The organism is Actinacidiphila yanglinensis, from assembly GCF_900107965.1.
GTDB classification, from domain to species: domain Bacteria; phylum Actinomycetota; class Actinomycetes; order Streptomycetales; family Streptomycetaceae; genus Actinacidiphila; species Actinacidiphila yanglinensis.
This window is the reverse complement of record NZ_FNVU01000024.1, coordinates 1-56,597: the sequence shown is the minus strand read 5'-3', so window position 1 is coordinate 56,597 and position 56,597 is coordinate 1. Positions and strand designations below refer to the sequence as shown.

Genomic DNA, 56,597 nt, shown 5'->3' with positions numbered 1-56,597 from the left:
GAGGCGCTGCGCTGCCTGCGGCAGGCGTTGGCCACCTTCCAGGAAATCGCCGACGAACGGTGCGCCGCCTACACGCTGCTGGAAGTCGGCCGCGTGTACGCCGGCCGGCACGACAGGGACCGGGCCGGCCCGGCGCTGGAACGCGCGGCCGACATCTTCCACCGACACGGCGACCGCCACGACGAAGCCGCGTGCTGGCAACTGATCGGCGACCTGGACGCCACCGCCGGCGCCCTCGACCTGGCCGGCCGGCACCACGAACGGGCACTCCAGCTGTGGCAGGCCATCGGTGACATGGACCGGATGAAGGCCCTGGCGCCACCCTCGTCACCCTGACCTGCCCGACGCCGCGCAGCGACCTCCTACCAGGACGATTCCACGACGGTGCCGCGGCGGATCGCCCCGCTGACCTGGCGTGAGGACGAACCCAGGACGAGTCCAGGACGCGTGGAGCTAGCTTCGCCGCACACCGGATGTGATCCGCGGGGCGGGTCACCGTGAAGGGGGAAAGATGAACAGAAGGTCACAGGTGGCAGCCGCGGTGGGTGTCATCGCTCTCGTGGGCGTTGCCGTCGGGACGACGCCGGCCGGCGCCGCCGATCGCGGTGCGGTGGCGTCCCACGCCCCGAGGAGCATCTCCGTCTCGCCGGAGATGGTCGCCGCGGCGAAAGCCGCCGCTGCCGCCGGAACGAACTTCATCGGGAACGACAACAGCATCGGCCTCGGTGTCATGCACATCAAGGACGGTGTCTACACCCAGGGCGCCTACGACGCCGTCCTGCCGGCGGAGGACAACACGGAGGACGCATTCGGTTGGGCCAACGCGGCCGGCTGGTACCTGGGCCCGGGCTACTGCTCCGCGCAGCTCCGGTCGGACGATGGCGGGGCGGACTGGTACCAGCAGACTCCCGACCTCGGCCCGGGCCAGCACTTCATCGGCTCCGCCACGGATTACATCGTCGTGATGTACCACTGCTGAGCTGAGCCGTATGCGCGGAAACCCCCGTGGGCGCGGAGCCGTCGCGCTCGCGGGAGCCGTCGCGCTCGCGGGGGGCGTCGTGGCCGCGGGTGCTCGGGGGAGCGCGGCCACGGCGCCGGAGGGGGCCGTGGAGCCGGAAGCCGAGGGCGATCGCCCTCGGCCGCATTTTAGTGATGCGGAATAGCTATGTAAGATAGTCGTATGGAAGATCGCGAGGTCCTGCGGCTGCGCGGGCAGATGAGGCAGCTCCAGCGGCGCCTGCGCCGCGAGGGGGGACCCACGCACGGCGTGTCCAGGACCGCCCGGCAGGTGCTCGCCGCCGCCGACCGGATGCCGGACGCGCAGCCGCGCCGGCTCGCCGGCGAGCTCCAGATGACCAGCTCCAACGTGGCCGCCGCGCTGCGCGAGCTGGAGGCGGCCGGATTCGTCAGCCGCAGCCGGGACGTGGCGGACGCCCGCCGGGTCCTGGTCTCGGTCACCCCGGCCGGCCGCGCCGCCGTCGCCGGGACCCGCAGCGAGCGGGACACCTGGCTGGGACGCGCCGTCGAGGCGCTGCTCGACCCGGAGGAGCAGCAGGTGCTGATCGCCGCGGGGACGCTGCTGGAGCGCCTCGCCGGGTTCGAGCCGACCGGTGCCGCCGGGCCGGAGGAGGACGACCCCGTGCGGCGTCCGAACAGTCCCGCGATGGCGGCCGGCCCGGGCCGTACGGACGCCGCCTCGTGACGGCGCCGGACGACCCGTCCCCGGGCCCCGAGCCGGCCGGCACGACGCGTACGGACACGGGCGGTGACGCGGCCGGCGGGGGCGTGGGTACTGCCGGCGCCACCGCAGCCCCGGACCGGGCCGCCGGTGACACGCGGGCCGCGGCGGGCCGCACCCGCGCGCTGTCCCGCGCCTTCAGCTCCCTGTCGATCCGCAACTACCGCCTCTACTTCTGGGGTTACTCGGTGTCGATCGCCGGGACCTGGATGCAGACGCTGGCGCTCGCCTTCCTCGTGCTGCACCTGACCGGCAGCGGCGCCGACCTCGGCATCTCCACCGGCGCCCGCTTCCTGCCGCTCGCGCTGCTCGGCCCGTTCGGCGGCCTGATCGCCGACCGCTACGACCGGCGCCGGCTGCTCTACCTCACCCAGTCGGCGTCCGCCGCGGTCGCCGTCGCCTTCGCGCTCATGACCGGGCTGGGCGCGGCGAGCTTCGGCGGCGTGGTCGCGCTGTCGCTGGCGCTCGGCGTGCTCACCGTCTTCGACAACCCGGCCCGGCAGAGCCTGATCGGCGACCTGGTGCCGCGCGAGCAGCTGGCCAACGCGGTCACCCTCAACTCCGTCTCGGTCAACCTCGCCCGGGTGCTGGGCGCGGCGGCCGGCGGCGCCCTCGTCGCCGGGGTCGGCCTCACCACGTGCTTCGTCCTCAACGCCCTCTCGTTCGCGGGCGTCCTGGTCAGCCTCGTGCTCATGCGCCCGGCCGAGATGAACCCCGTCGACCGCCCGCCCCGCGAGAAGGGCCAGGTCCGCGCCGGGCTGCGCTACGCCCGTAGCACCCCGGCGCTCCTGCTGCCGCTGGTGATGATCACGATCACCGGCGCCCTCGCCTACGAGTTCCCGGTCACCCTCCCGCTGGTGGCCCGCGGCGCCCTGCACGGCGGCGCCGGGACGTACGGGGCGATGGCGGCGGTGATGGCCATCGGCGCCGTGCTCGGGGGCCTCGTCGTCGCGGGCCGCGGCAACCCCCGGCACAGCAGTTCGCTGGCGGTCGCCTCCGTCGGCTGGGGCGTGGCCATCACCGCCGCCGCCCTGGCCCCGACCCTGCCCTGGGAACTGCTCGCGCTGCTCTTCGTCGGCTACGGCGGCGTCAGCTTCAACTCGCTGTCCAAGACCGCGCTCCAGCTCGCCGCGGCGCCCGCGATGCGCGGCCGGGTGATGGCCCTGTGGGCCCTGGCCTGGGGCGGCACCACCGTGATCGGCGGGCCCCTGGTCGGATGGGTCGCGCAGGACCTCGGCAGCCGCTGGTCGCTCGTGGTCGGCGGCGTGCCCACGCTCCTGCTGGGCATCGTCATGCTTCCCGCATTGCGCCGCGTCGACCGGTCCGCGGCGGCCGCGACCTCTCAGGCCGGCACTCCGGCCTGAGAGGTGTCCGCGCTTACGCGCAGCCGCCGGGACGGTCCTGCCAGGGGAACGGCGCGAGGTCCGGCTCGACCCAACCGGTCCTGGCCGGCGGTGAGGCGAGCGTGGCGGGCCGGTAGAAGCGGGTGAGCAGGCGCTTGTCCAGCAGGGCGGTGTGGTGGGCCGCGAAGGCGGTGAAGGCGGACTGCTGCGGTCCGATCGCGTCCGCCGTGCCCGTGGCGTGCGCCCGCAGGTCGTCCTCCTGGACGTGGTGGGCGACGAGTTCGACCCAGGCGCGGCTGACGGTGGCGTGGTACTTCTGCGGCGCTCCCGCGTAGCGGGCGGTGCGCCGGATCCCGCCACTGATCAGCTCGGTCGCCGCCGCGGTGCCGTGGCGGCGGACGGCCAGCCAGGTGAGGTGGACGTGCTCGCGGTGGCCGAACCGGTCCGCACCGGTCATCACCTCGGCCATCAACCCGTCGAAGGCGGACGGCGATTCGCCGCCGTGGGCGGTCATGACGGCACCTTCGCGAGCACGTCCAGGACGGTGTGGAAGCCGGCGATCGCCTCGGGCGGGAGCCCGCCGAGCGCGCGGCGCTCCAGGTCGGCGAGGGCCTCCCGGATCGTGTCGGCCGCGAGCCGCCCGGCGGGCGTCAGCTCGACGAGCACGGACCGGCGGTCGCCGGCGCGGGTGCCGCGGGTGATGTGGCCACGGCGCTCCAGCCGGTCGAGCACGCTGGTCAGCGTGGTGGGCCGGGTGCCGGCGGCGGCGCCGAGCTGGGAGACCGTGCGGCCCTTCCCGTCGGCGAGGTTGGCGAGGGCGTTGATCTCGGACGCGGTCAGGTCGAGGTCGACCAGTTCGGCGGTGAGCGCTTGGAGGGTGGCGTGGGTGGCCCGCTGCAGCGCGAGCAGGGGCGAGTCCTCGGCCGGAGAGGAAATGGAAGTCACGATATCGGACTATACGATTTCGTAGCATCGCACGCAAGAGGAAAGGCGCCGAGCGGGCGGATGTCCGGGCGGCACGGCGCGGCCGCGCGGGACCCTCGACGGGGTACGGCGGGGCCGGTGCGGCGCGGGACCCACGGGACGGCCGCGCGGGCCACCGCTCCGTCCCGCCCGCCCGGTCTGGTCGCTCCGCGCCGGACATTCAGCTCACCGGCAGGCGCTTCACGTCGCCTGCTCGCCCGCCGGGTGCTCCTCCTCGGCCAGCAGCGCGCACAGCGCGTCGTACACCCCGGGCGCGGCCACGACGATCCCCGTGCCCGACAGGTCGGGGGAGAGCGGGAACGGCTCGGGCAGCAGGTTCCCGCGGCGCGCCCCTGCCTCGGTGGCGACCAGCGCGGCCGCGGCCACGTCCCAGGGCGCCAGGCTCTCCGTGTGCGCGTCGAGCATCCCCGCCGCGACCAGTGCGATGTCCAGCGCGGGCGATCCGGCCCGCCGTACGTCGCGGCAGTTCAGCACCAGCCGCCGCACCCGCTCCAGCACCGGGTCCAACTGCCCGCGCTGGTGCGGAAATCCCGTGCTGACCAGGGCGTCACCCAGGGCCGACGTGTCCGCCGCCGCCAGCCGCCGCCCGTTGCGGCGCGCGCCGCCGCCCTTCACGGCGGTGAACGTGTGCCCCAGGAACGGCGCGTGCACCGCCCCCGCCCGCACCACGCCGTCGACCGCGAACGCCACCGACACCGAGACGTACGGGTACCCGTGCGCGAAGTTCGCCGAGCCGTCCATCGGGTCGACCACCCACACCGGCCCGTCGAACATCCCGTCCTGCCAGCCGTCCCAGGTCTCCTCGCTGACCACCCGGTGGGTGGGGAAGCGCGCCGCCAGCACCTCCCTGATCAGCGCGTCCGCCCGCAGGTCCGCGTCGGTGACGATCTCGTGGCCCCCCTTGGGCCGTGCGCGTGCCGCGTCCGTACCGCCCAGGCGCCGCAGCAGCCCGCCCGCGGCCCGCGCGGCCCGCTCGGCCACGACCACGGCCAGCCCGTCGTCGGCCTCGGCCACCCCGGCTGTGGCTCTTCGTGTCCCATCCGTCCTGACCATCCCGGCCTTCCCCCTGTCCTGCCGTGCGCCCGCCTCCGTGGCGGCCGCTCGTGTCGTCACATCCTGGAGGAGACGGACCAGCCGCCGCACCGCATCCGCGCCAACGTGCACGGATCGGGTGAGCCGCCCACCGGCCACGGGCGTGCGAAGCGGGTGCGGGGGGCGGTTGTAGGGTGCCGGGCATGGCACGTTCCCTGCTGGACACGCCGCGTCCGAGGGGCGCCGAGCACGCCCGCCTCCGGGAGGCGGCGTGAAGCCCGGTCGCCTGGTCCCGCGGCCCCTCGGCACCGCCCGCCTCGACCTGCTGCCGCTGGTTCCCGCGCACGCCGCGGAGATGGCCGAGGTGCTCGGCGATCCGGCGCTGCACCGCTTCATCGGCGGCGAGCCGGCCACGCCCGAGGCCCTGCGGGAGCGCTACGAGCGGCTGGCGGCCGGTTCGCCGGACCCGGCCGTCTGCTGGCTGAACTGGATGCTGCGGCTCCGTGCGGAGGACCGCCTGGTGGGCACGGTCCAGGCGACCGTCGTCCCCGGTGGCGAGGACGGTCCCGTCGCCGAGATCGCCTGGGTCGTCGGCACGCCCTGGCAGGGCCGCGGGATCGCCCGGGAGGCCGCCGTCGGCCTGGTCGACTGGCTCGACGGCCGGCCCGTTCCGACGGTGATCGCGCACATCCACCCCGACCACGCCGCCTCCGCGGCCGTCGCCGCCGCCGCGGGCCTGGCGCCCACCGGGGAGTACTACGACGGCGAGGTGCGGTGGCGCAGAACGGTGGCGGCCGGCCGGTAGCCCTCCCGCGAGACGCCCCGTCCTCCCGCGAGAGCCCTCCACCCGCGCCGATCCGCCGGCGGCGGCACCCGCCCGCGTGGTGGACCCGTCCGCCAGGGCGCACCCTGGGGGACGGGCGCCGCGCGGTCCGGCCCGCGCGGGTCGGGACCCGCGCCCTTCCCGTACGGCAACAGCAACGGCAACGGCACCCGCCGGGAACACGCCCACCGCGGCGTACCGCCACACCGCAGGGCCCCGCAGCACCGGGAGGACCGCGACATGACGCCCACCGACCCGCGGAAGTCCGCGGACACCCTGATCGTGTTCGGCATCACCGGCGACCTCGCGCGCAAGATGACCCTGCGTGCCCTCTACCGCCTCGAACGGCGCGGCCTGCTGAACTGCCGCGTCATCGGCGTGGCCAGCACGGAGATGACCACCGCCGAGTTCACCGCACAGGCCCGCGAGCGGATCGCCGCCACCGGCCAGACCGTCGAGGACGACGTCTTCCAGCGCTTCGCCGACCGCGTCACCTACCTGCACGGCGACGTCACGGACCCCGCCCTGTACCTCCGGCTCGCCGCCGAGATCGGCCCGGACCACACCAGCGTCCACTACCTGGAGATGCCGCCCACGCTGTTCGGCCCCATCGTCGAGCAGCTCGGCGCCGCCAACCTGCTGCACGACGCCTGCGTGGCCGTCGAGAAGCCCTTCGGCCACGACCTGGCCTCCGCCCGCGCGCTCAACGCCCGGCTGCGCGCGCTGCTGAGCGAGGACCAGCTGCTGCGCGTCGACCACTTCCTCGGCAAGGAACCGGTCATCGAGATCGAGTACCTGCGCTTCGCCAACCCCGCGATGACCGGGCTGTGGAACCGCGGCAGCGTCAGCGCCGTGCAGATCACCATGGCCGAGGACTTCGGCGTCGAGGACCGCGGGAAGTTCTACGACCCGGTCGGAGCCCTGCGCGACGTCGTGCAGAACCACCTGCTGCAGGTGCTCGCCGCCGTCACGATGGACCCGCCCGCGGACGCCGGTGCCGACACCCTCCGGGACCGCAAGGCGGAGGTGCTCAAAGCGGTCCGCACCGCCGACCCGCGCCGCAGCGTGCGCGGCCAGTACACCGGCTACCGCGACACGCCCGGCGTCGCGGCCGACTCGGACACCGAGACGTTCATCGCGCTGCAGCTGGAGATCGACAACTGGAAGTGGTTCGACGTCCCGTTCTTCCTGCGGGCCGGCAAGAACCTCCCGGTGCGCGCCACCGAGGTGCGCCTCATCCTGCACCGCGCACCCCGCCTGGCGTTCCTGCCCACGCCCCACCAGGCCGAGCAGAACCAGATCGTGCTGCGCATCGACCCCGAGCCCGGCGCGCGCCTGCAACTCGTCGGGCTGGGCGAGGAGACCTGGCGCCCGCTGTACCTCGACTCCTCCTTCGCGCAGGAACTCGGCGAGCCCTTCGAACCGTACGAGCGCCTGCTGAACAGCGCGCTCACCGGGGACCACAGCCTGTTCACCCGCGAGGACAGCGTGGAGGAGGCGTGGCGCATCGTGCAGCCCCTCATCGACGAGCCCGCCGCGATCCAGCCCTACACGCCGGGCAGTTGGGGCCCCGACGGGGCCGGGTCCCTCGTCCACGGCCGCCCGCCCTGGCACGAGCCGTGGTTGCCCGGGGCCGAGCGCTGAAGCCGTGACCGGGCCCGGCACCGGCCCGGGCACCCGTCAGCGGGCGCCGGCCACCGCCAGCAGGAACCACCCGGTGTGCGGGATCCACTGCTCGGCCCACCGCCACGACTCGGCCTCGGGCGCGTCGCCGGCCAGGAAGGCGATGTCGTCCTCGTCGGCCCAGCCCGAGGTGATGCCGTTGACGATGCCGCCGGGCAGGTTGGGGAAGTCGGAGGCGTAGTCCACGTTGCCGCGGCCGCGGCCCTGAAGCATGCACGCGTCGAAGGGATTGCGGCCGGTGATCCACGCCAACTGGTCGTCGGCGAACTCCAGCAACCGCTCCCGGTCGGCCGCGGACACACCCGCCGAGCCTGCCGAGCCCGCCGCGCCCGCGTCGCCCGCCATGTCCGCGCACGCGCAGGCCGCCGCGGCCAGCGAGGCGATGGTGGCGTTCTCCCCCTGCCACCAGTAGCCGGTCTCGTTGGCGTGCGGGAAGAAGAACGCGTCGCGGTCGCTCCCGCCGGCCGGCCGGACCCGCTGCCGGGGGTAACCGAACGGGTTGGGCACCGCGGCGGTGCGGCGCAACGTGTCGAGCATCGCCTCGACCGCCAACTCCCGCGCCCCGCCCGCCTCGGGGGCGTCCGGGAGGACGGCGGCGAACCGGACCAGGGTGAGGACCGGCAGCCCGGCCTCCACCGCGTGGAAGAACGGCCGCCCCTCCGCGTCCGCGGTGAACCAGCCGGGCCCGCCGCCGTCCGGCCGGACGTAGCGGCCGATCAGCTGCCGCGCACGGCGCCGTGCCGCCTCGACCACCGGGGCGGCCGGCTCCGCGCCCGCGGCCACCAGTTCGGCCGCGGCCAGCAGCGCCGCGTAGTCGTCGATCACCGACTCGGTACCGTCGTCGAGGTACTCCAGGTTGTGCGCCTCCAGGTGGGCGAAGCCCGCCAGCGCCGCCTCCAGGTACTGCCGGCCGGTGAAGTCCCCGCGGTCGTCGAGGGTGGAGGCGCGGGCCAGGGCGGCGACGGCGAGGCCGCCGCCCTGCCGGTACGCCGCCTGGTAGCGGTCGGTGCGGACGCACTCGGCCAGGGGCGCCGTCACGAACCGCTCGTCGAGCCGCTTGGTCAGCGCGTCGAAGATGCCGGTGTAGAAGTAGCCCTCGGGAGCGCGGAACCGCATCAGGAAGTCCGCGCCCCACAGGGCCTCGTCGCGCAGTTTCGCGCCGAGCGAGCGCAGCAGCGCCGGGTGGTGCGCGGCGATCGCGTCGCGGGCGGCGGCCAGCGCCCAGGCGCACAGCGGGATCTGCTGCGGGCTCATGGTGCGGGTGTAGGTGAGGTGGCTGAGGAACTTGCTGGGGTCGCCGCTCGCGTCGAGCCAGCCGCCGCGTGCGTCGACCTCGCGCTCGCCGTCGTCACCCCACAGGCGCGCGTGCCGGTCCTTGCGGTCGATCTCGCCGCTGGACCGCATCGCCCGGAAGTACGCCAGCACGTCCGACATCGTCTGCCGCTGCGTGCGGTCGGCGGCGATCCCGAACGGCTCCGACACGGCCTCGCGCCCGCTGCCGTCCACCACCCGCACCGTGTAGGTCCCCGGCAGCAGCTCCCGGGGGAGCCCGATCCGCGCGAAGGGGCCCGCCCGCCAGCCCGGGACCGGCCCGACCGGGCCCGGCGCGAGCGCGATCGGGCCGCCGGGGCCGAGGAGTTCGGCGCCGCGCGGCGGCAGGCCGTCCGGGAGGACGGCGACCACCGCCTTGGACGCGGCGAGGCCGTGTCCGAGGTGGGCGGTCAGGATCGTCGGAGAGTCGTTCGTCGCGCGCACCCGGGGGTACCGCCCCTTCCGTCGTACCGGTGGCCCGGGGGACCGGCCCCCGGTCGCCGCCCGGGGTTCCGGGCGGCGCTGGCTGTCAAAGTACGTCCCGCGCCGTCAGGCGAGCATCGCCGCCATCGCGACGACCATCGCCGCGCTGCCCAGCTCCCGCAGGACCGCGCGGCCGCCGGTCGACGCGCGCGGGCCGGGGGAGAGCGGCCGGCCGGTGCCGGCGGGCCCCACCAGTGCGGTGAGGCGCACGCCGGCCCTGGCCAGCGCCCAGCACGCCACGAGGAACAGGAAGAACCTCGTGTCGTACGCGCCCGCGGCGGCGTCCATCCGCATCCCGGGCGGGTGAGCCCCGGCGGGCCCGTGCCGGCCCGCCCGCGCGGCCGCCGCGGTCATCAGTGCCATCGTGGCGAGGTCCACCACCGCCGGGGCCCGCGCGCCGGGGCACGCGGCGGCGAGCGCGGTCCACACGCAGGCACCGGCGACGGCGCAGGCCCCCGCCACCAGTGCCGTGCCGCCCGCCCCGCTGGCCATCAGCGCCATGACCGCCAGGGCCACCGCGGGCGGGCCGCAGTGGCGGACCGGCCCGGCGAGCCGCTCCGCCAGGCACGCCGCCGCCCCCAGGAGCCCTGCCACGGCGGCGAGTTGGTGCATCGCGTGGCCGGTTCGGCTAGTACGGGTAGTGCACCGGGTCGCCGGTGACGGTCCGCCAGCGCCGCTCGGTGAACTCCTCGAGGTTGGAGTCGCCGCCGGCCCGGCCGCCCAGACCGGACTGGCCGATCCCGCCGAACGGGGCAAGCGGCTCGTCCTGCGGTGTCGCGTCGTTGACGTGGACCATGCCGCAGTTCAGGCGGCGGGCGACCTCGGTGGCGCGGTGCACGTCGGAGCCGACGACGGAGGAGACCAGCCCGTAACCCGTGTCGTTGGCGAGCGCGACGGCCTGCTCGGTGCCGTCCACGACCGCGACGGGCGCGATGGGCGCGAAGATCTCCTCGGTCCACAGCGCGGCGGCCGGGTCGACGTCCACGACGACGGTGGGGCGGAAGAACCTGCCCTCGTTCGTCCCGCCGGTCAGGATCCGGGCCCCTCCCGCGACCGCGTCGTCCAGCAGCCGCCGGGCGCGCGCCAGTTGCACGTCGTTGATGATCGGGCCCAGGCCGGTGCCGTCCCGCAGCGGGTCGCCCACGGTCACGGCCGCCGCGCGGGCGGTGAGGTTGTCCAGGTACGCGTCGGCGACCGCGCGGTCGACGATGTGCCGGCCGGCGCTGATGCAGGTCTGGCCCTGGTAGTGGAAGCTCGACCACGCGCCGATCATGGCGGCCTGGTCGACGTCCGCGTCGTCCAGGACCAGCAGGGCGTTGTTGCCGCCGAGTTCGAGGGACGTCTTCTTCAGCAGCGACCCCGCGGTTCCGGCGATCTCGCGCCCGACGGTCGTCGAGCCGGTGAAGTGGACCATCGCCACGTCCGGGTGCTCGACCAGCCGGCGGCCGACCGCCTCGCCGCCGGGGAGCACCTGGAAGACGCCGGCCGGCACGCCGGCCTGCTCGAAGAGCTCGCACAGCGCCAGACCGCCGGACAGCGGCGTCTCCGGCGAGGGCTTGAGCAGGAGGGCGTTGCCGAGCGCGAGGGCGGGCGCGATCACCCGCATCCCCAGCACCAGCGGGAAGTTCCACGGCGTGATCGCCGCGACCAGGCCGACCGGGACGCGCTCGGCCACCGAGAAGCGGCCCGGGTGGCCGGTGCGCAGCACCTCGCCGACCGGTCGCGAGGCGAGCGCCGCCGCCTCGAACAGCTCGCCGGCCGCCGAGGCGATCTCGTAGTCGGCCTTGCCCGCGATGCTGCCGGTCTCCCGCATGATCAACTCGCGGAGCCCATCGGCGGCTTCGAGGGCCGCCGCGGCCCGGCGCAGGACCGCGGCACGCTCGCTGTAGGGAAGCGCGGCCCACGCCTGCTGGGCGGCGACCGAGGAGGCCACGGCCGCGTCGACGTCCTCGGGCCCGGCGTCGCCGGCGACCCCCAGCAGCTCGCCGGAGGACTTGTCGTGGACCGGGAGGGAACCTCCCGCCGCGGGCGGCCGGAACCGGCCGTCGACGTAGAGGGACCCCGTCCAGGGGTGGTGGTGCTCTGCCATGCTCGACTCCATTCGGGAGGGCTCCCGGTCAAGGGGAGAAGCGCGTGCGGGCCGCTCCGGGGCGGGCCCGCCGGGTCGTCGTCACACGTCGTGCCGCGGTACGGGCCTCAGGGTGCTGTGTCCGCTGTGTCCGCCGTGTCCGCCGTGTCCGCGCCGGTCGCGCGGTGCCGGACCCCGGCCAGGGCCACCGCGCCCGCCACCGGCGGTACCTCCAGCAGGCGCAGCGTCAGATCGGGGTGCGCCTCGCCCAGCCGGGCCCGCAGCCGGTCGGCCAGCAGGGGCTGGCCGAGGACGACGCCGCCCGCGGCCACGACGGTGCCGCCGACCGCGCCGCGCGCCCGCAGGCTCGTCACCAGGGCGGTCAGCCGCAGCGCGGCGTCGTCCACCACGGCGTGCGCGGACGCGGAACCCGTGGCGGCGGCCCGGAAGACCGCCGGCGCGGCCGGACCCCATGTCTCGGGCGTAGGGGAGTCGTTGACCGCGCGGGCGAGCCCCGGGGCGTCGGACACCCCGTAGTGGGCGAGCAGTTCGGACAGCAGGCCGTCGTCCGCGCGCCCCGCGTCGTGGCCGGCCAGCGCCGCCTTCGCCGCCTCGCGGACGAGCGCCGGGGCACTGCCCTCGTCGCCGAGCACCCAGCCCCAGCCGCCGGCGAACAGCACGCCGCCGTCCGCGTCGGCGCCGACCGCGATCGAGCCGGTACCGGCGATGACACCGATCCCGACGTCCAGGCCCGCGGCCGGGACCAGCAGCGCGCCGTCGTTGACGACCGTGGCGGGCACCGCCAGCGCCTCGATCGCCGCGGCCAGGCGGGCGCAGTGCTCCTGGGTGTCGCAGCCCTGCGCGCCGACTCCGAGGGCGGCGATCTCGTCGCCCGCGGGCAGCGCGGCCCCGACCCGGTCCAGCAGCCAGCGCGCGGCGCGCTCGACCGGAGCGGCGTCCCAGCCGGTGGAGGGGACCTCGACGTCGGCGCGGACCGCGCCGTCCGGTGCCGCCACCCGGATCGCGAGCTTGGTGCCGCCGATGTCGGCGCCGACGAGGACCCTCATACCGCGGGCCCCTCGGTCACCTTGATGTCGGCGTTGTGGAACACGAACTCCTCGATCTGCACCTCGCGGACCTCCGCGACCGCCTCCACCAGGATCTGCGCGACCAGGATCTCCATGACGGCGCGCTGCGCGGCGGGCAGCCGCGGCACCCGGACCGGGTGCAACCGGGGCCGCTCCGCGACCGGTTCGGCGGTGACGAGCACCACCGGGTGCCCGGCGGCCGCCAGGGTGTCGGCCACCGTGTGCTCGCGCTCGTCGCCGAAGACGACGTGCACCCCGCCGCCGGCCGACTCCATGGCGCCGTGCAGGTACTGGCGGGTGCTCATCCCGGTCGAGGGGATCCGGACCACCTCGCGGAAGAGCAGGGCGGAGGCTTCGGCCGACCCCACCGCGGGCCCGGTGCCGACGAAGTCCGCGGAGGTGGCCGTCGCGAACAGCGGGGCCAGCGCCCGCACCTGCTCGCGCAGGTCCTTCTCCGTCGCGGCGAACAGCGCGCCGAGCCGGGCCCAGCCCTCGTCGGGAGCGCCGCCGTCCCACGCGTCGGCGAGCATGCCGAGCGCGGCGACGGTGGCGGTGTAGCCGATGGTGGAGGCGTAGCTGTCGGGGATGCTGCCGATGTCCAGCACGCCGGTGGCGACGTCCGCGATCGGCGACGGGGTCATGTTGACCACGGCGTACCGCAGCGACGGGTCGACGGACCGGAGCACCGCCAGCGTCTCCGCGCTGCGCCCGCTCTGGGACACCGCGAACACCGGGTGGCTGCTGGCGGGGTAGGGCAGCGGGTGGTCGCCCGCGCCCAGCCGCCAGGAGTGCACGCCGCGGCTGCGCAGCGACCACACCGGGGCGCACGCGGCGGCCAGGCTGGCGCCGATGCCGACGAACACCGGCCCGGGACCGGCCAGCAGGCCGGCCGCGCCGAGCGAGGCCACCGCCGGTGCCAGCCGGGATATCGCGGCCTCCAGCTCCTCCGCCTGGGTCTCGCGGGCCGCGCGGTAGGTGAGGTAACCCTCGCTCATGTCTGCTCCGTTCCGTCGTAGGTCCGTGCGGTCGGGTCCCACTGCGGTGGGATCGGGGGCACCTCGGGCGCGCTGCTCGCCACCCGGACCGGCGTGCCGAGCTCGGCGGACTCCTCGACCGCGAGCATGACGTCCAGCACGTGGTAGGCCAGTTCGCCGCTGGCGCGCGGCCGTTGTCCGGCCCGCAGGGCGCGGGCGAGTTCGAGGACCCCGACCCCCCGCCCGCTCGGGACGCCGACGGCCGGCACGGTGGTCCAGGGCGTGTCGCGCGCGGTCCCGGTCAGCAGCCGGGTGTCGCCGTCGAACCCGCTGACCGGCACCTCCATCACGCCCTCGGAGCCGGTGATCTCGAACAGCTGGCGGCGCAGCGGGGAGTCGAAGCTGTACACCGAGGTGCCGACCGTCCCGGAGGCGAACGTCGTCACCACGCTGAGGTGGGTGGGCACCTCCACCGGGAACGCGGTGCCGGCGTCCGGCCCCTCCATGACGACGCGTTCGGCGCGCGGGATCTGCCCGCTCGCGCTGACCGAGACGATCGGGCCCAGCAACTGCACCAGCGCGGTCAGGTAGTAGGGGCCGATGTCGAAGAGCGGCCCGGCGCCCTTGGCGAAGAGGAACTGCGGCCGCGGGTGCCACAGGTCCGGCCCCGGCCCCTGCATGAGGGTGAGGACCGTCCGCGGCACGCCGATCGCGCCCTCGGCCAGCAGCCGGTGGGAGGTCTGCACGCCGGGACCGAGCACCGTGTCCGGGGCGTTGCCGACCACGACGCCGGCGGCGTCCGCCGCGTCCAGCACCGCGCGGGCGCTCACCCGGTCCAGCGCCAGCGGCTTCTCGCCCCACACGTGCTTGCCGGCCGCGATGGCGGCGAGTGCGACCTCGGCGTGCGCGGCGGGGACGGTGAGGTTCACCACCAGGTCGACGTCGTCGCGCCGCAGCACCTCCTCGGTGCTGCCCCAGGCCGGGACGCCGTACGCCTCGGCCTGCGCGCGGGCCCGGTCCGGCACCAGGTCGGCGACGGCGGCGACGGCGAGGTCGGGATAGCCGGTGAAAGCCTTCAGGTACTGGTCGGAGATGTCGCCGGCGCCGACGACCGCGACCCGGACCGGCCCGCTCTTGAGCTCGCTCATCGGCCCGCTCCGGCCAGGAAGTACGCGGCGTTGCGTTCGACCAGCGGCCACACGTCGCTGTGGTGCGCGACGACCTCGACGACCGGCAGCTCCAGGCTCGGCGCGGCCAGCGCCAGCACCTCGTCCATCCGCCCGGCGGTGTCCACACCCCGGACCGGCCGGTCGTTGCCCGGCTCCCGCTCGTGGACGACGTGCAGGTGCCGCACCCGGTCGCCCAGGCGGGGCAGCAGCTCGAAGACGTCGGCGCCGCCGACCCCCGCCCAGTAGACGTCGACCTCCAAGGCGACCGCGGGATCGAGGAGTTCGGCGAGCAGGTCGTAGGCGGGGACGCCGTCGACGAGCTGCGCGAACTCGAAGTCGTGGTTGTGGTAGCCGATCCGGATGCCGCGTGCGGCGGCGGCCGCGGCGGCGTCGTTGAGGGTCGCGGCGAGGCGTTCCACCCCGGCCCGGTCGGCGATGCTGCCCGGGTCGACGTACGGCGTGATCACGCACCCGATGCCGAGGGCCTGCGCGGCGTCCAGCACGTCGGCCACGTCGTGCCGCAGCACGGAGGCGTGGGCGGTGGCGGCCAGCAACCCCGCGTCGCGCAGGGCGGCGCCGAGCCCGTCGGTGTCGCTGAGGATGTCGTACGGTTCCGCGTGGGAGAAGCCGAGGCCCGCCAGCCGTGCGAGCGTGCGGTCGAGGTCCGCGGGTCCGATGTCGTCACGCACGCTGTAGAGCTGGATCCCCAGCGGTGGTGCGGTCGTCATGCGCCGGCCTTTCCCTGGTCGTGGTGGTGTCCGTGGTGCTGCGGGTCGTGCGGGTCGGCCTGGTCGTGCCCGGGGTGGTGCCCGCCGGGGTGGCAGTGGTCCGCGTCCGACGCGGGGATGTCGAGGGTCGGGTTGCGGTCGAAGAAGCCGTACGGCTTCAGCGCGAAACCGGCCGAGTCGACCGGCATCACCGGCCAGTCCTCGGGCCGCGGGAAGTGCGTGAGCCCGAAGGTGTGCCACAGCACGATGTCGGTGTCGTCGACAGAGCGGTCGGCGGCGGTCCACGCGGGCAGCCCGGCGCCGCCCTTGTGCATGTTGACCAGGTCGCCGGCCGGGTAGTTCTCGTCCGGCGCGTACGGGGTCACCCACAGGTGCCGGGTGGCGTAGGTGGCCCGGCGGTGGATGTCGGAGCCGGGGTCGGCCAGCAGGACCGGCCGGCCCTCGGGGTGGAGCTGGTAGGCCACGGGGTTGCCGAGCCGGTTGGCGACCGAGGGGTTGCTGACCAGCCAGGACCGGTTGCGGGAGTTGTCGGCCAGCCGCTGGGCGCCGGACTCGGTGCGCAGCCGGGTGACGGACTGGGTGAAGCCGTTGCCGGCCGGGTTGTCCGGCCCGCGCGGCACCGCCCGGGACTCCACCTCGTCCACCGCGTTGACGGTGCCGTCGACCGCCATGTCGAGCCGGGCGCTGAAGAGGTGCTGGTGGTACGGGGCGCCGAGCCCCGGGGCGAGTTCGGAGGCGAAGGCGTAGCCGGGCCCGGGGTAGGCGGAGGTGAAGACGACGCCGGTCGCCTTGACCTCCAGCTCGATGCTCCCGTCGAGCGAGAAGTACCAGTAGAAGCCGTAGTCGTAGTTGCCGACGGTGACGAAGAAGGAGATCACCAGCCGCCGGTTGCGGCGCGACTGCGAGACCCCGTTCCAGTTGTCGGAGTGCTTCCACAGGATGCCGGTGTCCTCCTCGTGGATGCAGATGGCCTGCGGGACGACCCGGACGCCGCCCTCGGCGTCGGCGAGCACCGCGTCGAGGTAGGTGATGTCGCCGACGCAGTCGCAGCCCAGCTCCAGGGAGTTGGCGAAGCCGCCGAGCAGGTACTCGCCGCAGTCGAAGAAGTTCTGAAACCAGCGCTGCGGTCCGGGGTCGCCGTAGGGGACCACCATCTCGGCCAGGGAGGCGCGGTAGACCACCGGGCGCCGCCGTCCGGCGTCGTCGATGGCGATATTGCGCAGCACCAGCCCCTCGCGCTGGTCGAAGCCGATCTGCAGGGACCAGCCGAGCCAGTTGAGGACGCCGTCCTCGTCGACGGTGAAGCTCGGGCCCTCGGGCTGGGTGATCTCGATCGGCTTCAGTCCGGCCCGGTCCGGCCGGCCGACCCAGCGCGGGTCGTGGAAGTTGCCGTCCTCCTCGGGCACCGCGAACTGCGCGTGGTCGGTGACCTCCAGGACCTCCCGGGTGACCACGTCGACCACGACGGTGACCCCGTCGACCGGGTGCGCCCAGCCGAGGTCGTCCGGCGTCTTCTGCAGGAAGGTGAAGCAGCGCTGGAGGCGGCGGCCGTCCTCGCCCTCGCCGGGCACCCCGGCCGACAGCGGGTTGACGCGCAGCCGGTCGATGTCGGTCAGGCCGCGCCGGCGCATCGCCGCGAGCCAGCGCTCGTCACGGTGCACGATCTCCTCGACCAGGGCGAACTCGGCGAGCACCACCGGGACATGGCCGTCGGTGGCGGGATCCAGCACGCGGGCGGAGACGATCCGGTCCTCGCCGGGGCAGGCGACGGCGTCGTGCGACACCCCGGTGCGCAGGTCGACCAGCAGGGCGCGGAAACGGCGCGGCGCGACCGCGCCGGCCAGCAGTTCCCGCTTGTCCTGCTCGGCCAGGCCGAAGTAGGAGACGTGGGTGTCGGGGCCGAGCAGGCCCTCCCGCCGCAGGAGGGCCGTGCACGCCGTGATCTCGTCGGGGCGTGGCGAGGCGAGGGCGCGGGCCAGGGCCGGCGCGCCGTAGGCGGCGGCGTCGGCGGGGCCGGTGGCGCTCCGGTGCGCGCCGCCGTGCGCGTCGCCGTGGGCGGGAGGTTGCGTTGCTGTGGTCACGGGGGCTCCGCTTCTGCGAAGGGGGTTCGGGGGACGCCGGGTCACAGCCCTGCGTTCCGCATGAAGGAGGTGCGCAGGCGGTAGCGGTCGCCGGCGTAGCGGATGGACGAGGACAGCAGGGGGCGCTGCGCGCGGTCGCGGACGATCTGCCGCATGTCGAGGACCGGGGTGCCCGCCGCGATGGCGAGGTGGCCGGCGAGCGCCGCGTCGGCGGGGCGCGCCTCGATGGTCGTGTCGGCCTGCGCGAGCTCGAAGCCCAGGCCGGCGATCGTGTCGTAGAGGGAGCGGACGGTGAAGTCGACCTCGTCGAAGCCGATGGCGACGTCGGCGGGCACCAGCGAGTGGTCGACCGCGATCGGCACCCCGTCGAGCATGCGGACCCGCTCCAGGCGGTACAGCGGGGTGCCCGGGGCGATCTGGAACGCCTCCGCCTCGTCGAAGCTGGCCGGGCCGGTCTCGCGGAGCAGCACCCGGGAGGTGGCCACCAGACCCATCCGGTGGGCGGTCTCGGAGAACGACTCCAGGGTGTTGGGCCACTCCTTGCGCTCCGCGGCGGCGACGTACCAGCCGCGGCCCTGCGCCGCGCGCAGCACCCCCTCCTCGACCAGGGCGGTGAGCGCCTTGCGCAGCGTGACCCGTGAGATGCCCAGCATCTGGCACAGCTCGCGCTCGGGGGGCAGCCGGGAGCCGGGCTTGACCTCGCCGACGGCGATCCGGCCCTCCAGCGCGGACTTCGCCTGCCGCCACAGCGGTTCGGGGTACGCGCCGGTCAGCGCGGGCGGCGACGCTGCCCGGTCCGGCCGTCGCGCACTCATGTGATCGGTGCTCATGCCGCCGCCTGGACCTTCTCCCACGTGCCGGAGCGCATCGAGGCGTAGCAGGCGTCCAGTACGCGGTTGACGACCACGCCGTCCTCGAAGGTCTCGCGGGGCGTGGCGCCGCGGGCGAAGCAGTCGACGAAGTGCCGCATCTGCTGGCTGAACCCGTAGGCGCGGGCCTCTTCGGGCACCGGGTACACCCAGCCCGTGTCGGCGTCGGCCTTCTCCACCAGGTAGCCGGCCGGGCGCTCGATGAAGCCCCACACCGGTGTCGAGGAGGTGTCGGTGACCAGGCGGCCGGCGCTGCCGACGAGTTCGTGCCGCAGCTGCATGCCGCCCTTCTCGATCCAGGACGACTCGACGGTGGCGAGCTGGCCGCCGGCGAACTTCAGCAGCGCGATGGCGCTGTCCTCGCCCGTGGTCCGGTCGGCGTGCGCGAGCGTCGCGCCCCACGCGAAGACCTCAGTGATCGGGTTGTCCTTGCCGAAGAAGTGCCGGGCGGACTCCACGGTGTGGCAGCCCATGTCGAGCAGCGCGCCGCCGCCGGCGGTCTCGGCGTCCCAGAAGTGCGGGGCGTGCGGCCCGGAGTGGGCCTCGCGTGCCCGCATGGTGAGCAGGTCGCCGATGGCGCCGGCGGCGACCATGTCGTGCGCCTTGGCGATGTTCGGCGAGAAGACCGAACTCTCCGCGTAGCCGTGCCAGATGCCGGCCTCCCGGACGACGTCCAGGATCTGCGCGGCCTCGGCGCCGCTGCGGGCCAGCGGCTTGGTGCACACCACGCCCTTGCCGGCCGCGGCGACCACCCGGACCGCCTCCAGATGCGCCTCGTTGGGGACCGCGACGACCACCAGGTCGACGGCCGGGTCGGCGCACAGCGCCGCCATGTCGTCGTAACTGCGTGCGTCCGGGGCCCACTTGGCGGCGAGCGCGGTGGCGCGCGCGAGGTCGCGCGAGCAGGTGGCGACCAGCGTCGCGTTCCGTACGTCCTGGAGCGCGTCCGCGTATGTGTCGCCGATGAATCCCGAACCTATGAGACCGACGCCGATCACACGTTCCTCTTCCCTCGTCCTGCGGTGGCCGGCCGCGGGCGCTGCCCGCTCCGGACTCTCACGTTAGCCAGTTGGTCTACTCATGGTATTTGATGGTCCACTAAATATAGACCACTAAATACCACTCATGATCCGCGTCTCCCATCAGCCCTCCAGCAGCGCGTCGAAGGCCCGGGACAGCTCCTGGTCCACCGACCGCAGTTCCGGGTGGGCGTCGTAGTGCGCCAGCACCTCCCGGGCGCCCTGCGCGAAGGACACCCGCGGCGCGAAGTCCGGTACCAGCGACCGCAGTTTGGAGGTGTCGAAGAGCATCGAGTGCCGGAAGTCGTGCTCCAGCACCTCGCCCCAGCCGGGCACCTGCACGGCGATCGACTCGCTGGAGCGGTGCCGCAGCAGCGGGGCGCGCACCCCGGCCGCACCGGCCAGGGTCAGGTGGATCTGGTCCCAGGTGAGGATGTCGCCGCTGACCACGTTGACGCTCTCGCCGACCGCGTGGTCCAGGCCGAGCAGCCCCCCGAAGGCCCGCGCGAAGTCCTCGGCGTGGGTCAGGGACCACAGCGACGTGCCGTCGCCGTGCACCACCACCGGCCGGCCGGCCCGCATCCGCTCGATCGCGGTCCACCCGGCGAGCACCGGGATCACCGTGCGGTCGTAGGTGTGGAAGGGGCGCACGATCGTCAGCGGGAAGGCGGAGGTGCGGTAGGCGTCCTCCAGCAGCAGCTCGCAGGCGATCTTGTCCCGCGCGTAGCCGAAGACCGGCTGGCGGCGCGGGCTGGACTCGGTGATCGGCAGGTGCGGCACCGGCCGGCCGAAGACCGAGCAGGTACTGATGAAGACGTACTGCCCGGTCCGGCCGGTGAACAGCCGCGGGTGCTCGCGCACGTCGTCGGGCGTGAAGCCGACCCAGTTGACGACCGCGTCGAACTCCTCGTCGCCCAGCACCGCGCCGAGCGCCGCGGCGTCGCGGACGTCCGCCCGCAACTGCCGCACGCCCTCGGCGACCGCACGCGCGGGCTCGGAGCGGGTCACGATCGTCACGTCGGCACCCGCGGCGGCGGCCTGCGCCGCCGCCGCGGAGCCGATCATCCCGGCACCGCCGAGGAACAGCACCCTCATGCCCGCTCCTCGGTCGGCGCCGGGACGAACGCGCCGCGGGACAGCCCGCGGCCGACCAGGTGGTCGTAGGAGCGCCGCAGCGCCTCGAACGTGTCGACGTGCAGCCGCTCCAGCTCGACGATGTGCCACCGCAGGCCGGACGGGGCGCTCAGGGTGCGGGCCCAGTCGATCCCGCCCTCCCCGATCGGCACCATCACGTCGTCCTCGTAGCTGACCGCCGGACCGTCCTTGACGTGCACGAAGCGCGCGCGCTCGCCGAGACCGGCCAGTACGTCGGCCGGGTCGGCGCCGCCCATCACCGTCCAGTACGCGTCGAGTTCGACCAGCACCCGCTCGTCCAGCAGCTCCAGCAGCAGGTCGTACGCCCGCTTGCCGGCGAACTCCTGCGAGAACTCGGCGAAGTGGTTGTGGTAGGCGATCCGCATGCCGCGGCCCGCCGCGCGCTCGGCCGCCTCGTTCACCCGCTCGACGCCGCGCCGGATCGCGTCCGGCGAGTCGAACTCCTCGCGCTCCATGCTCCACACCAGCACCTCGGCGCCCAACTCCTCATTGGCGTCGAGCAGTTCCTCCGCCCGCGAGCCGGCAGGGAAGGGCGTGTGCGCGCTGGTCAGGGTGAGCCCGGCAGCGGCGATGGCGTCCCTGACCCGGGCCGGCCCGAAGTGCTCCACCAGGCCGTAGGTCTCGATGCCCAGGTAGCCCATGCCGGCCAGCCGGGCCAGGGTGCCCTCCAGATCGGCCCGTGCCTGGTCGAGCACGGTGTACATCATGACGCCGATACCGGCTGCCATGTCTCCTCCTCCGGCCGGCCCCGGAAGGCCGGCGCTCGTCGTCTCAGTCACGGCCGGACGCCCACAGCAGCGCCTGGCGGACCAGCGCGCGCACGGGCGGCTCGCCCCAGGAGCGCATGTCGTGGCCGAGCGCCAGGTAGACCACCCGGCCCGCCCCGACCTCGCGGGCGTACAGCACCGGGATGACCACGCCGTCCGCGCGGTGCCGCTGCGCCAGCACCGTGACGTCCTCGTCCGCGAGCTCGAACTCGTAGTACTCGTCGAAGAGGTCGAAGTCCTCCACCCCCCGGGTGACCGGGTGGTCGGCGACGATCTCGATCGTGTGCCGGCCCTCGTGGTGGCCGGGGCCGTGCGAGAGGTAGCGGTTGCCGAGCAGCTCGAACAGCGGGCGGTCGGCCGGGTCCGGACCGTCGCCCTGCCAGCCCATGATGTTCGCGCCGTGCACCCCGACCAGCCCCTTGCCGGCCCGTACCGCGTCGGCCAGCGCCTGCTGCTGGGCCGTCGCGAAGTGCCCGCCGGCGGTGTAGAAGAGGTACACGTCCGACTCGGCGGTCTCGGGCCGCGGATCGACGAAGCGGCTGGTGCCCATGGCCTTGCGGGTGGCGAACCCGGCCTCGACACCGAGCTGCTGGAACACTCCGGCGGCGCTCAGCAGGTCGTGGTGGATGTCGTCGCCGTTCACGACGACCATGGCTCTCGGCGTCGGGAGGTGGGACATGGCTCTCCTCGCGGGGGGTACGGCAGGGGACTGGTCCGGGGCCGCCGGCTGCGCGGCGGCACCCGGCCTCAGGAAGGCGTGCGGTGCGGGGCGGCTCAGACCGGCTTCAGCCGCAGGGCGACCACCGGATTGGGCACCGGGCTGAAGTAGGGGTTCTGCGGCGTGGGGAAGCCGGTCGCCTTCGCGGTGCTCCAGTTGCCGTAGCTGCCCCAGTAGAACATCGGGATCCAGGGCAGGTTCTCGACGAAGATCTTCTCGATCCCGTCCAGGATCTGCTGCCGCTGCGCGTCCGTCGTGGCCTTCGGGTACTCGTCGAAGAGCTGCTTGGCCTCGGCGTTCTGGAACCGCTCGATGTTCTGGTAGGTCGGCGTCGCCTTGCCGATCGGGAAGTACAGGTTCGGGTTGATGGTGTCGTAGTAGTAGGAGAACGCCCGCGGCGCGGAGTTCACCGGGTAGCCCATCGTGGAGTCGAACTCGCCCTTCGAGGTGATCACGTTGATGTCGTTCACCGTGGTCGTGTCGATGGTGAGCTTGATCCCGATGTCCTTGAGCTGGGAGACCAGCACCTGCACCCGGGAGGCGATGTCGGTGTACGCCGACGGGAAGCTGATCGAGAACTCGACCCGCTTGCCGCCCTTGTGGTAGTAACCGTCGCTGCCCTTGGCGTACCCGGCGTCGGTCAGCGTCTTCTCGGCCTTCGCCGGATCCTCCTCGAAGCCGACGCCCTTGTACTGCGGGGCGATCGACGAGGTGTACGCGGGCATCGGCAGGCCGGTCACGCTGGTGGCGGGCGGCGAGCCGGTCGCCGCGCCGACCTGCTTGCGCTTCACGCCGAGGCTGATCGCCCGGCGCACCGCGATGTCGCTCAGCGGCCAGCGCTCCAGGTTGGGGATGATCCCGTCGGTCCCGGCCAGCGGCGCCCAGTAGTTGTTGTGCTTGCTCCGGCTCAGGTAGGTCTTGTCGGCGTTGGCGATGTACGTGCCGCCCCAGTCCGCGAGCCCCTGGACCAGCGCGTTGGTCATGCTCTCGTTGTCCTTGTACGCCACGAACCGCAGCGAGGTGATCTCCGCCTTCGGCTGCCAGTAGTCCTCGTTGCGCACCAGGGTGAAGCTCTGGGCGGAGAAGGTGGACAGCTTGTACGGGCCGGTGCCGACCGGGTTCTTGTCGGTGTACGTGACCGGGTTCTTGACCGTCGACCAGATGTGCTTGCTGACGATCGGGACCGACACGACCTCGGTGAAGAACTGCTCGGAGGGCACGTCGAAGGTGAAGACGATCTGCGACGGGCTCGGCGCGGTGACCGTGCTGAACTTGACGCCGCCCAGGTTGAGCGCCGCGTTCTGCTTCAGCAGCATGTAGGTGAAGACCACGTCGTCCGCGGAGAACGGCTGGCCGTCCGTCCACTTCACACCGGTGTGCAGCTCGAGCGTCAGGGTCTTGTTGCCGTCCGACCAGCGCCAGGACTTCGCCAGCCAGGGCAGGTCGTTGCCGATGTCGACGGTGTTGATCTGGACCAGCGGCTCGTAGATGAAGCCGCCCGAGCCGGGGCTGGTGTAGGTCAGTCCCTGGGCGGTGTTCTCCAGGAACGGGTTGAAGACCTGGGTGAGGTTGTCGGACTGGGCGGCCACGGTCAGGGTGCCCTTTGCGGAGCTCGAACCGCCCGTCGAGCCGGTACAACCGTAGAGGGCGAGGGTTCCCGCGCCTGCGGCGGCGCTTGCGAGGAGGCCGCGTCTGGTCATGCCGGACGCGATCGGCGACTGCGAAGTGGTCACGTGCGTCTGCTCCTTTGGGAGTGGGGACAGCGGAAGGGCGGGGGAAACGGGCCGGCGGGGACGGCCCGGGGGATCAGTCGGTGGAGGTGTCCGGGGCGACGGGGGAGTCCGGGGTGACCGGGGAGTCCGGGGGCGCCGGGATGTCGAGGGAGACGGGAGCGGTCAGGGTCGCGACGGCCTCGGCGTTCTCGGCCCGCCGGGCACGCGCCTCCTCGTCGTCGGCGTACAGCCAGCAACGGGCGGTGTGGCCGGGGGAGATGTCGAACGACGCGGGGGTGTCGACCTTGCACCGCTCCATGGCGTACGGGCAGCGCGGGTGGAACCGGCAGCCGGCCGGCGGGTCGATGAGGCTGGGCGGCTGCCCGATGTCCTTGACCCGGTCGGCGCTCGCCCGCGACGGGTCGGGCGCCGACGCGATCAGCAACTGCGTGTACGGGTGCGCGGCCTGCTGCGTCACCGCCTCCGACGGCCCGCTCTCCACCACCTGCCCGGCGTACATCACCGCGGTGTCGGTGGCGAAGTACCGGGCGGAGGCGATGTCGTGGGTGACGTAGAGCATCGCGGCGTTGCGCTCCTCGGTGAGGCGGCGCAGCAGGTTGAGGATGCCCAGGCGGATGGAGACGTCCAGGCTGGAGACCGGCTCGTCGGCGAGGAACACCTCCGGGTCGGCGGCGAGCGCGCGGGCGATCGAGATGCGCTGCAACTGCCCGCCGGACAGTTCGTGCGGGTACTTCGCGGTGAACTGCCGCGGCGGCACCAGGTTGATCTGGGTCAGCAGGTCGTCGATGACCGCGGTCCGCTCCCTGCCGCGCTTGCCCGGATGGTGCAGGGCGACCGCGCGCCTGAGGGTGCCGGCGATCGTGGCGACCGGGTTGAAGGAGGCGAAGGGGTCCTGGAGGATCAGCTGCACCTGCCGCACGTGGTCGCGGAACGCCTTGCCGCGCAGCGCCCGGACCGACCGGCCGTGCAGTCGCACCTCGCCGCCGGTGACCGGGTACAGCTGCGCGAGCAGCCGGGCCAGGGTGGACTTGCCGGACCCGGACTCGCCCACCAGGGCGGTGATCCGCCCCGCGTACAGGCTCAGGCTCACGTCCTCGACGGCGTGCACGACCTTGCGGGTGGCGCCGCGCCGCGGCAGCCCGCCGCGCACCGGGAAGTGCTTGGTCACGTGGACCGCCTCGAGCACCGGCCGGCCGGCCGCGGCGCCGCCGGCGCCGGTGGCCACCTGGGCCGTCGTCTCACCGCTCATCGTGTCTCACCTGTCGCCAGCTCGTTCGGGGTGGTCTCGGAGTGCGGGTCGCCGGCGCCCGCCGCGGCCGCGGTGTCCGTCTTCGGGTCGGAGGCGGGGTCGGCCGCCGGGTCGGCTGCCTGATCCGGGCTCGCGTCCGTGTGCAGCAGGCAGGCCGCCAGCGAGCTGCCGCCGCCGGGCGCACCGATCCGGTACAGCTGCGGCACCTGCGCGGCGCAGGCGTCGAACGCGTGCGGGCAGCGCGGCCGGAAGGCGCATCCGGACGGCAGCCGGCGCAGGTCGGGCGGGGAGCCGGCGATGCCGGTCAGCTCCCGCTTGGGCCCGCCCAGGGTGGGGAAGGACGCAAGCAGCCCGCGGCTGTAGGGGTGCTGCGGCCGGCGGTAGAAGTCGTCGGCCGCCGCCATCTCGACGACCTTGCCGCCGTACATCACCGCGATGGTGTCGGACAGTTCGATCAGCAGCGACAGGTCGTGGGTGATGAACACGACCGAGAAGCCGAGCCGGTCCTTCAGCTCCATGATCTTCTCGATGATCTGCCGCTGGATGACGACGTCGAGCGCGGTGGTCGGCTCGTCCATCACGATGATCTCGGGGTCCAGGGCGAGCCCGACCGCGATCATCGCGCGCTGCCGCATGCCCCCGGACAGCTCGTGCGGGTAGGAGTTCGCCCGGTCGGCCGGGATGCCGACGATGCCGAGCAGCTCGATCACCCGGGCGGCGCGCTCGGGCGCGTTCATCCCCGGCCGGTGGGCGACGATGACGTCCTCGATCTGGGCGCCGATCCGCAGCACCGGGTTGAGCGCGTGCATCGCCGACTGGAAGACGATGGACAGCTCCTCCCAGCGGAACTCGCGCAGTTCGGTGTCGTCCATGGCCAGCACGTCGACGGTGCTGCCGTCCGGCTTGGTGTAGTGGATCTCGCCCTGCGAGATCTCGGCCGGCGGCTTGTGCAGCCGGGTGATGGCGTAGGCGAGGGTGGACTTGCCGGAGCCGGACTCGCCGGCGATGCCGAGCACCTCCCCGCGCCGCAGGGTGAACGACACGTCGCTGACCGCGGGCGTACGCCCGCCCTCGCCGACGTACTCCACCCGCAGGTTGCGCACGTCCAGGACGACGTCGGTGCTGTCCTGGGTGAAGGGTGCCGCGGCCGGCCGCCGGACGGCCGGCCCGCGCCGCTTGACCCGCCGGACCCGCTTCGCCGACACCTGGCCGCGCTGGGCCTTCTTGGTGCCGATCCCGGCCTGCCGCAGCCGGGGGTTGATGAACTCGTCGATGCCGAAGTTGACCAGGGACAGCGCGGTGCCGAGCACCGCGATCGCCAGCCCCGCGGGCACGAACCACCACCAGGCACCGGTCAGCAGCGCGCTGCCGGTCTGCGCCCAGTACAGGATCGTCCCCCAGGACCACTGGGTGACGTCGGCCAGGCCGAGGAACGCCAGGCTCGCCTGGGTGAGGATCGCGCCGGTCACCGTGCCGAGGAAGGAGGCGGCGATCACCGCCACCTGGTTGGGCAGGATGTCCTTGAGGATGATCCGCCAGGTGCGCTCGCCGGTGGCGCGGGCCGCCTCGACGAAGTCCCGCTTGCGCAGCGACAGGGTCTGCGCGCGCAGCACCCGGGCGCCCCACGCCCAGCCGGTCACCGTGATGACCAGGATGATGCCGAGCGACCCGCTGTGCGGCAGGTACGCGGCCAGGATGATGGTCAGCGGCAGGCTCGGCAGCACCAGGAACACGTTGGCCAGCAGCGACAGCAGCTCGTCGCCGATCCCGCCGATGTATCCGGCGGTGACGCCGACCAGGACCGAGAGGAGCGTGGTCAGCACCGCGGCGCCGATGCCGACGAACATCGAGGCGCGGGCTCCGTAGAGCATCTGCGACAGGATGTCCTGGCCGTTCTGGGTGGTGCCCAGCCAGTGCGAGGCGGACGGCCCGACCAGCGTGCTGTCGCTGACCGCGGACGGGTCGTAGGGCGAGACCCAGGGCGCGATGACGGCCAGCACCACGAAGATCAGCACGATCACCAGACCGCTGAGGGTCAGCGGCGAGCGCAGCAGGCGCAGCCAGAGGTGGTTGGGGCCCCCGGAGGACTCGGCGGTGGCGTCGGCCTCGGCCAGGGCAGCGGGTTGCAGGGCCATGATCAGCTCTCCCTTGTCCTCGGGTCGAGGAAGACGTACGCGATGTCGGCGATGAGGTTGGCGACGAGTACCAGCACCGTGATCAGCAGGAAGATCGCCGACATCAGCGGGTAGTCGGCCGCCTGCGCGGCCTTGAAGAGCACCGATCCGATGCCCGGGTAGTTGAAGACGACCTCGGTGACGATGGAGCCGCCGATGACGAAGCCCAGGGACATCGCGAAGCCCGACAGCGAGGGCAGCATCGCGTTGCGCGCCGCGTAGGTGTACATCACCCGGCGCTTGGACAGCCCCTTCGCCTCGGCGAGCCGGACGTAGTCCTCGCTGAGCGTGGTGACCATCATGTTGCGCATGCCGATCAGCCAGCCGCCGATCGAGGCGATGGTGATGGTCACCGCGGGCAGCACCGCGTAGTTGATCGCGCTGCCGATGAAGCCGCTGTTCAGCCCGATGTGCTGGTCGAGGGCGTAACCACCGGACAGCGGGAACCATTTGAAGGTGATCGCGAACAGGTAGACCATGATGATCGCGAACCAGAAGTACGGGATCGACGACAGGAACGTGGTGATCGGCACCAGCGAGTCGAGCCAGCTGCCCCGCTTCCAGCCGGCCAGCATGCCCAGCACGGTGCCGATGATGAAGCCGAGCACGGTGCAGATGGTGACCAGGATCAGCGTCCAGTACATGCTCTGGCCGAGCACCGTGCTGACCTTCGACGGGTAGTAGGCGTAGGAGATGCCGAAGTTGCCGGTGAAGACGCTGTGCCAGTAACTGACGTACTGCTGCCAGAGGTTCTGGTTCGACTGGCCGAACAGCACCCGCAGGGCGTGCACCGCGGACGGGCTGAGCTTGCCGTGGAACTGGTTGATCAGGTTGTCGGCCGGATTGCCCGGCATGATCCGCGGGATCAGGAAGTTGAGGCTGATCGCGGCCCACGCGGTGAGCAGGTAGAAGGCGATCTTCCGCAGGAGTGTGCGCACCGGTCATTCCCCGCTCTGGTCGGGCCGGTCGGGACGACACGCCCAGCGGGCGGCCCGCCGCACGAGCCGGCGCATCCCGGGCTCGCCCCAGATCCGCATGTCGTGGCCGAGTTGGAGGTAGCAGACCCGGCCCGCGCCGTGCCGCCGGGTGTGGACCAGCGGCTCGGTGCCGGTGTCGGTCTCCCGCCAGGCGAGCACCCGCACGTCCGGCGAGGTCGCCAGCCGGTAGTGCTCGTGGGTCACCTCGAACGGCTCGATGCCGGCGGTCAGTTCGTGGTCCGGGTCGAGCCGCACCTCGAACCGGCTCTCGTGCGGCAGCGGTCCGTGCGAGAGGTAGCGGCTGCCGATCAGCTCGGCCAGCAGCCGGTCGCCCTCGTCCAGTTGCTCCGGCGGCGAGGCCAGCACCGTCGTGGAGTGCAGCGCGACCAGGCCGCAGCCGCCGTGCACCGCCCGGGCCAGCGCCTCGCGCTGGCCGGCGGTGAACCGGCCCAGCGCGGTGTACAGGACGATCACGTCCGCGTCGGCGGCGGCGTCCAGCGGGGCGGTGCCCAGACCGCTCCGGGTGGCGAAGCCCTCCTCGGTCAGCGCGCTCTGCAGCGCGGACGCCGCGGTGAACAGGTCCTCGTACACGTCGTCGCCGCTGATCACGGCGAGGGCGGTGGGACCGGCGGCCCGAGCGGTCGGCCGCCCGGCGACTCGGCCGGCGGCGCGGCCGGTGCAAGGCGCCGAGGCATGGCGGGGCCTGGATATCTGCATGCGGAGGCTCGATTCAGTAGGTGGAGCGCAATTCACCGGTAGGGCTCCAGAAGCCCTCTGCGCGCCCGCTGGTCAGGGCGTTGTCCATCCGGTCCAGTGGCAGCGGGACCCGCCGCCGGGACCTGCTGCTCTCATATGTGGCGAAGATCAGTTCGGCGCCGCGCAGCGCGTGCCGCGCGTGCAGTGCCGGTGGCCGGCCGGTGCGCAGGGACTCGACCAGGTCGGTGATCGCGTCCGCGGTGCCGGCGACGATCGCGGGGTCCACCGCGTGGTCCCAGGTGCGGGAGTCGGTGGCGAACGGCGACTCCCGGACCAGGTCGTCCCTGCCGAAGCGCCGTACCAGGGCGCGGGCGCCCCGGATGTCGGCCCGTCCCCGGGTGCCCTGGACGATCAGTCCGAGGTCGTTCTCCAGGTTGAGCACGGAGGTGTGCGGTGCGCGCCCGGTGGAGACGACCGCGCGCACCCCGTCCGCCCAGCCGATCTGGGTGAGCGAGGCGGTCTCGGTGAACACGCCGTAGACGTAGCGGTTCACCGAGACGTCGATCTGGCCCAGCACCCATTCCGGCGCGGCGTCCTGCCGGTGGAAGAGGACGAGGTCGAGGATGTGGGTGCCCCAGTCGAACAGGTTCGGGCAGTAGCCCTCGACGGTCACCACCTCACCGATCTCGCCCTGCGCGATCCACTCCCGGGCCTGCCGCTGCACCGGATCGAAGCGGCGCTGGAGGTTGAAGGTGAGCTGCACCCCGGCGTCGGCGGCGCAGGTGGTCATCTCCACCGCGTCGCCGTAGCTGAGCGCGATCGGCTTCTCGCAGTGGACCGCCCGGGCGCCCGCTGCGACGGCCGCCCGCACCACGTCCAGGTGGAGGGCCGGCGGCGTGCAGACGCTGACGATGTCCGGCCGGGTCGCCGCGAGCAGTTCGCGGAAGTCGTGGTGGACCTCCCGCACGTCGAACTCCTCGGCCAGCCGTCGCGCCGCCGCCGTGTCCACGTCCGCGAGACCGGTCAGCCGCACCCCCGGAGCGGCGCGGTGGCCGAGCGCGTGCACCCGGCCCTGCGAGCCCGCTCCGATGACGACCGCCGTGAGGTCCGTCCCGGTCGTCCGTATCCGGTCGCCCATGACGCACTCCCCTCTCCCGGTCGGCCTGATGGTGTGCCAAACGCATACCACTTGGCGACATCTTAATACGAAGGGCGATCCTGTCTAGAGGTCGAACGGGAGGTAGCGCGGCGGAAATTCGACCAGCGATGCGGAAATCACGCCACAAAGACGGGCAATACGGACGAGCTATTCAGCCACGCCCATCGAGAACCAGGGCTTACCACTTAGAACCAGATGGCTACACTGACCCGCACCACCCAGACAGGAGACTCGCATGAGGTTCAGTCAACTCGTCGGCGCGCGCACCTCCGAAGTCGTCACTGCCGACGACCCGGTGCCCCACGACGACCAGGTGCTGGTGGAGGTGCTGGCCTGCGGGGTGTGCACCTCCGACATCGGCCCCTGGCTCACCCACGACCCGGCAGGACCGCCGGTCCGGCTCGGCCACGAGATGGTGGGCCGGGTCGTCGCCACCGGAGGGGACGCGACCCGGTGGCGGCCCGGCGACGTGGTGACCGGCCTGGGGGGCGACGGGCTCGCCACCCACGCGGTGATGGACGCCCAGGCGATACTCCCGGTCCCGCCGGGCATCGACCCCGCGCTCGCCATCGGCGAACCCGTCGCCGACCTGGAGGAGGCGCTGTCGCGCACCGGCATCGCGCCGGGCGCGCGCGTGGCCGTGGTGGGACTCGGCTTCATGGGACTGGGACTGGTCCAGCTCGCCCGGCGGCACGCGCCCGGGCTGCTCATCGGCGTCGACCCCGACCCCGCGCGCCGCCGCCGCGCCCTCGCCCTCGGCGCCGACCTCGCCTTCGCCCCCGACGAGTTGCCGGAGGAGTACCGCACCGGGAGCAGCCGTGCCACCGACGCCCGCCCGGACATCGTGCTGGAGGCCACCGGCGTCACCGGTGGGCTGAAGACGGCCGGCAGCATGGTCCGGCCGTTCGGCACGCTGTGCGTGGTCGGCTACCACCACACCGGCGACGCCATGATGGACATGGACCTCTGGTACAAGGCGGTCACCGTCGTCAACGGCTTCTGCCCGGACCGCACCCGGCTGATCGCCGCGATGCGCGAGACGCTCGACCTGATCGCGGAGCGGCGCTTCAGCTACGCACCGCTGGTCACCCACCGGTTCGGTCTCGACGACGTCGACGAGGCGTTCCGCCTGATGGAGGAGGCCGGCCCGGACTTCGTCAAGGGCGTCGTCGTGTTCTGACGGTTCCGCCGGGGGCCGGGGGCCGGGGGCCGGGGGCCGGGCCGGCCAGGCGCGAGGACGGTGACCTCGCGCCCGGCCGGCCCGCCGCTACGACCGTGCGAACGACGTCCGCAACCGGTAGCGGTCGCCCGCGTACCGGATCGTCGAGACGAACAGCGGCTCCTGCTGCGCGCTGAGCGCGAGTTGCCGCATCACCAGCACCGGGTCACCGGGCGCCAGGTCCAGGTGCTCGGCCGCCCACTCGTCCGCCTTCGTCGCCTCGATGGTGCTGTCCGCGCGCACCGGCTCCACCCCGGCCGCCGACAGGGTCGAGTACAGCGAGCGCTCCTGGAAGTCGACCTGCTCGATGTCCGGCACCAGCGCCTGCCGCAGCCGGGTCAGGTCCAGCGCTATCGGCACGCCCTCCAGGAACCGCACCCGCTCCAACCGGAACAGCGGCGTCCCCGGAGCGATGCCCAACTGCTCGGCCTCGTCGATGCTCGCCGGGGTCGTCTCCGCCCGCAGCACCTTCGAATGCGGCTTCAGGCCCATCCGGCTGGCCGTTTCGCTGAAGGACTCCAGGCTGTTCGGCCACTCCTTCTTCTGCACGCTCTGCGCGACGTACCAGCCGCGCCCGTGCGAAGGGTTGAGCACGCCGGCCTCGACCAGGCTGCCCAGCGCCTTGCGCAGCGTCACCCGGCTGATGCCCAGCTGCCGGCACAACTCCCGCTCCGGCGGCAACCGGCCACCGGGCTGCAGCACACCCCGGTCGATCTCGCCGCGGATCACGTTCACCGCCTGGATCCATAACGGCTCGGGATATCCGGGCAGAACGGCACCAGAGACCTCAGGTGAGTCATGCATACAGTAAGGCCCCCATAGCGATCCGGCGGTGAACGAGCGCGGATCACCTTAGCTTCACCGGCCACCGTCTGGCCAGAAGCCGCCACGCGGGGTGGCGGAGGCCCGTCGGGACCGGTGCCGGCGGCGCCGGCCGCGCGGCTCTCACCGCGCCCGCGCCACCCGCAGTTCGGTGAGGTACCGCTTGGTGACCCGGCCCGCGTAGCGCCGTTCGATCAGCGCGCCGATGCACTCCAGCAGCCCCTCCCGGGCCCGCGGCGGCAGCGCCCGGTGGCTGGAATAGGTGCGCAGCACCTCCAGGTACTCCGCCGCCGTGTACGCCAGCTCCCACTCATGGCGCCGGAAGGCCACCGGGCCGAACCGGCCGCTGCGGGCGGACTCCTCCTCATGGCCGCGGGTGTCGAGCTCCTCGACGGAGGGAAGCCGCAGCCCGGCGGGCGTGGCCGGGTCGAAACGCTCGTAGCAGCGCTGCGCCTCGGCGAAGAACTCCTCGGTGCCGCCGGCCACATGCAGGGTCGCGACCACCGCGAGAGCGCCGCCCGGCCGCAGCGCGTCGGCCGCCTTGGCCATGCGCACCGCCGGGTCGATCCAGTGGAACGCCGTCGCCGAGACCACCGCGTCGAAGGGCTCCCGCGGCAGCGGCCAGCTCTCGAAGTCCGTCGTCTCCACCTCGACCGCGCCGAACCCGGCCAGGTTGCGCCGCGCGACCGCGGCCATGCCCGGGCCCGGCTCGATCGCGGTGATCCGGCAGCCCTGCTCGGCGAGCGGCACCGTCGCCTTCCCGGTGCCCGCGCCCAGTTCCAGCACCCGGCAGCCCGGGCCGGTACCCGCCAGCGCGCGCAGGTCGTCGAACAGCTCCGGCGGATACCCGGGCCTGGCCCGGTCGTACAGCTCCGCGTCCTCGTCGAAGGTCCGGCTCAGCAGGGCACGGCGTGTCTCGTCAGGGGTGTCGTCGCGCATGCCCCCAGGGTAGGGACCGGCTGTCGCGTCGGTACGGTGCGTCGCCGCGGGAAGTGCCCGGCCCGGTCATCGGGCCGGGCCGGGCAGCACGTCGGGCGCCGTCTGCGCGGGTCAGCCCGAGAACGTCAGAATCGGGCTGAAGGCGTAGTAGTTGGAGCCGTTGAGCTCGCGGGCCGTGGAGCCGTAGCGGTGCCCGTTCGTTCCCGCGAAGACGATGGGGGCTATGTGACCGAGAATGCAGGGGTAGTCCTGGTCGAACTTGGTGGCACCGGACGTCTCGTCGTAGACGTAGAACTCCACGCTCGTGCACCCCGGGGTGGGTGCGATGATGTAGAAGTCCGGCGCCACGTTCTTTCCGCTCGCGCTGATACAGGACTTGAGAGACCCGGTCGTCCCGCAACCGCCGCCGGTACTGGCACTGGCGGTGCCCGGTGTGAGAGCGATGCCGGCCAACGCGGTCACGGCGACGGCCAACGAGGCAGCACTTCGACGTATCTTCATCTTCCTGAGCCCCCTGTTTCTCTTGTGTGTCCTTCGTCATGGGCGGTCCTGACCCGGTGCGCGCACAGCCGCACTCGGGTGTCGGGAGGCAGAGCCTCGGCCCGGGCGTCAGCGTCGCACGGCTCGACGGCGACGTGGAAGTCCGAGGAGCTGTGAGAGTGGGCGGCGATCACGGCGGGTGCCGGCTCGGGGTCCACGAGGTGTCGTGGAGCAGCAGGTCACCCGGGCCCCGTCGCCTCGCTCGCGTCTCCTCGTCCCGGACCCGCCCCAACCCGCGTGCGCGCAAAGTCCGTTGCGCGGGTACCGGGAACGATGGTGGGGTGGCCCGATGACCGACCGCAAGGACGACGGCTGCCTCCGGCCACGGGCCCTGGAGTGGGTGGGCCGGCACCTGGACCCGGGTGAACACGTCGTCGACACGGGGGTGTTGTACGGCGGGCTCACCGCGGAGATGCGCTGGCTGACCGTCGCCGGGCCGGACGGCGGGTCCCGCCGGCTGGTGCTGCGGACCTTCACCCATCCGGAGTTCGTCGCGGACGCCGAGCGGCTCTTGGCCGGTGAGGCCGCCGCGCTCGCAGTGCTCACCGGGACCGGCGTCCCGGCGCCGCGGCCGGTCGCCGTCGACGCGCACGCCGCGCACTGCGAGTACCCCTCGCTGCTCATGACCCACCTGCCGGGCCGGACCCTCCTCGCCGACGACGGGATCGAGGAGCGCGTCGTGCCGCTGGCCCGCCAGCTGGTGGCGATCCACCGGCTGCGCCCCGCCGCACGCCCCGCCGGCTACCAGCCGTGGACCACCGCCGAGGAGGTCGTCCCACCACCCGGCGCGGACGCGGCCGCGTGGTCCGCGGCGGTCGAGGTGATCCGCGCGCCCGCCCCGGCGTACGAAGGGCGGTACCTGCACCGGGACTTCCACCCCTGCAACGTGCTGTTCGAGCCTGGCCCCGAGGGCGCGCGCGAGCCGCGGATCACCGGGGTCGTCGACTGGGTGCAGACCTCCTGGGGCCCGGCGGACCTCGACGTCGCGCATTGCTCCAGCAACCTCGCGATGCTGCACGGACCCGCGTGGGCCGGGCGGTTCGCCCGGGAGTACGAGCGGGCCGGCGGGGTGCTGGCCGCCACCGCGGGGGAGCGGCGGTACTGGCGCCTGCTGGACGCGCTCGCCTTCTCCGAGGCGGCGACCTGGGTGGTCAGGGCGTGGCGGGAGGCCGGCCGGGAGGACCTGACGGTGCACGCGGTGGAGCAGCGCCTCGACGCCTACGTGACCGGCCTCATGGACGCCGCGGACTGAGCCGGACCGGGCCGACCGGTGGCGCGGGGGCCCGGCCGAAGGAGCCGCCCGGCACCCCGCCCCTCGGGGCGCGGTGCCGGACTCGGCCGTTCCGGGCGCAACCGCCCACCGGCAGGCCGCGTCCCTCAGAGCCTGCGCAGCGGCAGGTTCAGCGCCTCCGCGGTGAAGCGCGGCTCGCCCGAGGGCAGCGCCCGCGCCGGCCAGGACACGGTGACGTCCCGGCTCTCACCCGGCAGCAGCCACAGGTAGTTGTCGCTGTAGCGGGCCGGCAGCACCCGGGTGTCGGCGTGCGCGTCCCGCACCCCGAGCCGCAGCAGCGCGGCGACGCCGTCCCCGTCGTTGCGCAGGGACACCACCGCCTCGTCGCGGCCGGTGCGGCGCACACCGGTCCGCAACCGCGCCGTTGCCAGGTCGTTCACCGCCCGGACGTCGGAGGCGGCGCGGTAGCGCAGGTAGGAGTTGTCGGAGAGCTGCGTGCCGTGCCGGTCGGTGAGGGTCAGGCGCAGCAGGTGCGGCGTGGGCAGCCCGTCGGCGAACGGCACGGTGAACGCCGCCGCCGAGGAGGACGCCGCCACGTCCAGGGTGCGGGTCTGCGCGGCGGCCAGCGACGTGCCGTGCAGGTCCACCAGCCGCGCCGTGACCGTCACGCCGGTCAGCGCGGCGGCGGTCTGGTTGACCGCGTGCACCTGCCAGTCGGCCAGACTCGCCTGGACGTGCAGCGGTTCGCACCCCTTGCGGGCCCCGTAGTAGCTGCCGTTGACGTCGAGGTCGTAGTCGTAGGTCTGCCAGACGGTGCTGTGGTGCGCCGGGTGGGACATCCACAGCAGCACCCCGGAGGCGTCGTCCCACATCGTCGCGTTGTACGCCTCGAAGATGGCGCGCATGCTCTCGTAGTTGACGAACTGGGCGCGGGCGCAGAAGTCGTCGAGGGAGTCGGAGGCACCGAACCGGTCGTCGACGGCGGCCCGGTAGGTGTCCGGGTTCTGGCCGCCGCGGGTGCACCAGTCGTGGTGGAACCAGACGTCGCCGATCGGCCAGGACGGCTGGTCGCCGGCCAGGTGCCGCATGCTCTCGGCGACCGGCACGGTCGGGATGCCGATCTCCGAGTGGAAGCCGTAGCTGCCGATCGAGTAGGTGTCGCCCGAGAAGTACTTCGCCGGGTCGATCCAGGAGTACGGTCCGTGGCCGGTGACGATGCCGCCCGCGGAGTTGCCCTGGTAGAGGATGCCCGGGTGCACAGCGGTGACGGCGGCGCGCAGCCCGGCGTCGATGGCGGCCGGCGGGTCGCTCTCGTTGGTGGCACACCACACCGCCAGGCACGGGTGGTGGCGGTAGCGCAGCACCGTGTCGCGGGCGATGTCGAGGAAGGCCGTGAGGCCCGCGTCCGGCGGGAAGATCGCGTCGCCCTCCCAGAAGTCGTTCCACACCAGGATGCCGTTGCGGTCGCAGGCGGCGAAGAACTCCTCGCGGTTGCTGGAGCCGATCCAGTTGCGGATCATCGTGAAGTTCATGTCGCGGTGCATGCCGACCGCGTCGTCCATCCGGTCCGGCAGCATCCGGCGCAGCAACTCGTCGAAGCCCCAGTTGCCGCCGCGGCACAGCACCCGCACGCCGTTGACGGCGATCTGGAGCTGGGTGCCGGTGTTGCTGACGGACTGCACGTCGGTCCAGGTCGCGCCGTCGTCGGAGACCTGCACGGTGAACGTCAGGGCGTAGGCGGTCTCCCAGGTGATGACGACCTGGTCGAAGGCCGCGGACGCGCCCAGGTCGACCTGGATCCACTGGTCGTCGGAGTACCCCGACGACCAGCGGGTGGTGTCGCTGCCGTCGACGGCGTTGGCGGGCTGGTCGGAGTCGTTGTCGCTGGAGGATGCCGTCGCGGTCCTGTGCAGGGCCAGATCGGTGCCGGGCGCCGCGCTGTCCAGCACCGACAGCGTCCACATCGACGCGCCGAAGCCGGTGGCGCGCTTGCCGCACTGGATGCGGACGTAACGCGCCTGCTGCTGCGGCAGGTTCACGGTCTGCGGCGCGGAGTGGCCGTTCGAGCCGATGACGATGGGCTGGTCGTAGTGGTAGTCGAACTGCCGCAGCCCGACCTGCGCGGTGCGCCGGTCGGAGGTCTTCCCGGCCGCGGTGGCGGTCAGCACCAGGTCGTGCAACGCCGGGTCGCCGTAGCCGTTCGGCCACCACAACTGCGGCGTGGCGATGCGCAGTTGCGGGTGATCGGCGGGAGCGAAGACGATCTCGCGGCTCTCGCCCGCCGCGAGGGTGACGGTGCTGCTGACCCGCGCGCCGTGCAGCGTCGCGCCGACCGTGGTCCGCTGCGCCGCACCGCCCGCGTTGCGGACCGGGACGACCACGGTCACCTCGGCGGCGCCGGCCGCGGGCAGGTCGGGCAGGGCGGTGTCCACCCGCGGGTCGCCGATCACCACGTCCCCGGTGGAGCGGAGGCGGACGTGGTTCCAGATGCCCGCCGCCCGGTCGCGCACCGCGGGCATCCAGTCCCAGCCGCTGATCGACAGGTAGGTCGGCGAATCCGCGGCCGCGGCGACGGAGTTGAGGGTGGAGATGCCCGACGGGCCCTTGTCGCCCGGGTTTCCGGGGTGCGGCATCGGGGCGATGCTCACCGCGAGCACCTGCTCGCCGGAGCCGAGCGCGCCGGTGACGTCGAAGGCGGCGCGGGCGACCGGGTAGGTCACCTCGCCGACCTTCCCGCCGTTCAGCCACACCTCGGCCTGGTGGTTGACGCCGTCGAACTCCAGCCAGACGCGGCGGCCGTGGCCGGTGGCCAGACCTGCCGGCAGGTGGAACGCCCGCCGGTACCACCAGCCGTGCCGCGACAGCGCCTCCGGTGCCCGCATGTTGTTGAAGCCCACCGTCGGCTCCGGCAGGTGCCCCTGCTCGACCAGCGACGCGTGCACGGTGCCGGGCACCGTCGCGGGCAGCCAGCCGCTGACGTCCAGCCCGCCGGCGGACAGCGCCGCGCCGTCGTCCGAGCCCGCCAGGTCGTCCATGGTCAGGGTCCAGCCGGACTCCAGCGGGACGGTGCCGTCGCCGGCCACCTTCAACGCGGGGGCCTGCGCGGTGTGCCGTCCCCAGTCCGTCCAGCCGGTCGCCGCGGGCCGGTGCGTCCGGCAACTGCCGTACACCTCGAAGCCGTTCAGGCCGACCGGGTTGGCGTTCGCCCGCTTGGTGGAGGTCATCCGGATCCAGCGGGCGGTCACCGGCTCCGGCAGGGTGATGGTCATCGTGCCGCCGGTGCCGCTGGACGTCTCGTACACCGAGCGCCACGCGTCGCCGTCGTCGGACACCTCCAGCGAGAAGGCGACGGCGCAGCTCGACAGCGCCTCGAAGCCCGTGGTGTGCAGGAAGGGGTTGATGCCCGGGTCCGGGGTGAAGCCCGGATCGGAGCTGTCCGCCTCGAAGACCAGCACCACCGACTCGATGGTGGCGGGCGCCTGCAGGTCGACGCTGATCCACTGCGGGTCGCCGGCCGCGGCGCGCCACCCCGAGCCGCGTACGCCGCTCTGCGCGAGGCCGTCCACCGCGAACGACCCGGGTGTGGGCGCCCAGTCGGTCGAGGAGACGGCCACCGGGCGGTACCGCGCGAGGTCGGTGCCGCCCGCGGCGGCCTGCGCGGCGGCGGAGGCACCGGCGGGGGCGGCGCTGCCGGCCGCGTGCGCGGCCTCCGGCAGCGCCGCCGACAGCGCGAAGCCGGCGAGCAGCGTGGCGTTGGTACGGAGGAAGGTGCGGCGGGACGTGCGGGGCTGGTGCTCGGGCATCTCTGGCTCCGGGGGTGCGGTTTCGCCGCGTGCTGCGGCCGGTGTGCGGGGCGCGACGCCCTCCCCGGGGGGAGAGGGCGCCGCGTGGGGGCCGCTGCTCAGCGGCCGAGCAGCTCCACCTCCGACAGGGTGGTCGCGGTGCCGCCGGTGAAGTCGATCCGGTAGTAGGCGTGGCTGCCGGTCGGCGTGCTCGGGCTGAACGCCCTTGTCTGCTGGCGCCAGTCGAAGCCCTCACCGCTGCGGCGGTCCACGGTGGTCCAGCGCGTGCCGTCGTCGGAGACGCTGAGCGTCCAGGCCGACGGATCGCCGCCGGTCCCGGCGCCGCTGGTGAGGGTGTACTGGTCCAGTGCCTGCGGCTGGTCGAAGTGGTACTCCAGCGCGCCCGCTCCGGCCGCCAGGGTCGCCTCGGTGGACGAGGTGTCGTCGAAGAGCGCGGCCGGGGCGGTGGTGCCGCCGGCGGTCGCCGTGCCCTTGCCCGGCCCGGTGAGGTCGCTCGGCGGGTCGGCGACGGCCGAGCCGGTCGTCAGCGACGGGGGCGCGTCCGCGGGGGCGGTACCCCAGCCGGACGGGTGGGACCCCATCCGGAGGTCGATCCGCCCGCCGCGGGTGAGGTCGGCGTGCTCCAGGTACGTCTTGTCGTAGGCATGGCCGTCGACCGTCATCGACTGGATGTAGATGTTGCTGCCGGAGTTGCCGTGCGCGGTGATGGTCAGCGGGCGGCCGCCGGCCGGGTGGAGGGTGACCTGGTCGTACAGCGGCGAGCCGACGGCGAAGGTCGGCGAGCCGGACTGCAGCGGGTAGAGGCCGAGCGCGTTGTCGAGGTAGAAGGCCGACATGGAGCCGTTGTCCTCGTCGCCCGGGTAGCCCTGGCCGATGGTGCTGCCGGTGAACAGGCGGCTCATCGCGTCGCGGACGTGCTGCTCGGCCTTCGCCGGCTGCCCGACGTAGTCGTACATGTAGGGGACGTCCATCGACGGCTGGTCGTTGAACGCCCACTGGCCGATCCGGTCGTCACGGGACTCGAACATCTCGTGGTACGGCCCGAAGATGCCGCCGCCGTACTGCGCCGTCTCGGGGGTGGCGAAGAACTGGTCCAGCTTGTCGGCGAGCCCGCTGCGGCCGCCGTAGAGGTTCGCCAGCCCGTTGCCGTCCTCGGGCACCGCGAAGGCGTAGGTCCAGCCGTCGCCCTCGGTGTAGTCGGTGGCGTTCCAGTCCAGCGGGTTGTACGTCGACGCGCCGTGCTCGAAGGTGCCGTCGGCGTTCTTCGGCTGGAAGAAGCCGGTGGACGGGTCGAACAGGTCGACGTAGTGCTGCGCGCGGTCGTTGAAGTACCGGGCGTTGTCGACGTATTCGCGGTGGTGCGGGTCGCTGGCCGGCGTGGTGGACGCGAGCTTCTGCGACATCTGCGCGATGCCGTAGTCGGCGAGGTAGTCCTCCAGCGACACCGACGCGCTCGACCCGCTGGTCTGCGGGGTGTAGCCGAGGAACGTCGACTCCTGCACGTCCGGGCGCCCGGTGATCCCGGACGACGGCACCGTGGCGTCCTTCACCGCCGCCTCGTACGCGTCGCGCACGTCGAAGTCGGTGACGCCGCGCAGGTACGCATCGGCGATCGCCACGTCGGAGTTGGTGCCGCTGAAGCCGAGGTAGCCCGGCGCGGTCCACTGGCCGATCCAGCCGCCGTCCCGGTACTGCTGCACGAACCCGTCGATCATCTTGCCGGTGAGTTGCGGATACAGCAGCGAGTCCAGCGGCCAGGCCGTCCGGTAGGTGTCCCAGAAGCCCTCGTTGGCGTACGGCTGGCCGGACTTGACCGCGGCTCCGGTGGCCACCGGCGAGGACGGCCCGGCCGAGGCGGAGTACGGGCTGGCGTACTTGTCGTCGGGCTTCGCGGTGGTGCCGGTGTTCTCGTAGAGCTCGTTCGGGTACAGGTTGAGCCGGTACAGGCTGGAGTACAGCGAGGTGAGCTGGTCCTGGCTCGCGCCGCGCACCGTGACCACGCCGAGCGCCTTGTCCCAGGCGGCCCGGGCGGCGGCGTGCACCGCGTCGAAGTCGCGCTGCCCGACCTCCTGTTCGAGGTTGCGCCGGGCCTGGTCGACGCTGATGAAGGAGGTCGCGATGCGCATCGTGAGCTGGTGGCCGCCGCCCAGGTCGAACGCGGTGTAGCCGCCGACGTCCGGTCCGCCGCCCCCGGTGAGGGAGCCGCTGCCGGTCATCGGCCGGTCGAAGGTCGCGTAGACGAACATCCGCGGCGCGCCCCAGAATCCGGCGACGTCCGAGTAGCCGGTGACCGTGCCGGTCGCCTTGTCCACGGTCAGCCCGCCGTTGTCGTTGACGTTGTCGAAGATCAGGCTGTCGTCGCCGCCGGGGAAGGTGAACCGCATCTCCGCCGCATGGTCGGTGGGCGTCATCTCGGCCCGGATGCCGTTGTCGAACGTCACGCCGTAGTAATCGGGTTGGGCGGTCTCGTGGTCGTGGCTGAACGCCAGGCCGCGGGTGGCGCGGTCCGCGGTGGTGGGTGCGCCGGACGCCGACGGCATCACCTGGAACGTCTGGTGGTCCTGCACCCAGATGCTGGGCTCGTGGCTGACCCCGAACGCCTGGATCACCGGCTCGTTCGCCGCGTTGTTGTCCTGCTGGTAGGTGTAGATCGAGCTGGTGGTGCCGGCGTTCGTCTCCGGCGTCCAGAAGTTGAAGCCGTGCGGGACCGCGGTGGCGGGGAAGTTGTTGCCGCGCGAGTAGTCGCCGGAGGAGTCGGTGCCGCGGGTGGTGACCACGCAGGTCGACGGGTGCGCGCAGGTGTTCGCCGCGGGCGCCGGCCGCAGCGCGATGTCGTCCAGCCAGCCGCTGAAGTGGGCCGGGCCGCCCGGGTTGTCGTAGTCGACCAGGATCCGGGTGACCGTCCTGCCCGCCGCGACCGCGCCGAGGTCGGCGTCGACGGCGTTCCACTGCCCGGCGTGCAGGACCTTCGCCGCACCCTGGCCGGCCGCCGTCAGCGCCTTGCCGTACTGGTCGGTGGCGCCGAGCCGGCTCAGGTAGGTGCCGTCGCTGAACGCCAGGTCGACCGAGACGTACGTGCTCGGGTAGGCCAGGTCGTTGCCGGTGCGCTCCGGGAAGATCGCGTACGACAGCCGGGTGTCGCGCCGGACCGGGATCGACACCTGGTAGACCTTGTCGGCGACGCTGCCGTGGCCGGCGAGCTGCCACCCCGCGTACTTCAGCGCGTGGGTGCCGGTGAAGCCGACGTTCGGCTTGATGGTGGGGCCGGAGGCCGGACCGCTGCCGACCGCGGTGGTCATCCCCGCGGGGCCGCCGTCACCGGCGGCGAGCACCAGTTCCGCCAGCTGGGTACGGCTGTCCCCGTGGTTGGCACTGACCGCCAGCCGGTAGCTGCTGTAGTCGCCGGCCCGGCGGACGGTGAAGATCCTGGTCTGCCCGCGCTGGGCGAAGTCCTGGCCGCCCTCGCTGTCGAGCGTGTGCCAGCTCTGCCCGTCGTCCGAGCCCTGCAGCGCCCACGACGTGGGGTCCTGGGTGGGGGAGTCGCCCGCCGAGGTCATCGCGTACCGCGTGACCCGCGTGGCCCCGCCGAGGGTGACGGTCAGCGCCGGGGTCCTGCTGTCCGCCTGCCACGAGGTGCCCGCGTCGCCGTCGGCGGCGCGGGTGGCGCCGTGGTCGGGCAGCACCTCCGAACCGGCGGTGACCGAGGCCACCGACGCCATCACCGAACCGGGCAGCGCGCCACCTGAGTCGGGGACGACCCCGCTGTCCGGCAGGTGGCCGCCGGGGCCGGTCTCGGGCGTGCTCTGCCAGTTCGGCGCGGGGCCGGACGGCTCGAACGACGACGAGAAGGTGCCGCCGTCCGCACCGTGCCCGGAGGCCGCCTGCGCGCCGGCGGCGGGCAGGACGGCCAGCACCATCCCGGTGAGCACCGCCACCGCGGCCGGCCACCGGCGTGAGCGGAACGGGCGGGATCGGGAACGGCGGACGGGTGCGGACATGACCGGGCTCCTCAGCTGGGCGACGTGCTCCAACGCGCATGCCGGACAACTGCCGTGCAGGGGAGCGCACTTCGTGACAACGTTGCCAGCGCGGGTAGTCTCAGCCGCACTGGCAACGTTGTCAACACCTGGCGCACAGGCGACGGTTCGGGGGGTGGGTGGCCGGGCGGCCGACCGTGATGCGTCCGGCGGAGGACCGCCCGGCATGGGTGCGGCCCGGCCTACCGGCCGGTCGTCTCGTACGCGGGGAGCGCTGCCGGGGCGGACGGCTCGACGGCCGGGCGCAGGGTGAGGACCAGTACGGCCGCCGTGGCGAAGACCGCCGCGGCGACGCCGCCGGTGACGTGCAGGCTGACGGTGTAGGCCGCCCGCGCGTCGTGCAGCAGCGCCGCGCCCTGCCCGGCGGGAAGGCGCCGGGAGGCGGCGACCGCGCCGGCCACCGAGTCGGAGGTGCCGTGCATCCGGTGCCGGTAGACCGCCGCGGAGACAGTACCGAGCAGCGCGAAGCCGAGCGTGCCGCCGAAGTAGTTGCCGGTCTCCGACATCGACGCCGCCGAGCCGGCCCGCTCCGGTGGTACCGCACCGATCACCAGGCCCGTGCCCAGCGCGAACAGCGGCCCGGCGCCCGTCGCGAGTACGGCGATGCCGGTCATCACCAGCGGCAGCGCGCCCGCGCCGTGCGCGCCGGTCAGCAGCAGGCCGCCCAGCGCCGACACCGCCAGGCCGCCGGCGATCGCGGTCCGCTGCTCCATCCGGCGGCCCAGCGCCGGGCCGGCCATGGTGCCGGCGGCCACCCCCAGGCCCATCGGCGCGAACAGCACGGCCGACTCGACCGGCGAGTAGCCCAGCACGCTCTGCAGATACTGCGTCACCAGCAGGCCCGTGCCTGCCATGGCGATGCCGGCCAGCACGAGCGCGGCGATCACCGCCGTGAACGGGCGGCTGCGCAGCAGCCGCAGGTCCAGCAGCGGCGTCTCCAGCCGCAGTTGGCGCCGCACGAACAGCGCGCCGACCGCCACGCCCGCGGCGAGGGACACCGCGGGCACCACCGGCGCGCCGCCGACGGCGAGCTGCTTGACGCCGTAGAACATCAGCAGCACCGCCGCCAGCGACGTACCGACGCCCGCCGGGTCCAGCCGGCCCGGGCGGTCGCCGCGGGACTCCGGCAGCAGGACCGGACCGGCCACCAGCAGCAGCACCATCGCCGGGACGGCGACCAGGAACACCGATCCCCACCAGAAGTACTGCAGCAGGAAGCCGGCGAGCACCGGCCCGATCGCGCCGCCGGCGAACTGGCAGGTCGCCCAGATCGCGATGGCCTGCCCGCGCTGCCGCTCGTCGCGGAACAGGGTGGTGATCAGGGCGAGCGTGGACGGCGCCAGTGTCGCGCCCGCGACGCCCAGCAGCGCCCGCACGACGATCAGCATCAGCGGATCGACCGCGAAGGCGCCCGCCACCGACAGCACCGCGAACGCCCCCGCGCCGATCAGCAGCAGCCGCCTGCGGCCGATCCGGTCGCCGAGGGTGCCCATCGTGATGACGAGGCCCGCCACCGTGAGGCCGTACGCGTCACTGATCCACAACTGGGCGACGTTCCCCGCGCCCAGGTCCGCGCTCAGCCGCGGCAGTGCGAGCAGCAGCGCCGTCATGTCCATCGCGACCAGCAGCGCCGGCAGCAGGAGGACGGCCAGTCCCAGCCAGGCCCGGTTGACTCGCATGTCCGGATCTCCTTCTCTTCCTCGGTCTGTCTTCCTCGGTGTTCCGCCGGTGGTCGGAGCGGCCGGCGGCTTCTTGACATCGGCGCGCGGTGGGTCGCCGGCGGTGCCGGGCTCACGGCGGTGCGTGCGGGGTGCGGTGTGCCGGCGGTGCCGGGCTCACGGCGGTGCGCGCGGCCCCCGCGGCCGGGCGGTGGAAAGATTCCGGGCGAAAGCACGGCCGGGGATGTCAAGACGGCGCGACCGGCTCCGACCGACGGGCGAGGGCCCCGCCGGGGCTCGTGAAACCCCGATGCGAGGAGGACACGATGAAGTTCCTGATCGGCCTGCACATCAACCCGGCCGTGATCGACGCGCTGACCGACGACGAGAAGGCGGCGATCGGCGAAGGCCACAGCCGGTTCATCGAGGCACTGAAGGAGTCCGGCGAGCTGATCATCACGCAGGCGCTGGTCGATCCCTCGCAGGCCGCGGTGGTGCGGGTGCGCAACGGCCAGCCGGTGGTCACCGACGGCCCCTTCCTGGAGTCGAAGGAGTACTTGGGCGGCTTCTACCTGCTCGACTGCGAGAACAAGGAGCGGGCGATCGAGCTGGCCCGGCAGATCCCGGACACCGCCATCGAGGGCCTGGGGGTCGAGGTGCGACAGGTGATGTTCAGCGACGGACAATTGGAGGCATGACCGCACCAGCCATCGAGGACCTGCTGCGCGAGCTCACGCCGCAGGTCCTCGGCACGCTCGTCCGCCGGTACGGCCGGTTCGAGGGGTGCGAGGACGCCGTGCAGGAGGCCGTGCTCGCCGCCACCGTCCAGTGGCCCGCCGAGGGCGTGCCGGAGCACCCGCGCGGCTGGCTGGTGACGGTCGCGTCCCGGCGGCTCATCGACCAGTTGCGCAGTGACCGGGCGCGGCGCGAGCGGGAGTCGGCGACGGCCGCCGAGGTGGTCCCCGAGGACGTGCCGGACACCGACGACACCCTCCTGCTGCTGTTCCTGTGCTGCCATCCGACGCTGACCGCGGCCTCGCAGACCGCCCTGACGCTGCGCGCGGTCGGCGGCCTGACCACCGTCGAGATCGCCCGCGCGTTCCTGGTGCCCGAGGCCACGATGGCCGCCAGGATCAGCCGCGCCAAGCAGCGCATCAAGGCCGCCGGCAGCTCGTTCGCCCCGCCGGTCGGCGCGGAACGCGAGGAGCGGCTGCGGGTGGTGCTGCACGTGCTCTACCTGATCTTCAACGAGGGGTACACCGCGTCGTCCGGCAGCGAGCTGCACCGCGCCGACCTCGCGCGGGAGGCGATCCGGCTGACCCGCACGGTGCACGCGCAGCTGCCCGACGACTCCGAGGTGACCGGGCTGCTCGCGCTGATGCTGCTCACCCACAGCCGCCGCGCCGCCCGCACCACGGCGGCGGGTGACCTGGTGCCGCTCGACGAGCAGGACCGTACGACCTGGGACCGCGCGCTGATCGACGAGGGCACCGCGCTGACCAAGGAGTCGCTGGCCGCCCCGGCGCTGGGCCCCTACCCGTTGCAGGCCGCCATCGCCGCGACCCACGCGGACGCCGCCACGGCCGAGGAGACCGACTGGCAGCAGGTCCACGCGCTCTACCTGATCCTGGAGCGGATCGCGCCGAACCCGATGGTCACCCTCAACCGGGCGATCGCGCTCGCCGAGACCGACGGGCCGCGGGCGGGGCTGGACCTGCTGTCCACCCTCGACGGCGACCAGCGGATCGACGCGCACCACCGGCTGCTGTCCGTACGGGCCCACCTGCGGGAGAAGGCCGGCGACTCCGCGGGCGCCCACGAGGACTACCGGCGCGCGGCGAGGTCCACCGCGAGCCTGGCGGAGCAGCGCTACCTGGAGTCCCGGGCGAGGAGGGTGCGCCCGTAGCCGGACGCGGGTCCGACCCGGTCGCGCCGCACCCGCCGGACGCGGTGACGAAACAGTGACAGAGGGGGCCACAACTCCCTTGGCCGCCAACGGTCTTACTGGGTGTGTGCACAGCCGCCGCACAGGGCGCGCACACCTCTCGACGACCATCACCCCAGGGGGATACTTCATGAAGACCTCACGCCGTCTCATCGCCGTCGCGGCGTCCGCCGCTGCCCTGGCCGCCTCCGGCACGCTGCTCGCCGGTCCCGCGTCCGCCTCCTCTCCGGCCGCCGCGTCCGCCCCGTACAACGGGGTCTGCGGCACCGGCTACCAGGTCATCGCCTCCACCCCGGTCGCCTCGGTGGGCGTCACCTACGTGACCTGGAGCGCCACCGACGACCAGGTCTGCGCGGTGACCCTCCGGAACAAGCCCGGCGCCCGGGAGTTCGTGGAGGTCACCCTCGACACCTGGCCCGAGAGCACGCACCCCGTCCGGGACTCCGGCTCCTTCACCACCTACGCGGGCCCCGTGTACAACCCCACCCCCGCGCCGGGCCAGTGCCTGTCGTGGAGCGGGTCGATCGACATCTACTATGGCGGGGGCAACGGCAACTGCGCCTGATCCTCCCGGGGGGACGGGGGCACTCGACCCTCCACCCGGCTTGCCGGCCGTAAATCCCTACCGCGGTGACCGGAAACGTCGCAGACTCCTCCCATGGCCGACATGGAGGATTTCCGGGACACGGTCACCGCGTGGGCGGCCGGCGGCCCCGGCGACGGCGCGCACGAGCTGGCCGAGCTGCTGCCGGTGCGCGCCGTCGTCCTGCTCGAAGGGCTCAGCGACGCGGCCGCGGTCACCGCGCTCGCCGAGAGCCGCGGCCGGGACCTGGCAGCCGAAGGGGTGTGCGTCGTGCCGATGGGCGGCGCGATGAGCGTGGGACGCTTCGCCCGCCTCCTCGGCCCCGCCGGCCTGGGCCTGCGCCTGACGGGACTGTGCGACGAGGCGGAGCGCGGCTACTACGCCCGCGCGCTGCAAGGGGACGGCGCCGCCCAGGAGTTCTTCGTCTGCGCCGCGGACCTGGAGGACGAGCTGATCCGCGCGCTCGGCACCCCCCGGGTCCAGGAACTCATCGACGCGGAGGGCGACCTGCGCGCCCTGCTGACGTTCCTGCGCCAGCCCGCGCAGCGCGACCGCACCTCACCGCAGCAACTGCGGCGCTTCCTCGGCACGAAGAAGGGCCGCAAGATCCATTACGGCCGCGTCCTCGTCGAGGCCCTCGCCCCCGACCGCGTCCCCGCCCCCCTCGACGCCCTGTTCAGCAGCCTCTGACCTCGGGAGCCCGCGCGTGCGGCGCCGTGCCGTCACTGGCGTGGGGGCCGCGCTTCCGATCGCAGCCCAAGAGGTGGGGGAGCGCGACGAGGACAGCGTCCGCCCGAGTCGGGCAGGACGGGTCCCGCCACTCCGGCGGGCCCCGACCTACCACGGTGGTGTAGTCGGCGCGGGGTCAGCGCGACCAGTGGGGGTCGCGCCCGGTGAACGCGAGAAGCCTCTCCGCGCGGTTCGCCCCCTCCGGAACGGCCACCGGGGGCGCGTACTTCCCGAACGAATCGCGCACGAAGTCGACGAGCCTCGACGCGATGTCCTCCAGCGCCTCCGCCATGTCCTCGGCCAGCGGGAGGTCCTGACCGGTGGCCCTGGCGATGTCCCAGGCATGGATTCCGGCGTCGAGCGCCGCGGCGGCGGCGCCGACACCGGCCGGCATCGGTCCCATCGGGGTGGGCACACTCTCGGCGTCCCTGCCCGACTCCCACGCTGCGGCCGCTGCCTTCAGCACCTCCGGCAGTTCCGCGACCGGGTCGCCGGCCGTCGTGTCCGCGGGCGCGAACGGGTCACTCGCAGGCGCGACACCAGTGATCTGCATGACCAGCGCCTGCTGATCCAGGCGCGCGTGGTTCAGCACCTGACGCACCGTCCACTCCGAGCACGGCGTCGCATCCCCCCACGCCCCGGCGGGGACGCCCCGCGCGGCGGCAAGGAGATAGTCGTGCGCGTCAGCGAGTAGCGTGAAACCGTCGACGGTCATCCGTCGCCCTCCCGTAGTCCCAAGATCGAACCGTCACCTTAAGTCGACGTCGGGCCAGGCGTCCGGCCTTTCCGGCTTTACCGCGGCGGGGTCGGGTCGCGGGGGCTGACCAGGCCGCTCTGGTAGGCGAACACCACCAGTTGGGCGCGGTCGCGGGCGCCGAGCTTGGACATGGACCGGCTGACGTGGGTCTTCGCGGTGGTCGGGCTCAGCACCATCGTCTCGGCGATCTCGTCGTTGTTCAGGCCGCGGGCGACCAGGGCGACGACCTCGCGCTCCCTGTTGGTCAGCGACTCCATCCCCGCCGCGGCCAGCACGTCCGGCGGCCGGGCGACGAACTCGCTGATCAGCCGGCGGGTCACCGCGGGGGACAGCAGCGCGTCGCCGCGGGCCGCCACCCGCAGCGCCTGGAGCAGTTCCGCGGGCTGGGTGTCCTTCAGCAGGAAGCCGGTCGCGCCCGCGCGCAGCGCGCGGAAGATGTACTCGTCCAGGCCGTAGTTGGTGAGGATGATGACCCGGACACCGGCCAGCCGGCGGTCCGCGACGATCTGGCGGGTGGCCTCGATGCCGTCGAGCACCGGCATCTGGATGTCGACCAGCGCGATGTCCGGGCGGTGCTCCACGGCCAGCGCGAACGCCTGCTGCCCGTCGGCGGCCTCGGCCACCACCTCGATGCCGTCCTCCGCGTCGAGCAGTGCCCGGATGCCGCTGCGGATCAGCGCCTGGTCGTCGGCGAGCAGGACCCTGATCACCTCGCCGTCCGTCGCCCTCACGACGCCGCCCGCACGGGCAGCTCGGCGCGCACCCGGAACCCGGCGCTGTCCTCCCGCGGCCCGGCGTGCAGGCGCCCGCCGAGCGCGGCGACCCGCTCCCGCATGCCGATCAGGCCGAGCCCCTGCCCGGCCGAGGGGGCGCCGGGCAGATCGCCGTCGTCATCCACCTGGACTGTCAACTCGCCCGGGGCATAGCGCAGTTGCACCGTGGCGCACGCGCCCCCGGCGTGCCGCGAGACGTTGGTGAGCGCCTCCTGCACGATGCGGTAGGCCGCCTGGTCGAGGTCGCGGGGCAGCGGGTAGCGCGCGCCGACCACCGTGACGGTGACCGGCTGCCCTGCCGTGCGCGCCCGCGCCACCAGGCTCTCCAACTGCGCCAGGCCGCTGGTGTCGCCCTCCTCGGTGGAGCGCAACACGCTGAGCGTGGCCCGCAGTTCGCGGGCGGCGTCCGCACCGGCCTCCTGGATCGCCAGCAGCGCGGGCGGCACCTCGTCGCCCCGCTTGCCGGCCAGGTGCACCTCGACACCCGCCTGCACCTGGATCACCGAGATGCTGTGCGTCAGCGAGTCGTGCAACTCCCGTGCGATGCGCAGCCGTTCCTCCACGGCCCGGCGCATGGCGGCCTCGTCCTTGGTCCGCTCGGCCTCCTCGGCGCGCTGCTCCACCTCGCGCAGGTGCAGTTGCCACATGGCGGCGGCCACGACCATGACACCGGCGGAGAGCACCCAGCCGGCCCGGTAGAGCCTGAGCATGCCGCGATCGCTATGCATCCCCCAAGACTACGGGCCCGCCCGGTGCCCGCATCATGCCGCCGGACCCATTTCCGCGTACTGCGCCGGGAGTAGTCCAACGGCCCGCCGGGTCCCTGGTGATCAGGAGAAAAGCACGCCCGGTGCACGACGACGGACCGGGCCCGCACTCCGCACCATCGTCCCCATGACACAGACATCCCGCAGCAAAGTCCTCCCGCCCGTACCGGCCCTGCTCGGCACGGCCACCGACGTCCTCGGGCCCGGGGACGACGGCTACGCCGAGAGCGCGGCCACGGTGCTCGGCTCCGGCACCCCCGACCTGGTGGTCCGTCCGCTCGACGCCGCCGGAGTGGCGCTGTCGCTGCGTTACGCGGCCGAGGCCGGGCTGGCGGTGACGGTCCGGTCCGGCGGGCACAGCATGGCCGGCCTGAGCACCAGCACCGGCGGCATGCTCCTCGACACCCGGCGGATCGACGGCGTGCGCCTGGACCCGGCCACCGGGCGGGTCCGGGTCGGCGCGGGCGCGACCTGGGGCGAGGTCGCGGCGGCCCTGGGCCCGCACGGGTGGGGGCTGACCGCCGGGGACACCCGCCAGGTCGGCGTGGCCGGGCTGACGCTGGGCGGCGGGATCGGCTGGCTGGTCCGGCGGTTCGGGCTGGCCATCGACAGCCTCACGGCGGTCCGGCTGGTCACCGCGGACGGGCAAGTGGTCCGCGCGGACGCCGAGGAGCACGCCGACCTGTTCTGGGCGCTGCGCGGGGGCGGCGGCAACTTCGGTGTGGCCGTCGACTTCGAGTTCGCCGCCCAGCGGGTCGGCGCCGTGCACTTCGGGTCGATCGGCCTGCGGGCCGACGATCCGCCGGGGCTCCTGGCGGGCTGGCGCGACCTGATGCGGTCCGCCGACGAGAGGCTGACCACGACGCTCACCCTCATGCCCGCGATGCCCGGCCGGCCCGCCGCCGCCACGCTGCTGTGCTGCTGGGCGAGCCCGGACGGGGCGGAGGCCGCCCGGGCGCTGGGGCCCTTCCGCGCCCTCGCCCCGGTCGGCTCCGACGACGTCCGGGCCATGCCCTACGCCGAGGTGCTGGAGGACATGACCCCGCTGCCGCCCGGGCTGCGCATGGAGATGCGCAACGTCCTCTTCCCCGCGCTGGACGACGCGGCCGTCGCCGCCGCCGGCGAACTGTTCGCCGGCGGCGGGGCGGTGCTGTCGCTGCGCAGCCTGGGCGGCGCGGTCGCGCGGGTCGGCCGGGAGGCGACCGCCTACGCCCACCGGGACGCCGAGGTCATGGTCGCGGCCGGCCTGATGGCCCCGGAGGGCGCCCCGCCGGAGCTGCTGGCCGGGGCGCTGCGCCGCTGGTCGCGGGTGGCGGCGCTGGGTTCGGGCGCCTACGTCGGGTTCCTCGGCTCGGCCGGCCCCGCGGACGTCGCGGCGGCCTACCCGCCCGCCACCTACCGGCGGCTGGCGGCTGTCAAACGGCGCTACGACCCCGCCAACGTGTTCCGGAGCACCCACAACGTGCCGCCCGCCACGGCCACGGCCACCGCCGCGGCCACTGCCACCGACACCGACCCGGTCCCGGAACCGGCTCCGGCGGACGCGTCCTGACCGTGCCGCACGCCACCTGACGGAGCGTCATCCGTCCTGCGGCTCCAGGCCGCCCGTACGCGTACCGCTGTCGAGCAGACGGGAGAACCGGTGTGCACGCGCTCATCGACACATCCGAGATGTACCTCCGGACGATCTACGAGCTGGAGGAGGAGGGCGTGGTGCCGCTGCGCGCCCGTATCGTGGAGCGGTTGGGCCAGAGCGGACCCACCGTGAGCCAGACCGTGGCCCGCATGGAACGCGACGGGTTGCTGCGGGTGTCCGGCGACCGCCGGCTCGAACTCACCGCGCAGGGACGCGAGATCGCGATCGCGGTGATGCGCAAGCACCGCCTCGCCGAGCGCCTGCTGGTCGACGTGATCGGCCTGGAGTGGGAGAGCGTGCACCCCGAGGCGTGCCGCTGGGAGCACGTGATGAGCGAGGCCGTCGAGCGCAGGCTCGTCCGCCTGCTCGGCGGCCCCACCACCTCGCCCTACGGCAACCCGATCCCCGGTCTGGACCGGCTCGGTGCGGGCGACGCCGCCCCGCCGCCGGGACCGGACCTGATCCGGGTCGACGACGTCGCGCGGGGCGGCGGCGGCCGGGTGGAGATCCGCAGCATCGCCGAGCACGTCCAGCGGGATGTGAGGCTGATGGGCGAGTTGAGGACGATCGGGCTGGTGCCCGGCGGCACCGTCCTTGTCGCGCCGATCGGGGGGCGCACCGGCTCCGTCGAGGTGCGCGGCACCGGCGCGCCGGCCCGGATCCGGACGGCGGTCGCACACGCGGTGCTGGCCCGTACCGCCTGACCACGACGGGTCCGTACCGGCCGGGCACGAGCCCGGGTCCGGGGGACGGGGCCGCGCGGGGAGGCGGTGGCCGGCCGCGCGGCCGGAGGCGTCACGCCGCGACCGGAAGGGAGTCCCTCCATTCGGCCGTGGTGGCCACGTCGCCGCGCCGGTTGAGGATCTTGGTGAGCAGGGTGGTGTGCAGCTCCGGGTCCGGGTCGGCGCACGCATCGGACAGGACTGTGACGCGGTAGTCCAGGTCGGCCGCCTGCAGGGCGGTGGACAGGACGATGCCGCCGGTGGCGATGCCCGCCAGGACGAGGTGGTCGATGTCCTGCGCGCCGAGGATCTGCCGGAGGTTGTTGCCCGCGAACGCGCTGACACGGTTCTTGTGGATGACGATCTCGTCGCCGAGGGGCGCGACGTCCGGGTGGATCGCGGCTCCGGGGTCGTCGGCGGTGAACAGCTGGGGCGGCAGCGCGCCGAAGACCTTGTTGCGGGGATGGGCGTCGACGCGTCCGGGACGGAGCTGCAGCGCGACGTGGATGACGGGCACCCGCGCGGCCCGGGCGGCCTCCAACGCGCCGACGGCGCGCGGCAGGTAGTCGTCGGCCACGTGGGAGAGGTGGTTGAGCTGGAGGTCCATGCAGAGCAGGGCGGTGCGGGACACGGTTCGGCCTTTCACTGCGTACGGGGGTGGTGGGGGAGCCTTCGAGCGGGGGACTGTCCGCGCGCGGCGCCGGTCCGGTCGGGCGGCAGGCGCCGCAGGCTCCGGTCGAAGACGGTGATGAGGAGGTAGAGGACACCGGCGCCGAGCATGATCCAAGCGAGGCGGTGCATTCCGGCGGTGCCGGCCCGCTGCCCGAAGGACGCGGCGGTGGCGGAGGAGGCGATCATCGAGCCCAGGTAGGCGAAGGTCCGCAGCAGCCCGGCGGACGAACCGGTGCGCTCGGGATCGGACTGGAAGTACACGGAGTTCTGCAGGGCCAGGCTGTTGGCGCCCTGGGGTATGCCGAAGACGACGGCGAGGGCGACCAGCATCCACACCGGGCTGGCCGCGCCGAGGGTCAGCATCAGTACGCACGCGGCGATCTGGCCGACCGCGCCGAGCAGGAGCTTGCCGAGCACCCCGGGCCTGCGGCCGACGGTGACGGAGACCGCGATACCCACCAGGAACATCGGTATCTGCACCAGCCCGGCGTGGAAGGGTGAGAGCCCGTAGCCCTCCTCCGTCCACTGGGTGAAGCCGTACAGGAAGGCGTAGGAGACCACGTAGGCCACCAGCGCCCGCCCGTAGGTGGCCAGCAGTGGCGGGTTGCCGCCCAGTACCCGGAGGTCGATGAAGGGCGTTCTCGCGCGCAACTCCCGCAGCGCGAAGCCGCTTCCGGCGGCGACGGTGATAGCCGGCAGGTACCAGGTGTCCGCGTGCAGGTTCATCAGGAACAGCAGCAGCGAGAAGAGCATGGCGGCGAACAGGGCCATGCCCGGCAGGTCGATCCGAGCGGCCACCCCGCCCCCGCCCCCGCCCGCTCCCTCCCCGTCCGAGCCGCCCTCTTCCGAACCGCCCTCGCCCGGCGTGCTCTCGCCCGGCGCCTGCGTGCGCGGCTGCCTCGGCAGGCGCAGCGCGCCGAGAACGACCGCGGCGGCTGCCAGCGGGATGTTGAGCGCGAAGGTGGCGCGCCATCCGCCCACCCCGATCAGCAGGCCGCCCAGCAGGGGACCGGCCACCGCGATGGTCTGGTTGGCGACGGCCAGCGTGGTCAGCACGCCGGCGGGACTGTCCTGGCCGGTGCGCTTGGCCTCGCTGCGCAGCAGCGCCATGGCGGCCGGGTAGCCGGCGCACGTGCCGAAGCCGAGCAGGACGCGCGCGGCGATCAGGACACCGAGGCCGGGGGCCACGGCGCCGACGACGCCGGCCACCCCCACCAGGCCGGTGCTGAGCAGGAACAGCCGGCGGGGGCCGAACAGGTCGATCAGCCGGCCGACGACCGGCTGCCCGAGCGCGGTGGCCAGGTACAGGGCCGAGACCAGCCAGGCGGTCTGCGACGGCGGCGCCCCGAAGGCGTTGCCGATCGGGACGAGCGCGACCGCGATGATGGTGGAGTTGATCGGGTTGAGGACCGAGCCCAGCATCATCGGCGGGACGAGCCGCCGGTCGAACCCCGCCGTGCCGGTGCCGCTGCGTGCGGTGGTCGCCTGGTCAGTCATGGACGAGCCGCTCCAGCACCGCCATGGCCGCGATCACGGTCCGGCGCTCCTCCTCGGTGCACTTCCGGTCGAGCTCGGCGGCCAGCCACTCGCCGCGGGCCTGCCGGCCCTCCTCGGCGCGCCGGCGTCCCTCGGCGGTGACCGCGATCAGCAAGCGGCGTCCGTCGGCGGGGTCGCGGCGCCGCTCGACCAGTCCCAGCGCGGTCAGCCCGGCGACCGTGGACGTCATCGACTGGTGCCGCACGCCTTCGGCAGCGGCCAGGTCACTGGTCGTGAGCCCCTCGTTGTCCGCGAGCCGGCTCAGCACCGACGCCTGGGGGAGGCTGATGCCCTCCGCGCCCGCCGCGCCGCGGATGCGGCGGCGCAGGCGCCCGACGACGGCCCGCACCTCGCGCGAGGCGCGGGCGGCCGACGGGGACGGACCACGATCTTCGCTCATGGTCCTCACCCTAGGATCTGCGGGCGAGAGTGTCCAGTTTACCTGCGCAGTTTGCCTGGATGAATGGTGGGGGTGGGCGACGCGGACGCCCTCCGCGACCGGCCGCCGCCCGCCCCACCGGCTCTCCCACCAGCTCTCTCACTGGCCGGAACCCGGCAACCGGCCCGCGACGCGCCGCTCACCAGGTCGTGTCAGTGTCACCAGGTCGTGCCGGCCTGCGCTCCGGTCGTCCGGTTGATCCGGTTGAAGAAGTTGGTCATCGCGATCTCCAGGACGAGCGAGGTCCGCTGCTCCTCGCCGAAGTGCTCCGCGACGGCGCTCCAGATCCGGTCGGTCACGCCCGCGGCGCCGTCCTGGAGCCGGGTGGCCGCCTCGGCCAGTTCGAGCGCCGCGCGCTCCTGTGCGGTGAAGAAGGGCGTCTCCCGCCACGCGACCACGTGGTGCAGCCGCTCCTCGGTCTCGCCGGCCTTCCGCGCGCCCGCGACGGCGGCGAACACGCACGGCGAGCACCCGTTGATCTGGCTGGCGCGCAGGTGGACCAGCGACAGCAGGCGCCGGTCGACACCGCCGGCGTGGATCGCCTTGTGGAGGTGCTGGATCGCGGTGATCAGATCGGGGTTCGCGGCGCTCTTCGTCCGTGCTTCCATCGGTCCTGCTCCCTCTCGGTTCCCTGGCTCCGGCGGCCGCGACGGTCGCGTCGGCCGGCCGCCGGTTACCCGAGCCCGTCCGGGCCCGTCATCTCCCATGACGGAGCGGAACCGAGGAAGGTAACCCCATGATCGACGGCAGCCCGACGAACCCGGTGGCCGAGGCGTTCGAGGCCGAGCGCGACCGGCTGCGCTCGGTCGCCTACCGCATGCTCGGGTCGCACGCCGATGCCGAGGACGTGGTCCAGGAGGCGTGGCTGCGGCTGTCCCGCCAGGACGCGGCGGGACTGCACAACCTCGCCGGCTGGCTGACCACTGTGGTCGGGCGTATCAGTCTCGACGTCCTGCGCGCGCGCCGGTCCCGCCCCGAGGCGTCCTACGACGACCGGCTGCCCGAACTGGTGGTGCGGCTCGACGAGGGGCCGGCGCCCGAGGACGACGTGGCGCTCGCCGACTCCGTCGGGCTCGCGCTGGTCGTCGTGCTCGACTCGCTCGGGCCGGGCGAGCGGCTGGCGTTCGTGCTGCACGACCTGTTCGCGGTGCCGTTCGAGGAGATCGGCCTGATCCTCGGCCGGTCCACGGCCGCCACCAAGATGCTCGCCAGCCGCGCCCGCAGGAAGGTCCAGGCGACCGAGCGCCCGACCGGGACCGCGCGCGAGCAGCGCGAGGTGGTGCGCGCGTTCCTGGCGGCGGCCCGCCTCGGCGACTTCGCGGGGCTGCTGCGGGTCCTCGACCCCGAGGTGCGGCTGACGGTGGAGACGCCCGGCGGGGTGTACGTCACCCTCGGCGCCACCGCGGTGGCCGCCGGCGCGCAGCTGTCCGCCGGCGCGGCCGCCCGCGGGCGGGAGGTCCTCGTCAACGGCCGTCCGGGGACGATCGCCTGGCGGGAGGACGGCGCCCCGATGTCCCTGCTCGCCTTCACCGTCATCGGCGGCAGGATCGCCGCGCTGACCGTCGTGACCGACCCGGCCGCGCTCGCGCGGATGGACCTGCCGGAACCGGTGTGAGCTGCCGGAGTCCTCGGACGCGCGGCCGCGGTGTCCGCCGGGGTGCCGGCCGGGGCCCGGTCAGGTGGTGAGGAATGCGCGGATCGCGGTGGCGATCTCCTCGGGGTGGGTTTCGAGGGCGAAGTGGCCGGTGTCGAGGAGGCGGATGTCGGC

General features: G+C 73.6%; 50 protein-coding genes and 1 pseudogene (1 of these 51 running past the window's edge). 15 read left to right on the top strand and 36 right to left on the bottom strand.

The genetic code is table 11. The annotated features are described in order from the left end of the window. From C4U44_RS35185 to C4U44_RS35170, 4 genes are all read left to right on the top strand, one after another. Nucleotides 1–336: the 3' end of an AfsR/SARP family transcriptional regulator gene (locus tag C4U44_RS35185; protein WP_103890150.1), read on the top strand. Its footprint begins 2,598 nt before the window's first position; only the last 336 of its 2,934 coding nucleotides appear in the window; the start codon falls outside the window, past its left edge; its stop codon occupies nt 334–336. 175 nt (nt 337–511) lie between these two features. Continuing rightward, nucleotides 512–979, top strand: coding sequence for a hypothetical protein (locus tag C4U44_RS35180; protein ID WP_146088420.1), 468 nt, complete (start codon nt 512–514; stop codon nt 977–979). Between the two features lie 201 nt (nt 980–1,180). Beyond that, a complete protein-coding gene (locus tag C4U44_RS35175) occupies nt 1,181–1,702 on the top strand; it encodes a MarR family winged helix-turn-helix transcriptional regulator (protein ID WP_103890148.1) in 522 nt (173 codons plus the stop codon). After that, entirely contained in the window at nt 1,699–3,102 is a 1,404-nt protein-coding gene (locus C4U44_RS35170; protein ID WP_160145174.1) for an MFS transporter, read from the top strand. The genes C4U44_RS35175 and C4U44_RS35170 overlap by 4 nt, the downstream gene beginning before the upstream one ends. Nucleotides 3,103–3,115: 13 nt before the next feature. On the opposite strand, the gene C4U44_RS35165 is transcribed toward C4U44_RS35170, so the two are convergent. From C4U44_RS35165 to C4U44_RS35155, 3 genes are all read right to left on the bottom strand, one after another. Further along, the gene (locus tag C4U44_RS35165) at nt 3,116–3,595 is read right to left on the bottom strand and encodes a hypothetical protein (RefSeq protein WP_200823517.1); all 480 of its coding nucleotides are present in this window, start codon (nt 3,593–3,595) and stop codon (nt 3,116–3,118) included. Beyond that, entirely contained in the window at nt 3,592–4,026 is a 435-nt protein-coding gene (locus C4U44_RS35160) for a MarR family winged helix-turn-helix transcriptional regulator (protein ID WP_200823516.1), read from the bottom strand. Before C4U44_RS35160 ends, C4U44_RS35165 begins: the two co-directional genes overlap by 4 nt. 219 nt (nt 4,027–4,245) lie before the next feature. Further along, nucleotides 4,246–5,079: an inositol monophosphatase family protein gene (locus C4U44_RS35155; protein WP_160145173.1), complete on the bottom strand. Its 834-nt coding sequence runs from the start codon at nt 5,077–5,079 to the stop codon at nt 4,246–4,248. 289 nt (nt 5,080–5,368) lie between these two features. Here C4U44_RS35155 and C4U44_RS35150 point away from each other — a divergent pair, with 289 nt between their 5' ends. Together C4U44_RS35150 and C4U44_RS35145 are read left to right on the top strand one after the other, a co-directional pair. Further along, nucleotides 5,369–5,902: a GNAT family N-acetyltransferase gene (locus tag C4U44_RS35150; protein ID WP_235032592.1), complete on the top strand. Its 534-nt coding sequence runs from the start codon at nt 5,369–5,371 to the stop codon at nt 5,900–5,902. Between the two features lie 258 nt (nt 5,903–6,160). Continuing rightward, nucleotides 6,161–7,564, top strand: coding sequence for a glucose-6-phosphate dehydrogenase (locus C4U44_RS35145; RefSeq protein ID WP_103890144.1), 1,404 nt, complete (start codon nt 6,161–6,163; stop codon nt 7,562–7,564). 36 nt (nt 7,565–7,600) lie between these two features. Here the strand turns inward: C4U44_RS35145 and C4U44_RS35140 are convergent, their stop codons facing one another. The 20 genes and pseudogenes from C4U44_RS35140 to C4U44_RS35050 all read right to left on the bottom strand — a co-directional run bounded on the left by C4U44_RS35140 (nt 7,601) and on the right by C4U44_RS35050 (nt 30,000). Next, nucleotides 7,601–9,358, bottom strand: coding sequence for a glycoside hydrolase family 9 protein (locus C4U44_RS35140; protein WP_103890143.1), 1,758 nt, complete (start codon nt 9,356–9,358; stop codon nt 7,601–7,603). A gap of 105 nt (nt 9,359–9,463) precedes the next feature. Beyond that, nucleotides 9,464–9,991 (bottom strand): hypothetical protein, encoded by a 528-nt coding sequence (locus tag C4U44_RS35135; protein WP_146088419.1) that lies wholly within the window; start codon nt 9,989–9,991, stop codon nt 9,464–9,466. A 34-nt stretch (nt 9,992–10,025) separates the two neighbouring features. Continuing rightward, a complete protein-coding gene (locus C4U44_RS35130) occupies nt 10,026–11,486 on the bottom strand; it encodes an aldehyde dehydrogenase family protein (RefSeq protein WP_103890141.1) in 1,461 nt (486 codons plus the stop codon). Nucleotides 11,487–11,593: 107 nt separating this feature from the next. Continuing rightward, nucleotides 11,594–12,532 carry a BadF/BadG/BcrA/BcrD ATPase family protein gene (locus C4U44_RS35125; protein ID WP_103890140.1) on the bottom strand — a complete coding sequence of 313 codons (939 nt, stop codon included), beginning with the start codon at nt 12,530–12,532 and terminating at the stop codon, nt 11,594–11,596. Next, a complete protein-coding gene (locus C4U44_RS35120; RefSeq protein ID WP_103890139.1) occupies nt 12,529–13,548 on the bottom strand; it encodes an SIS domain-containing protein in 1,020 nt (339 codons plus the stop codon). Before C4U44_RS35120 ends, C4U44_RS35125 begins: the two co-directional genes overlap by 4 nt. Then, the gene (locus C4U44_RS35115; protein WP_103890138.1) at nt 13,545–14,675 is read right to left on the bottom strand and encodes a Gfo/Idh/MocA family protein; all 1,131 of its coding nucleotides are present in this window, start codon (nt 14,673–14,675) and stop codon (nt 13,545–13,547) included. Before C4U44_RS35115 ends, C4U44_RS35120 begins: the two co-directional genes overlap by 4 nt. Next, nucleotides 14,672–15,424: a sugar phosphate isomerase/epimerase family protein gene (locus C4U44_RS35110; RefSeq protein WP_103890137.1), complete on the bottom strand. Its 753-nt coding sequence runs from the start codon at nt 15,422–15,424 to the stop codon at nt 14,672–14,674. The genes C4U44_RS35115 and C4U44_RS35110 overlap by 4 nt, the downstream gene beginning before the upstream one ends. After that, nucleotides 15,421–17,505, bottom strand: a complete 2,085-nt coding sequence (locus tag C4U44_RS35105) for a primary-amine oxidase (RefSeq protein ID WP_235032591.1) — start codon at nt 17,503–17,505, stop codon at nt 15,421–15,423. The genes C4U44_RS35110 and C4U44_RS35105 overlap by 4 nt, the downstream gene beginning before the upstream one ends. A gap of 41 nt (nt 17,506–17,546) precedes the next feature. Continuing rightward, complete coding sequence (locus tag C4U44_RS35100) at nt 17,547–18,335, bottom strand: GntR family transcriptional regulator (protein WP_235032590.1); 789 nt, start codon at nt 18,333–18,335, stop codon at nt 17,547–17,549. Then, nucleotides 18,332–19,372: a Gfo/Idh/MocA family protein gene (locus C4U44_RS35095; RefSeq protein WP_103890135.1), complete on the bottom strand. Its 1,041-nt coding sequence runs from the start codon at nt 19,370–19,372 to the stop codon at nt 18,332–18,334. Before C4U44_RS35095 ends, C4U44_RS35100 begins: the two co-directional genes overlap by 4 nt. A 144-nt stretch (nt 19,373–19,516) precedes the next feature. Next, nucleotides 19,517–20,488, bottom strand: a complete 972-nt coding sequence (locus C4U44_RS35090; protein WP_103890134.1) for an NAD-dependent epimerase/dehydratase family protein — start codon at nt 20,486–20,488, stop codon at nt 19,517–19,519. Continuing rightward, on the bottom strand, nt 20,485–21,276 hold the full coding sequence (locus C4U44_RS35085) for a sugar phosphate isomerase/epimerase family protein (RefSeq protein ID WP_200823514.1): 792 nt from the start codon (nt 21,274–21,276) through the stop codon (nt 20,485–20,487). The genes C4U44_RS35090 and C4U44_RS35085 overlap by 4 nt, the downstream gene beginning before the upstream one ends. 43 nt (nt 21,277–21,319) lie before the next feature. Further along, entirely contained in the window at nt 21,320–21,994 is a 675-nt protein-coding gene (locus tag C4U44_RS35080; protein WP_103890133.1) for a ThuA domain-containing protein, read from the bottom strand. A 95-nt stretch (nt 21,995–22,089) separates the two neighbouring features. Then, entirely contained in the window at nt 22,090–23,766 is a 1,677-nt protein-coding gene (locus tag C4U44_RS35075) for an ABC transporter substrate-binding protein (RefSeq protein WP_200823513.1), read from the bottom strand. Nucleotides 23,767–23,839: 73 nt separating this feature from the next. Then, on the bottom strand, nt 23,840–25,015 hold the full coding sequence (locus tag C4U44_RS35070) for an ABC transporter ATP-binding protein (RefSeq protein WP_103890132.1): 1,176 nt from the start codon (nt 25,013–25,015) through the stop codon (nt 23,840–23,842). Beyond that, nucleotides 25,012–26,124 (bottom strand): ABC transporter ATP-binding protein, encoded by a 1,113-nt coding sequence (locus C4U44_RS42990; RefSeq protein WP_407642934.1) that lies wholly within the window; start codon nt 26,122–26,124, stop codon nt 25,012–25,014. The genes C4U44_RS35070 and C4U44_RS42990 overlap by 4 nt, the downstream gene beginning before the upstream one ends. Nucleotides 26,125–26,319: 195 nt before the next feature. Continuing rightward, nucleotides 26,320–27,150: pseudogene (locus C4U44_RS42985) on the bottom strand (ABC transporter permease); the annotation flags it as partial. A gap of 2 nt (nt 27,151–27,152) precedes the next feature. Continuing rightward, entirely contained in the window at nt 27,153–28,127 is a 975-nt protein-coding gene (locus C4U44_RS35060) for an ABC transporter permease (RefSeq protein ID WP_103890130.1), read from the bottom strand. Between the two features lie 3 nt (nt 28,128–28,130). After that, nucleotides 28,131–28,775, bottom strand: coding sequence for a ThuA domain-containing protein (locus C4U44_RS35055; protein WP_160145172.1), 645 nt, complete (start codon nt 28,773–28,775; stop codon nt 28,131–28,133). A gap of 121 nt (nt 28,776–28,896) precedes the next feature. Continuing rightward, nucleotides 28,897–30,000 carry a Gfo/Idh/MocA family protein gene (locus C4U44_RS35050; protein WP_103890128.1) on the bottom strand — a complete coding sequence of 368 codons (1,104 nt, stop codon included), beginning with the start codon at nt 29,998–30,000 and terminating at the stop codon, nt 28,897–28,899. Nucleotides 30,001–30,256: 256 nt separating this feature from the next. Between C4U44_RS35050 and C4U44_RS35045 the strand changes: the two genes are divergently transcribed. Beyond that, entirely contained in the window at nt 30,257–31,201 is a 945-nt protein-coding gene (locus C4U44_RS35045) for a zinc-dependent alcohol dehydrogenase (RefSeq protein WP_103890127.1), read from the top strand. A gap of 87 nt (nt 31,202–31,288) precedes the next feature. On the opposite strand, the gene C4U44_RS35040 is transcribed toward C4U44_RS35045, so the two are convergent. The 3 genes from C4U44_RS35040 to C4U44_RS41310 all read right to left on the bottom strand — a co-directional run bounded on the left by C4U44_RS35040 (nt 31,289) and on the right by C4U44_RS41310 (nt 33,502). Next, nucleotides 31,289–31,975: a GntR family transcriptional regulator gene (locus C4U44_RS35040; protein WP_200823512.1), complete on the bottom strand. Its 687-nt coding sequence runs from the start codon at nt 31,973–31,975 to the stop codon at nt 31,289–31,291. A 210-nt stretch (nt 31,976–32,185) separates the two neighbouring features. After that, the gene (locus C4U44_RS35035; protein WP_103890125.1) at nt 32,186–33,001 is read right to left on the bottom strand and encodes a class I SAM-dependent methyltransferase; all 816 of its coding nucleotides are present in this window, start codon (nt 32,999–33,001) and stop codon (nt 32,186–32,188) included. A 111-nt stretch (nt 33,002–33,112) separates the two neighbouring features. Next, nucleotides 33,113–33,502, bottom strand: a complete 390-nt coding sequence (locus C4U44_RS41310) for a hypothetical protein (RefSeq protein WP_146088418.1) — start codon at nt 33,500–33,502, stop codon at nt 33,113–33,115. A gap of 328 nt (nt 33,503–33,830) precedes the next feature. On the opposite strand from C4U44_RS41310, the gene C4U44_RS35025 reads away from it, so the two are divergent. Continuing rightward, the gene (locus tag C4U44_RS35025) at nt 33,831–34,793 is read left to right on the top strand and encodes an aminoglycoside phosphotransferase family protein (protein WP_103890123.1); all 963 of its coding nucleotides are present in this window, start codon (nt 33,831–33,833) and stop codon (nt 34,791–34,793) included. A gap of 125 nt (nt 34,794–34,918) precedes the next feature. On the opposite strand, the gene C4U44_RS35020 is transcribed toward C4U44_RS35025, so the two are convergent. The 3 genes from C4U44_RS35020 to C4U44_RS35010 form a co-directional block, all read right to left on the bottom strand. Continuing rightward, nucleotides 34,919–38,575: a discoidin domain-containing protein gene (locus C4U44_RS35020; RefSeq protein ID WP_103890122.1), complete on the bottom strand. Its 3,657-nt coding sequence runs from the start codon at nt 38,573–38,575 to the stop codon at nt 34,919–34,921. 98 nt (nt 38,576–38,673) lie between these two features. Further along, nucleotides 38,674–42,573: a GH92 family glycosyl hydrolase gene (locus C4U44_RS35015; RefSeq protein ID WP_103890121.1), complete on the bottom strand. Its 3,900-nt coding sequence runs from the start codon at nt 42,571–42,573 to the stop codon at nt 38,674–38,676. Between the two features lie 221 nt (nt 42,574–42,794). Beyond that, nucleotides 42,795–44,291 carry an MFS transporter gene (locus C4U44_RS35010; RefSeq protein WP_103890120.1) on the bottom strand — a complete coding sequence of 499 codons (1,497 nt, stop codon included), beginning with the start codon at nt 44,289–44,291 and terminating at the stop codon, nt 42,795–42,797. Nucleotides 44,292–44,596: 305 nt separating this feature from the next. On the opposite strand from C4U44_RS35010, the gene C4U44_RS35005 reads away from it, so the two are divergent. From C4U44_RS35005 to C4U44_RS34990, 4 genes are all read left to right on the top strand, one after another. Then, on the top strand, nt 44,597–44,968 hold the full coding sequence (locus tag C4U44_RS35005) for a YciI family protein (RefSeq protein WP_103890119.1): 372 nt from the start codon (nt 44,597–44,599) through the stop codon (nt 44,966–44,968). After that, nucleotides 44,965–46,176, top strand: a complete 1,212-nt coding sequence (locus C4U44_RS35000; protein ID WP_103890118.1) for an RNA polymerase sigma factor — start codon at nt 44,965–44,967, stop codon at nt 46,174–46,176. The genes C4U44_RS35005 and C4U44_RS35000 overlap by 4 nt, the downstream gene beginning before the upstream one ends. Nucleotides 46,177–46,345: 169 nt before the next feature. Next, complete coding sequence (locus tag C4U44_RS34995; RefSeq protein ID WP_103890117.1) at nt 46,346–46,780, top strand: hypothetical protein; 435 nt, start codon at nt 46,346–46,348, stop codon at nt 46,778–46,780. Between the two features lie 93 nt (nt 46,781–46,873). Next, nucleotides 46,874–47,488 carry a TOPRIM nucleotidyl transferase/hydrolase domain-containing protein gene (locus C4U44_RS34990; protein WP_103890116.1) on the top strand — a complete coding sequence of 205 codons (615 nt, stop codon included), beginning with the start codon at nt 46,874–46,876 and terminating at the stop codon, nt 47,486–47,488. Nucleotides 47,489–47,663: 175 nt separating this feature from the next. On the opposite strand, the gene C4U44_RS34985 is transcribed toward C4U44_RS34990, so the two are convergent. The 3 genes from C4U44_RS34985 to C4U44_RS34975 form a co-directional block, all read right to left on the bottom strand. Next, complete coding sequence (locus C4U44_RS34985) at nt 47,664–48,242, bottom strand: TIGR03086 family metal-binding protein (protein WP_103890115.1); 579 nt, start codon at nt 48,240–48,242, stop codon at nt 47,664–47,666. Between the two features lie 77 nt (nt 48,243–48,319). Further along, a complete protein-coding gene (locus C4U44_RS34980; RefSeq protein ID WP_103890114.1) occupies nt 48,320–48,994 on the bottom strand; it encodes a response regulator in 675 nt (224 codons plus the stop codon). A 17-nt stretch (nt 48,995–49,011) separates the two neighbouring features. Then, a complete protein-coding gene (locus tag C4U44_RS34975) occupies nt 49,012–49,785 on the bottom strand; it encodes a sensor histidine kinase (protein WP_103890198.1) in 774 nt (257 codons plus the stop codon). A gap of 166 nt (nt 49,786–49,951) precedes the next feature. Between C4U44_RS34975 and C4U44_RS34970 the strand changes: the two genes are divergently transcribed. After that, nucleotides 49,952–51,376 carry an FAD-binding oxidoreductase gene (locus C4U44_RS34970; protein WP_160145171.1) on the top strand — a complete coding sequence of 475 codons (1,425 nt, stop codon included), beginning with the start codon at nt 49,952–49,954 and terminating at the stop codon, nt 51,374–51,376. A 92-nt stretch (nt 51,377–51,468) separates the two neighbouring features. Beyond that, the gene (locus C4U44_RS34965) at nt 51,469–52,164 is read left to right on the top strand and encodes a metal-dependent transcriptional regulator (RefSeq protein ID WP_103890112.1); all 696 of its coding nucleotides are present in this window, start codon (nt 51,469–51,471) and stop codon (nt 52,162–52,164) included. Between the two features lie 91 nt (nt 52,165–52,255). On the opposite strand, the gene C4U44_RS34960 is transcribed toward C4U44_RS34965, so the two are convergent. The 4 genes from C4U44_RS34960 to C4U44_RS34945 form a co-directional block, all read right to left on the bottom strand. Continuing rightward, on the bottom strand, nt 52,256–52,813 hold the full coding sequence (locus tag C4U44_RS34960; RefSeq protein ID WP_103890111.1) for a cysteine hydrolase family protein: 558 nt from the start codon (nt 52,811–52,813) through the stop codon (nt 52,256–52,258). Nucleotides 52,814–52,824: 11 nt separating this feature from the next. Next, nucleotides 52,825–54,351 carry an MFS transporter gene (locus C4U44_RS34955; RefSeq protein ID WP_200823511.1) on the bottom strand — a complete coding sequence of 509 codons (1,527 nt, stop codon included), beginning with the start codon at nt 54,349–54,351 and terminating at the stop codon, nt 52,825–52,827. Next, the gene (locus C4U44_RS34950) at nt 54,344–54,790 is read right to left on the bottom strand and encodes a MarR family winged helix-turn-helix transcriptional regulator (RefSeq protein ID WP_103890110.1); all 447 of its coding nucleotides are present in this window, start codon (nt 54,788–54,790) and stop codon (nt 54,344–54,346) included. Before C4U44_RS34950 ends, C4U44_RS34955 begins: the two co-directional genes overlap by 8 nt. A 197-nt stretch (nt 54,791–54,987) precedes the next feature. Continuing rightward, the gene (locus tag C4U44_RS34945) at nt 54,988–55,437 is read right to left on the bottom strand and encodes a carboxymuconolactone decarboxylase family protein (protein ID WP_103890109.1); all 450 of its coding nucleotides are present in this window, start codon (nt 55,435–55,437) and stop codon (nt 54,988–54,990) included. A 128-nt stretch (nt 55,438–55,565) separates the two neighbouring features. On the opposite strand from C4U44_RS34945, the gene C4U44_RS34940 reads away from it, so the two are divergent. Next, nucleotides 55,566–56,444: a sigma-70 family RNA polymerase sigma factor gene (locus C4U44_RS34940; protein ID WP_103890108.1), complete on the top strand. Its 879-nt coding sequence runs from the start codon at nt 55,566–55,568 to the stop codon at nt 56,442–56,444. Nucleotides 56,445–56,597 lie beyond the last annotated feature (153 nt).

Bases quoted from the DNA above. Each gene is read 5' to 3' on its own strand.
- C4U44_RS35180 (WP_146088420.1), top strand. From the start codon at position 512: ATGAACAGAAGGTCACAGGTGGCAGCCGCGGTGGGTGTCATCGCTCTC.
- C4U44_RS35175 (WP_103890148.1), top strand. From the start codon at position 1,181: ATGGAAGATCGCGAGGTCCTGCGGCTGCGCGGGCAGATGAGGCAGCTC.
- C4U44_RS35165 (WP_200823517.1), bottom strand. From the start codon at position 3,595: ATGACCGCCCACGGCGGCGAATCGCCGTCCGCCTTCGACGGGTTGATG.
- C4U44_RS35145 (WP_103890144.1), top strand. From the start codon at position 6,161: ATGACGCCCACCGACCCGCGGAAGTCCGCGGACACCCTGATCGTGTTC.
- C4U44_RS35130 (WP_103890141.1), bottom strand. From the start codon at position 11,486: ATGGCAGAGCACCACCACCCCTGGACGGGGTCCCTCTACGTCGACGGC.
- C4U44_RS35125 (WP_103890140.1), bottom strand. From the start codon at position 12,532: ATGAGGGTCCTCGTCGGCGCCGACATCGGCGGCACCAAGCTCGCGATC.
- C4U44_RS35120 (WP_103890139.1), bottom strand. From the start codon at position 13,548: ATGAGCGAGGGTTACCTCACCTACCGCGCGGCCCGCGAGACCCAGGCG.
- C4U44_RS35115 (WP_103890138.1), bottom strand. From the start codon at position 14,675: ATGAGCGAGCTCAAGAGCGGGCCGGTCCGGGTCGCGGTCGTCGGCGCC.
- C4U44_RS35110 (WP_103890137.1), bottom strand. From the start codon at position 15,424: ATGACGACCGCACCACCGCTGGGGATCCAGCTCTACAGCGTGCGTGAC.
- C4U44_RS35100 (WP_235032590.1), bottom strand. From the start codon at position 18,335: ATGAGCACCGATCACATGAGTGCGCGACGGCCGGACCGGGCAGCGTCG.
- C4U44_RS35090 (WP_103890134.1), bottom strand. From the start codon at position 20,488: ATGAGGGTGCTGTTCCTCGGCGGTGCCGGGATGATCGGCTCCGCGGCG.
- C4U44_RS35085 (WP_200823514.1), bottom strand. From the start codon at position 21,276: ATGGCAGCCGGTATCGGCGTCATGATGTACACCGTGCTCGACCAGGCA.
- C4U44_RS35080 (WP_103890133.1), bottom strand. From the start codon at position 21,994: ATGTCCCACCTCCCGACGCCGAGAGCCATGGTCGTCGTGAACGGCGAC.
- C4U44_RS35070 (WP_103890132.1), bottom strand. From the start codon at position 25,015: ATGAGCGGTGAGACGACGGCCCAGGTGGCCACCGGCGCCGGCGGCGCC.
- C4U44_RS35050 (WP_103890128.1), bottom strand. From the start codon at position 30,000: ATGGGCGACCGGATACGGACGACCGGGACGGACCTCACGGCGGTCGTC.
- C4U44_RS35045 (WP_103890127.1), top strand. From the start codon at position 30,257: ATGAGGTTCAGTCAACTCGTCGGCGCGCGCACCTCCGAAGTCGTCACT.
- C4U44_RS35035 (WP_103890125.1), bottom strand. From the start codon at position 33,001: ATGCGCGACGACACCCCTGACGAGACACGCCGTGCCCTGCTGAGCCGG.
- C4U44_RS41310 (WP_146088418.1), bottom strand. From the start codon at position 33,502: ATGAAGATACGTCGAAGTGCTGCCTCGTTGGCCGTCGCCGTGACCGCG.
- C4U44_RS35025 (WP_103890123.1), top strand. From the start codon at position 33,831: ATGACCGACCGCAAGGACGACGGCTGCCTCCGGCCACGGGCCCTGGAG.
- C4U44_RS35020 (WP_103890122.1), bottom strand. From the start codon at position 38,575: ATGCCCGAGCACCAGCCCCGCACGTCCCGCCGCACCTTCCTCCGTACC.
- C4U44_RS35015 (WP_103890121.1), bottom strand. From the start codon at position 42,573: ATGTCCGCACCCGTCCGCCGTTCCCGATCCCGCCCGTTCCGCTCACGC.
- C4U44_RS35010 (WP_103890120.1), bottom strand. From the start codon at position 44,291: ATGCGAGTCAACCGGGCCTGGCTGGGACTGGCCGTCCTCCTGCTGCCG.
- C4U44_RS35005 (WP_103890119.1), top strand. From the start codon at position 44,597: ATGAAGTTCCTGATCGGCCTGCACATCAACCCGGCCGTGATCGACGCG.
- C4U44_RS35000 (WP_103890118.1), top strand. From the start codon at position 44,965: ATGACCGCACCAGCCATCGAGGACCTGCTGCGCGAGCTCACGCCGCAG.
- C4U44_RS34995 (WP_103890117.1), top strand. From the start codon at position 46,346: ATGAAGACCTCACGCCGTCTCATCGCCGTCGCGGCGTCCGCCGCTGCC.
- C4U44_RS34990 (WP_103890116.1), top strand. From the start codon at position 46,874: ATGGCCGACATGGAGGATTTCCGGGACACGGTCACCGCGTGGGCGGCC.
- C4U44_RS34985 (WP_103890115.1), bottom strand. From the start codon at position 48,242: ATGACCGTCGACGGTTTCACGCTACTCGCTGACGCGCACGACTATCTC.
- C4U44_RS34975 (WP_103890198.1), bottom strand. From the start codon at position 49,785: ATGCATAGCGATCGCGGCATGCTCAGGCTCTACCGGGCCGGCTGGGTG.
- C4U44_RS34970 (WP_160145171.1), top strand. From the start codon at position 49,952: ATGACACAGACATCCCGCAGCAAAGTCCTCCCGCCCGTACCGGCCCTG.
- C4U44_RS34955 (WP_200823511.1), bottom strand. From the start codon at position 54,351: ATGACTGACCAGGCGACCACCGCACGCAGCGGCACCGGCACGGCGGGG.
- C4U44_RS34950 (WP_103890110.1), bottom strand. From the start codon at position 54,790: ATGAGCGAAGATCGTGGTCCGTCCCCGTCGGCCGCCCGCGCCTCGCGC.
- C4U44_RS34945 (WP_103890109.1), bottom strand. From the start codon at position 55,437: ATGGAAGCACGGACGAAGAGCGCCGCGAACCCCGATCTGATCACCGCG.
- C4U44_RS34940 (WP_103890108.1), top strand. From the start codon at position 55,566: ATGATCGACGGCAGCCCGACGAACCCGGTGGCCGAGGCGTTCGAGGCC.